The sequence below is a fragment of the Sedimentimonas flavescens genome (assembly GCF_025154035.1).
Classification (GTDB): domain Bacteria; phylum Pseudomonadota; class Alphaproteobacteria; order Rhodobacterales; family Rhodobacteraceae; genus Rhodobacter; species Rhodobacter flavescens.
This window is the reverse complement of record NZ_JAOALJ010000003.1, coordinates 112,850-168,942: the sequence shown is the minus strand read 5'-3', so window position 1 is coordinate 168,942 and position 56,093 is coordinate 112,850. Positions and strand designations below refer to the sequence as shown.

Sequence of the window (56,093 nt, the reverse complement as noted above, 5' to 3'; positions counted from 1 at the left end):
GCGCGGTCAAGACCGACCATATCCTGTTCATCGCTTCGGGGGCCTTCCACATCGCCAAACCCTCGGATCTGCTGCCCGAATTGCAGGGCCGCCTGCCGATCCGGGTTGAGCTGCGCGCCCTGACGGAGGGTGATTTCATCCGCATCCTGACCGAGACCGACAACGCCCTGACCCTTCAATACAAGGCCCTTCTGGCGACCGAGGAAGTCACGGTGAGTTTCACCGAGGATGGCATCGCGGCCCTTGCCCGCATCGCCGCCGAGGTCAACACCTCGGTCGAGAATATCGGCGCAAGAAGGCTCTATACCGTGATGGAACGGGTCTTCGAGGAGATCTCGTTCAGCGCGCCCGACCGCGCGGGCGAGACCCTGACGGTGGATGGTGCCTTCGTCGAGAAGAACCTCGGTGATCTGGCGCGCTCGACCGATCTGAGCCGCTACGTGCTCTGAGGGTACTGGACGCCCCCCGACGCTTTGCTATCGTGCTGCAAACGCCGAGGGGGTCGATGCGCGCGCTTGTCATCATCGCATTAGTCGTCCTGTCCGCCTGCGCCCCGCGCGGGCGGCTGGACTATCACCCCGACCGCGAGGCCCCGGCGCGCGCGATTTTCGTGGGCAGCACCCGCGCCGACCTGCGCCATCCCGAAAGCCCCGAGGCCTTTGGCCGCAGCGAGGCGTTGCAGCTTGGGCGCTTCGACGTCTCGGTGCCGCCGATGCATCAGCCGGGCGAGATTACCTATCCTTCGGCTCAGGAAGCCCCCGACCCGCAGACCGATTTCCTTGTCTCGCGCGCGGCGATATATGCCCGGCCCGCCGATTTCCGCGCCGATCTGCGCCGGGAACTCGCGCGCAATGGCGGTGAGGCGATCGTCTTCGTCCATGGCTACAACACGACCTTTGTCGAAGGCCTCTATCGCCTGGCGCAACTGGGCAATGATTTCGATCTGCCGGGCGTTCTGGTGCATTACTCCTGGCCCTCGCGCGGGCATTTGATGGGCTACGCCTATGACCACGATTCCGCGCTTTTCGCCCGCGACGGCTTCGAGGAGTTCCTGCGAGAGTTACGCGCCGCCGGGGCGCGCAGCATCCTGATCGTGGGGCATTCGATGGGTGCCGCCCTGACCATGGAAAGCTTGCGGCAGATCGCGATTTCCGGCGAGACAGAGACGATTTCGCGCCTTGCCGGGGTCGTCCTGATCTCGCCCGACATCGACGTCGATGTCTTCCGTGCGCAGGCCCGCCGGATCGGCAAACTGCCGCAACCCTTCCTGATTTTCACCTCGCAGCGCGACAAGGCGCTTGGCCTGTCCTCGCATATCAACGGCGACCAGGCCCGGCTGGGCAATCTGCAAGATGTCGAACAAGTGGCGGATCTGAAGCTGACCATCGTTGATGTCGGCGCATTCAGCACCGGCGAGGGGCATTTCAACGTGGCGACATCGCCGGCGCTAATCGCGCTACTGGGCGAAAACGGGCGTGCGGCGGCCGTGCTGGAGGGCGATCAGTCCGAGCACCGCAACCTGTTCTCGGGCGTGGTGCTGTCGGTGCAGAACGTCACGCAGATCATCCTTGCCCCGGTCGAGGCGCTGGCGAACTAGCGGTTGCGGCGCAGATAGACGTAATAGGCGCCCGATCCGCCGTGCTTGAGATGCGCCTCGCTGACCTGCATGACGGCGGCACCAAGCGGCGGCAGGCGCAGCCACTGCGGCACCTGATGGCGCAACACGCCCTGCCGCTGCGGGATGGGGCCCTCATCCAGGCCGCGCCTGCCCTTGCCGGTGATCACCAGCACCAGACGGCAGCCGCGATCCTGCGCGTTCAGCACAAAGCGGATCAGCTCGGGGTGGGCCTCTGCCAGGGTCATGCCATGCAGATCGATCTTTGCCTCCGGCTCCAGCTTGCCGCGCGTCATGGCGCGATGTGCTTTGCGATCCATCACCACGGGCTGGCGCGCCAAATGCTCCGAGATCGAGGGCGCCAGATCGTGCCGGAAGGCGAAATCCGGGGCCGACTGGCCGATGCGGAAATCCTTCACATCGGGGCGCGGCTTCTTGGGTGGCGGGGTAGCCTTGGCATCCAAAACAGGCTCTGTTTCGGCAGAAAACGGCCGTCTAGGGTGAAAGGCCTTGGCCGTCGCGGCGACGCGCGACCATAGTTCACGCTCTTCGGGGGACAGTTTGCGGCGACGGCTCATACGACCCTCCGCAGCACGATCATCGCGCCATGGGCGTTCACGGCGCCAGCGGCCAGACCGGCCTCGGGGCCGGAACCGAGGAAGATATCGCCCCGCCCCGCGCCCCTGATGGCCGAGCCGATATCCTGCGCCACCGTCAGGCGCGGTGGCAGGCCGGGGCAATTGACCCAGACCGGGCTGCCAAGCGTCACGATCTCAGGGTCAACCGCCAGGCTGCGGCCCGAAGTCACCGGTCGCCCCATGGCGCCGATGGGGCCGCTCTCTTCGGGCAGGTCGAGCACGCGGAAGAATACGAAAGAAGGATTGTGGTTCAGCAGGTCCGGCACCTGATCGGGATGCTGCTTGCACCAATGCCGGATCGTCTGCGGTGTCATCTCTTCGGCCGGGGCCACTCCGCGCCGCACCAGTTCCGCACCGATGGAGCGGTAGGGATGCCCGTTCTTGCCGGCGAACCCCAGCCGCATCGTGCCGCCCTCGTCCAGACGCACCCGGATCGAGCCCTGCACCTGCGCCAGAAATGCCTCGATGGCGCTTTCCAGATAGACCAGCTCGCGCCCGCCCATCATGTCGCTGGCAAGTATCTCGGAGCGGCTGTGCCAGGGTTGCAGCGCATCCATGCCCTCGGGCATCGCATAGAGCGGGTGGTGAAACCGGGCCGAGGTATAGCGCGATCCGGGCAGTTCAGGCTCGTAATAGGCGGTGAAATGGGCGCGGCCTGCGGGGACGACCTCATAGGGGCGGAAATACTGCTCGAACAGCGCCTTTTCCTGACCGGGCGCGGGGTCTGGCCCGTCCCAGCCGAAAAGACCGGCAGTCACGGAAAACGCCGCCCAGGCGGCGGCGTGGTCATCGCTTTCCCATCCCTCGATCTCGGCCCAGTCGAGCGGCCGCATGGCTCAGCCGCCCGTGGCGACAAGCTGCCAGTTCGGATCGGCGCTGCCCATCTTGCGCGCGAAGGTCCACACGTCGCGCTGCTTGCGCGGGCTGCGCGGGTCGCCCTCGACCACGTTGCCATTGGCATCGCGTGCCACCGAGATGACCTCACCGAGGAAGCGCACGGTGATCTCGGCCTCGCGGCTCGAGGCGTCATATTCGGCCTCGCTCAGCACCATTTCGCGCAGGCCCATGAATTCGGCCTGAATATCCAGCCCCTGCTCGGCACGCGCCTGAACGACGCCTTCGAAGGCCGCGAAGACCTCGGGCGACAGGAAGGGGCGGATTTTCTCCAGATCGCCGGTCTCGAAGGCCATCAGGATCATCTCATAGGCGCCACGTGCGCCCTGCAGGAAGGAAGTGACGTTGAAGCTCGGCTCGGCCTGCTTCATCTGGGCCAGCGCACGCGCCGCGGGCGAGCCTTCGGCCACGTGATCGGTGATGTCCTGATCGGGGCCGCCCTCGATCACCTCGAAGCCGCGACGCTGCGCGGGTTCGGGGCGCTCAAGCGGCGCATCCGGGTCTTCCCATCCGTCGCGCGTGCCCAGCACGTTCTTGAGGCGCAGGATCAGGAAGATCGCGATCCCGGCAAGGACGATCAGCTGGATGACGGCATTGGACATGTGCGCCTCGGACAACAGTGGGTTGGTATCGGAACTCTCCGAACCTATGTAGGATAGCGGCGCGTTCAAGTCCACCAACGCCCGAACTGATGTCAAGACCCGCGAAAGGATGCAATATGTGGATCTTTCTGGCCTTTCTGATCGTGCCGCTGATCGAGATCGGCCTGTTCATCCAGGTCGGCGGCCTGATTGGCCTATGGCCGACGCTGGCCATCGTGGTTCTGACGGCGATGCTGGGCACGGCGCTGGTGCGCAGCCAGGGCGCGCAGGCGCTCAACGAATTGAAACGCTCGATGAACGAGATGCGCGACCCGACCGCTCCGCTGGCACATGGCGCGATGATCCTGTTTGCCGGCGCGCTTTTGCTGACGCCGGGGTTCTTCACCGACGCCTGCGGCCTGGCGCTGCTGGTTCCGGCGGTGCGCGAGGCGGTGCTGCGCTATGTCTCGAAGCGCGTCACGGTCACCAGCTTTAGCGTCAACCAGGGCTTTGAGGCGCGCCCGCGCCAGCCCGGCCCCGGTGTGATCGACGGCGATTTTTACGAAATCGGGCCGGAAAACCGTCCGCCGCAGGGCCCCTCGGGCTGGACACGGCATTGAGACAGCGGGTCGAGGGTGCTACACCCTTGCCAAGTCGAACACGGAGACAAGAATGACCGAAGAAAATAACGGCGCTGCCCCGGTGCAGCCGCAGATGAAAATGCAGATCCTCGCCCAGTTCGTGCGCGACATGTCGTTCGAGAATGCGGTAGCGCTCAAGGGCCTGCAATCGGCCGATGTGCAGCCCGAAATGCAGGTCCAGGTCAGCCTCGACGCGCGCAAGCGCCCGCAGGACAACCAGTATGAGGTGATCACCAAGTTCAAGATCACCGCGACCAACAAGGCGACCAACACGGCGCTCTACCTGCTTGAGGTCGATTACGGCGGGATCTTCCACATCGAGGGCATCCCGGAAGAGCAGATGCACCCCTTCCTGCTGATCGAATGCCCGCGTCAGCTGTTCCCCTTCGTGCGGCGTATCGTCTCGGACGTGACGCGCGACGGCGGCTTCCCGCCCTTCAACCTCGACATGGTGGATTTCATGGCGCTCTACCGCGCCGAGCTGTCCCGCCGCGCCGAGACGCAAAAGCCGGCCGACGCGCCGGTCTCCTGATCCCCGGGGCGCGGCAAGCTGCCTCAGGGACAAGGTGACCACATGACATTGGGCGCCGCCGTGCTTCATGCTACGGCGGCGCACCGGTTTCAGGCCACAGGTATGACAGAACAGATCCCCGCATGGGTCGGCGACACGCTGACCCCCATCGACAAGCTGGAGGTTCACCGCAAGGGGCTCCGCCACAAGGCGGTGTCGATCTTCGTCATGGATGGGGAAAAGGTGCTGCTGCAACGCCGCGCGCCGGGCAAGTATCACTCGGCGGGGCTGTGGTCGAACACCTGCTGCACCCATCCCCACTGGGGCGAACGCCCCGAGCATTGCGCGATCCGCCGGCTTAAGGAAGAGCTGGGCATCACCGGCCTTTACCCCGCGCATGCCGACCGGCTGGAGTACCGCGCCGATGTCGGTAACGGGCTGATCGAGCATGAGGTGGTCGATATCTACCTGGCCTATGCCAAGCCCGGCATGATCATTGCCCCCGATCCCGATGAGGTCAGCGATATCCGCTGGGTCGGGCTCTATGATCTGGCCGCAGAAGTGCGCCGCCACCCCGAGCGTTTCTCGCAATGGCTGGCGATTTACCTGGCAGCCCATATGGACCGCATCTTCGGAACGCTGGTGCGGGCCTGAGGGCGCGGGATTCTTGCCAATCGACGCCAAAAGCCCCCGCGCAGCCCGGTTTGGCACTGGAATCTTGCCCCCTTTGCTGCAAGTCTGAGCGCATTAGTCGAAGGGGTGTGACCGTGGTACCGATGAAAGCGATCTGCGTGGGATTTGCCGCAGCGGTTCTTGTCGCCCAACCTGGTTTCGCCCTCGATCAGTTCAGTTTTGAAACCCCCGGCGCGCCCGAGGATCTGCGCGAGTTGCTGCGCGGTGCCTCGCTCTCGCGCGATGCCTATTCGGCCAAGAAAACCGAGGCGCAGGAGATTTTCGCCGCCGCGCGGGCCGATTATGCGCGGCTTCTGGGGGCGCTCTATGATCAGGGCTATTACGGCCCGACGATCTCGATCCTGATCGACGGGCGCGAGGCCGCCGCGATCCCGCCGATGGACGCCCCCGAAACGATCCGCTCGGTCGCGATCAATGTGACGCCGGGCCCGCAATTCCACTTCGGCGAGGCGCGGGTCGAGCCGCTGACCCGGAAAACCGCCCTGCCCGGCGAGTTTTCGACCGGCAGCGTCGCACGCTCCGGCCTGATTTCCGACGCCGCGCGCGCCGGGATCGAGGGCTGGCGCGATAGCGGCCACGCAAAGGCGCGCATCGCCGAACAGAAGATCGTCGCCGACCACCGCGCACAGGCGCTGAACGCGCGCGTCACGCTCGATCCCGGCCCGCAACTGACCTTCGGCGAGATGCAGATGGAGGGCTACGACCGCCTGCGCCCCGAGCGGCTGGCCGAGATCGCAGGCTTTCCGAGCGGCGAGCGGTTCAGCCCCGACGAGCTTGACGAGGTCCGCAACCGCCTGCGCCGCACAGGTATTTTCAGCTCGGTTGCTCTGACCGAAGCCGCGCAGATCGGGCCGAACAATACGCTCGACGCGCAGCTCAGCGTGGTCGAGGACAAGCCGCGTCGCCTGGGGTTCGGGGCCGAATACTCCACGGTCGACGGGCTCAACCTGAACGGCTACTGGATGCATCGTAACCTGCTCGGCGGCGGTGAGCGTTTGCGCGTCGACGCAGAGATCGCGCAGATCGGCGCCGCCTCCTCGGGGATGGATTATTCGCTCGGTGCGCGGCTTGACCGCCCCGCGACCTTCACCCCCGACACCTCCGCCTTCGTGACCAGCGAGATCGGGCGGCGCGACACCGAGGACTATATCGAGGATTACTTCACCGCCGGGTTCGGCCTCGATCATATCTTCAACGAGCGCCTTTCGGGTTCGGCCGAGATTGCCTATCAGTGGTCGCAGGTCGAAGACGATCTGGGAGAGTTCCGCTATCGTCTGATTGCTCTGCCGCTTGGCCTGAAATGGGACAATCGCGACAACGCGACCGATGCGACGCGCGGCTATTTCGGCGATGTGACGCTGACACCTTTCAAGGGATTGGGCGCTACCGGCTCGGGCGCGCGGCTGACGGGCGATTTCCGCACCTATCGCGGCTTTGGCGAAGACAGCCGTTTCGTTCTCGCCGGGCGCGCACAGATCGGCGCGGTATTCGGCCCGACGCTGCTGCAGACCCCGCGCAACTACCTGTTCTATTCGGGCGGGGGCGGCACGGTGCGCGGCCAGCCCTTTGAATCGCTTGGCGTCTCGCTGCTGAAGAACGGCACGATCGAAACCGGCGGCACCCGTTTCATGGCGTTCTCGGGCGAGTTTCGCGCAGGTGTCACCGACTCGATCGGGGTCGTCGCCTTCTACGATCGAGGTTTCGTCAGCGCCGATGAGTTCTTCAGCGATTCGGGCGAATGGCACGCCGGCGCGGGTCTTGGGCTGCGCTACAAGACCGCCATCGGCCCGATCCGTCTCGATGTCGCGACCCCGATCGAGGGCGACACCGGAGAGGGCGTTCAGCTCTATATCGGCATTGGGCAGGCTTTCTGATGCGTAGATCCCTCACCCTCCTGCTGCTGACGCTCTGGCCCGTTCTCGCCCCCGCGCAAGAGGCCGCTGCGCCCGAACCCGTCAGCGCCGAGCAGACCGAGCGCGACCGCTCCTACCTGACCGGGCTGATCGAGGATAACCTCTCGGGCGCGGGGCGCTCTGTGCGGCTTGACGGGTTTGCCGGTGCGCTTTCGTCGCGCGCGACGTTTGAGACCCTGAGTATCGCGGATGAGAACGGCGTCTGGCTGACGATCCGCGACGGCGCGATGTCATGGAACCGCAGGGCGATCCTTGCGGGCCGCTTCGAGATCAGGGAGTTGAGCGCGGCGGAGATCGAGTTGCCGCGCCTGCCCGTCACGGGCGAAGCCGAAGGCGCCAGCCCCGAGGCCAAGCCTTTCTCCTTCGCGCTGCCCGAACTGCCGGTCTCGATCGATATCGGCACGCTGAAGGCCGACAAGGTGATCCTGGGTGAGGCGCTGATGGGTCAGGCCGCGACGGTCAAGCTCAGCGGCCAGATGCATCTGGAGGGCGGCGAGGGGAATACCCGCCTGAGCGTCGAGCGCATCGACGGCCAGAAGGGCATCGTCGCGCTGACCGGAGCCTATGCCAATACGACGCGCCAGCTTGATCTCGACCTGCTGGTCGAAGAGGGCAAGGACGGCATCGCGGCAACCCTGCTCGGGCTGCCCGGAACTCCGGCGATCGCGCTGGCGGTCTCGGGCTCGGACCCGACCGACAATTTCACCGCAGACCTCGCGCTCAGCACCGAGGGCAAGCCGCGTCTGACCGGGAAGGTCGCGCTCAGCACCGTCACCACTACCCCCGACGCGCCGCCCGAGAAGCGTTTCAGCGCCGATCTGAGCGGCGATATCGCGCCCCTTCTGGCGCCAGCGTATCGCGAGTTCTTCGGTGCCAATGTCGCCCTTCTGGCCGAGGGGCATCGCGGCGCCGATGGCGTGCTGAGCCTGAGCAAGCTGGAGATCGACAGCGAGGCGCTGGATGTCGCAGGCACGGCGGACATTCTACCCTCGGGCCTGCCCGCCCGGGCCGATCTGACGATCCGCCTCGGCCTCGACAACGGCGAGGAAGTGCTTTTGCCGCTTGGCGGCAAGAAGACCTGGGTGCGGCGCGGCACGCTTGGCTTCAAGTATGACAGCGCGCTCAGCGATGGCTGGTCGCTCGACGCGCGGGTGATGCAGCTGCGCCGGAGCGAGGGCGAGATCCTCAATACGCGTCTCAGCGGGTCGGGCCGGATCGGACATCCCGATGGACAAAACCCCACGGTCGGCGGCACGATCAGCTTCGCCGCAGGCGGCATCGCCCCGGCCGACCCCGCCCTGCAAGAGGCGTTCGGCAGTTTCATCAGCGGCAAGACCATCTTCTTCTGGCAGAAGGGCGGCGCGCTGAACCTGCAAAACCTGCGGGTGATCGGCCGTGACCTCGCCCTTGGCGGGCGGATGAAATTCGACAATCTGGCCTCGGGGCTGGATATCTCGGGCGACCTGACGCTTCGCCACGATTCGCTCGCGCGGTTCTCGGCGCTGGCCGGGCGCGCGCTTGGTGGTGCACTCGATGGTCAGCTGAGTGGTCGCTACACGCTGCTGAGCGGTGCTTTCGACATCAATGCCAGCGTCACGGGCCGCGATCTGCGCAGCGGGCAGGAGCAACTCGACGGGCTGTTGCAGGGCCGCTCCGAAATCATCGTCTCGGCGCTGCGCGACGAGAACGGCATCACCCTGCGCAAGCTCAACGCAACCGCGCGGCAGCTCGTGGCGCAGGCGTCAGGCGCGCTGAATACCGGTGCAAGCGTTCTGCGTGCCGGTGCGCGCATGGGTGATCTGTCGGTGCTCGGTGGCAACTTGCGCGGCACCTTGCAAGCCGAAGCCAGCCTGACCGAGACAAACGGCGCGCGCCAAATCGGCATTCAAGCCAAGGGCGACCGGCTGGCCGTGGGCCTGCCCGAGATCGACCGGATTCTGGCGGGTCAAAGCCTGATCGATCTGAGCGCTGAAGAACGCGACGGTCATCTGCATCTGCAAACATTCCGCCTTGAGAACCCGCAGCTGAGCGCCGAGGCCGAGGGCAGCATTACCGATGCGGTCCGCAAGATCACGCTCTCGGCGCGGCTGGCCAATACCGCGCTGCTGGCGCCCGGCTTCCCCGGTCCGCTCCAACTGGGCGGCACAGTGGTTGACGATAACTCGGCCTATCTCTTGGACCTGAACGCCTCCGGCCCCGGCAACAGCCGCGCGACCGTCAGCGGCTCGCTGGCCACGGACCTCAGCACCTCGGATCTGGCGATCAGCGGTGGCGCGGAAACCGCGCTGATCAACGCCTTCATCGCGCCGCGCACGGTTCAGGGGCCGCTCAGCTTCGATCTTCGAATGCAGGGCAAACCCGCGCTTGCAGCGCTGTCGGGCCTCGTGACGGTGGATGGCGCACGCATGGTGGCGCCCGCCATCGGCGTCACGCTGGAAAACCTCGTGCTGCGGGCCGATCTGGCGGGCGCGCGCACGACCCTGTCGGGCGATGCCGCGGTCAAGGGCGGCGGCGGGCTGTCAGTGTCAGGTGCAATCGGCCTGACCAGCCCATTCCAGACCGATCTGCGGGTCGAGCTGAACGCCGCCCGGCTGCGCGACCCCGAGCTTTACGACACCCGCATTTCCGGTCCGGTGACGGTTTCTGGCCCGCTCAAGGGCGGTGCGCGGGTCGGTGGCACGCTGACGCTCGATGAGACCGAACTGCGCATCCCGTCAAGTGGTCTGGCCGGGATCGCGGATATCCCGGAAATCGATCACGTGGCCGAGCCCGCCTCCGTTCGCAGCACCCGTGCCCGCGCGGGCGTTCTGGCGAGCAAGACGACCGAGGCTGCGCGCTCGGGCGGGGTCGGGCTTGACCTGACCGTGCTGGCGCCGCGGCGCATCTTCGTGCGCGGCCGCGGGCTTGATGCGGAACTCGGCGGCAGCCTGCGACTGACCGGGACCAGCAACAACATGATTCCGATCGGGGAGTTCTCGCTTGTGCGCGGGCGGCTCGATGTGTTGGCCAAGCGCTTCACCCTCGACGAGGGCAAGATCGCGATGCAGGGCGCGCTGGAGCCCTGGCTGATGTTCCGCGCCACCACCAAGCAGGACGAGTACACCATCAGCCTGATGCTGGTGGGCGACGCCTCGGAGCCCGAGTTGATAATCACCTCCTCACCCGAACTGCCCGAAGAGGAAGTCCTTGCGCGGCTGCTGTTCAATCGCGGGCTGACCAACCTCTCGGCGTTGCAGGCGGTGCAACTGGCCTCGGCGGTCGCGACGCTTGCGGGCAAGGGTGGTGCGGGCGTCATGTCCAAGCTGCGCGAGGGCACCGGGCTTGATGATCTCGACCTCAGCACCGATGAGACAGGCGGCGCCTCGTTCCGGGCAGGGAAATACCTGTCGGAGAATCTCTATACCGATTTGTCTATCAACTCGGACGGCCAGACCGAGCTGAACCTGAACCTCGACGTGACACCGAACCTGACGGCGCGTGGCTCGGTGGGCTCTGACAGCACCAGCAGCATCGGTATCTTCTACGAGAAGGACTACTGAGCGGCCGTGCGCGCCAGCCAGTCGCGAAACGCCACCAGCGGCGGCGAGGGCGTCACATCGGCTGGCCAGACAAGGTAATAGGTGCCCACGCCCGAGACGATCTCTCCGGGCGTGCGCACCAGCCGCCCCTCGTCGATCTCGGGCAGGGCCAGAAACTCGGGCAGAAGCGCGATGCCGACACCATGGGCTGCGGCCTGCATCATTGGCGCGAACTGGTCAAACATGATGCCCTGCGTATGCGGCGCCTCAAGCCCGTGATGGGCGAACCACGCCCCCCAGGCATTCGGGCGCGATTCCAGCTGCAACAGAGACTTGTCCAGCAGATCATCGGGCCGCTGCATCGGGTTTGCGGCCAGATAGCCGGGCGAGCAGGTGGCGATGATGCGCTCGTCAAAAAGCGACAGATGCTCGGCATCGGGCCAGGGGCGGTTACCAAAATGGATGGCGGCATCGAAGGTTTCCGAGGCGAAATCGAAGGGCCGCAGGCGCGTGCCGAGGTTCAGCGTCACGCCCGGGTTTTCGGCCAGAAACTGCCCCAGACGCGGCGCAAGCCAGCGCGTGCCGAAGGTGGGCAGGATCGCAAGGCTCAGCACCCCGCCGCCCGGATTGGCCCGCAGCCCAAGGGACGCCCGCGCGATCAGCTCCAGCGCCTTGCGCACGTCGCGTGCATAGGCCAGCGCGGGTTCGGTCGGCTTCAGCCGCCGCCCCTCGCGTCGAAACAGTTGCACTCCTAGCTGTCCTTCGAGATTCTGGACCAGCCGGCTGACCGCGCCCTGCGTCAGACTCAGCTCGCGCGCAGCGGCCGCGGTCGAGCCAAGACGGCAGACCGCCTCGAAAGCGGCCAGCAGCGAGACCGAGGGAATGTAGCGCCGCGGCAGCGTCATGTATGTGTCCTATGCATATATTATGGCGATTATAACGGTGGAATACGGGTTTAAACAGGCCCATAAAGCATCAAACGCCAAGGAGGACCCCGATGGCTCTGAAACCGAAAGATGCCCCCGATCTCGCTCGCTTCGACTGGGAAGACCCCTTCCGTCTCGATCTGCAACTGAACGAGGAAGAGCGGATGCTGCGCGATGCGGCCCGCGCCTATGCCCAGGAAAAGTTGCAACCGCGCGTGATCGCGGCCTATCGCAACGAAGAAACCGACCCGGCGATCTTCCGCGAAATGGGTGAGATGGGCCTTCTGGGCGTGACCGTCCCCGAGGAGTACGGCGGGCTTGGCGCCTCTTACGTGGCTTACGGCCTTGTTGCGCGGGAAATCGAGCGCGTCGATTCGGGCTATCGCTCGATGATGTCGGTGCAAAGCTCGCTCGTGATGTATCCGATCTATGCCTATGGCAGCGAAGAGCAGCGCATGAAGTATCTGCCCAAGCTCGCCTCGGGTGAATACATCGGCTGCTTCGGCCTGACCGAGCCCGATGCCGGTTCGGACCCGGCTGGCATGAAGACCACCGCCAAGAAGACGGCGAATGGTTATGTGCTCAACGGCACCAAGATGTGGATCTCGAACGCGCCCTTCGCCGATGTCTTCGTCGTCTGGGCCAAGTCGGATGCGCATGGCGGCAAGATCCGTGGTTTCGTGCTCGATAAGGGCATGAAGGGTCTCTCGGCACCGAAGATCGCAGGCAAGCTCTCACTGCGGGCTTCGGTGACCGGCGAGATCGTGATGGACAACGTGGAAGTTGGCGAAGACGCGCTGCTGCCGAATGTCGAGGGGCTCAAGGGTCCGTTCGGCTGCCTCAACCGCGCCCGCTACGGCATCGCCTGGGGTGTGATGGGCTCGGCCGAGTTCTGTATGCACGCCGCGCGCCAGTATGGCCTCGACCGCAAGCAGTTCAACAAGCCGCTGGCACAGACCCAGATCTTCCAGCTCAAGCTTGCCAACATGCTGACCGAAATCAGCCTCGGCCTGCAGGCTTGCCTGCGCGTCGGTCGCCTGCTGGACGAAGCCAATGCCGCGCCCGAGATGATCTCGGTTATCAAGCGCAACAACTGCGGCAAGGCGCTGGAGATCGCGCGTCACGCCCGCGACATGCACGGCGGCAACGGCATCTCGGAAGAGTTCCAGGTTATCCGCCACATGGTGAACCTGGAGACGGTGAACACCTATGAAGGCACGCATGACGTCCACGCCCTGATCCTGGGCCGCGCCGTCACCGGACTGCAAGCCTTCTACTGAGGCATATCGCCGGAAACCTTTGACCCGCGCCCTTAACCGGCGCGGGTTTTTCATTGCGCAGGCTTGCGCCGGGCCTGTCGCCGCGCGGCCAGCTCCGCATTCAGAGCGGCGCCTAGAAGCACCGAAAATGCGCTGAGATAGAGCCACATCAACAACGCAATCACCGCCCCGATCGAGCCATAGACCCTGTTGTAGCTGCCGAAGTTGGCCAGGTAATAGGTCAGCCCGAGCGACGCGACACCCCAAACAAACGTCGCCAGCACCGCTCCCACCGTCAGGATCGGATCGCGATGCCCCTCGGTATTCGGCCCGTAGCGGTAAAGAATCCCCAAGGCGGTCAGCATCAGCAGAAGCATCGCGCCCCAAGGCAGACCCGACAGCATCCAGGCGGTCGCGTCATGGAAGGGCAGGAAATTGACCGCGACCGGCACGATGACAATCGTCGCCATGGCCACCAGCATGACGCCCACCAGCGCCAGCGTCATGATATAGCCGATCAGGAAGTTCCACAGCGTGTTGCGCGGCTTGGTCGCGTGGATCACGTTCAGCCCCTGCACCAGCGCCCCCACCCCGGCCCGGGCCGAGAACAGCGCGAAGGCCACCGACAGCACGGTTCCCCAGCCAAGCGCCGCACGCGGGCCGACCATCAGCGCCATGATCTGATCGTTCAGGATGGCAAAAGCCTCGGGCGGGATGAAATCATCGGCCACCTGAAGGTAGGACTGGATGATGCCGGGATCTGCAAAGGCGCTCCAGATCGCGATGGTGGCCGAGATCCCCGGAAACACCGCCAACATGGCGTAAAAGGCGACCCCGGCGGAAATCAGGCCGATGTTCGTGTCGAACATCCGTCCCACGAAGCTTAGCGCGAATTTGGTGACTGCCTGCACTCGGCCCCCCGTTTTGCCCACCATCGCGCAGGTCGCCACCAAGCGCAACTTGCGGCAAGGTTGGCTCTGTGCTCTGTTAGCGCGAACATGGAGGGGATCATGCGAGGGCGGACCTGGGCTTGGCTTGGCGCAGCGTGGCTTGCGGCAACGACGGCGGCGGCGCAAGATTTGCCGCGTGCCGTGACGGATGCCGATTATGCCCCGGTGAACCGCGCCGAGGCCGAGTTGGGGCAGTTGCTGTTTTTCGACCCTATTCTGGCAGGAAACCGCAATATCTCTTGCGCAACGTGTCACCACCCGCGCTTTGCGACCTCCGACGGTCTTAGCCTTGGCTTGGGCGAGGGCGCCATTGGGCTCGGGCCAGATCGCCACGTGACCGACACGAACATCCCCGAGCAGCACATTCCCCGCAATTCGCCCGCGCTCTTCAACCTGGGCGCCGCCGAGTTCACCCGCCTTTTCCATGATGGCCGGATCGAGGCCGACCCGAGCCGACCGACGGGCCTGCGCACCCCGATGGAAGATGAGATGGTGACGGGTTTCGTCTCGATCCTCTCGGCGCAGACGATGTTCCCGGTGCTGTCGCCCGATGAGATGGCCGGGCACTATAGCGAGAATGAGATCGCCAAGGCCGTGCGCTCGGGCCGGATCACCGGAGAAGGCGGAGCGTGGGATCGGATCGCGGCGCGCGTGGCGGCAATTCCGGCGTATCAGGCCAGATTCGAGTCTGTTTATCCCGAAATTGCCGCAGGCCGTGCGCTCGACTTCACCGATATTTCGAACGCCATTGCCGCCTTCGTCGCGTTCGAGTGGCGATCGGACACGAGTCCCTTCGATGCCGCCCTGCGCGGTGAGACCCCGCTGTCACCCGCGGCCGCGGCCGGGGCCGAATTGTTCTACGGAGCCGCGGGCTGCGCCGAGTGCCACAGCGGACCCTTCCTGACAGATCACCAGTTCCACGCCATGGCCGCCCCGCAGCTTGGCCCCGGCAAGGCCGAACGCTTCGAGTCCCATTCGCGCGATGAGGGCCGTGCCCGCGTCACCAACAGGGCCGAAGACCGTTTTGCCTTCCGCACGCCCTCGCTGCGCAACGTGGCCCGCACCGGCCCTTGGGGCCATGCGGGCGGGCATCGCGATCTTGCATCCTTCGTCACCGACCATGCCGCCCGCGCCGAGGGACTGGCGCGCTACCAATCGCAGGCCCTGCTGCCCGAGCTGTCGGTGAGCAAGTACGTTTGGGCGATCTTGGATGACGCCGCCGCTCGGGCCGAAATCGCGGCCGCCGCTGGCCCGGGCATCGCCCTAAGCGCCGATGAGGTCAGCGCGATCGTCGCCTTTCTGGAAAGCCTGACCGACCCGGAGGCAATCGCCGGACGCCTCGGCATTCCTGAAAGCGTGCCAAGCGGGCTGCCGGTGGAGCGTTAAGGCGTCTTGGCGATCCGCGTGCAGCCGTTGATCTCGACCGGCTGCCACTCGCTGACGGAGCCATCGGGCCAGATCACGCGCACCTCCGCCTCATGCGCGCTCCCCAAACCGAAATGCAGCGGCACGGCCGCGCCGCCCGCATGGCCACCGCCGACAGTGACCTCTTGCGCCTGCACCTTCCCGTTCGCGCGCAATTCGACCCACGACCCCACCGCGCGGCGGTTGGATCTGGTTATAATAGGCTCTATTTCAGCCCAATTTGAGTCATTTTCGGTTGCGTTGCGCCATAGCTCCATCGGCGCGCGTCGGTTCATCACCACCAGATCCAGCCGCCCGTCCAGGTTCAGATCCGCCATCGCCGCGCCACGGGATCGCTCGGCCGTGGCGATCCCGGCCTTGTCGGCGTATTCGACAAACGTGCCATCAGGCTGTTGGATCAGCAGGTTGTTCGGATCGTGGATCGCATTCGACGGCATCTGATCTACATTGCCCTTGGCGATGAACAGATCCGCATCGCCATCGTTATCCACATCGCCGAACTCGGCGTGCCACCCGGTCGAGGGGCGCCCGTCATCGCCCAGAAACGGGCGCTGCGCATAGGTGCCAAGCGCATAGGGCGCATTTTCGAAGCTGGCCCCGCGATTGATCTGCAAAAGCTGGTCGCCCATTGAAGTCATCATGACCTCGGGCAAGCCGTCACCAGTGATATCCCGGCTGGCGATTCCCATCCCCCAAAGCGAGATTTGCGGCCAGCCCTCGCGCTCACGCAGGGGATTGAGGCGGAACATCTGCTCATAGCCGCCGCGCACGTAGTAGTGCCGGTCGTTCGAGATGCGCAGCTCGCGTTCCCCGTTCCGCCGCCAATCAGTGAAAAGGGCGGAAAGCGCGCAGTATCCCGGTGAAATCGTCTCTGTTTCAGCAAGATTTGGCGGATTCAGGCGAACAAGCAGGCTGTCGTCGCAGGCCTCGAACGGGCCTTCGGGATCGTGGCGATCGACGTAATTGCCAAAGAACAGCGTCGGCCAGTCGCGCCCTTCCTCCCATGTCGCGGTGAACGAGGTCGTCCAGTCGTCGCTGACGGGCAGGCCCCAGGTCGCGGTCGCGTCCGTGAAGCGACAGTCGCCTTCCCCGCGCAAGAGCACATTCGCCCCCACGCGCAGCACCGCCAGATCCAGATTGCCGTCGCTGTCGATATCAAGCGGATAGGCACCGGTCACGTGGGTCAGTTCGGGGATCGCGCCAAGATCGAAGCGCAGCGCGCCGCCAGTTTCGGAGCGGTTGATAAAGAGATGCGCGGCCCCCTCGCCCCCGGCCGCGAAAAGTTCTGGCCGCGCATCGCCATTGCAATCGAAAACCGCGACACCGCCGCCGACGAAATGCTCCCACCCGCCGGAATAGACATGGGCCAGCGGTAAACCCGCCGCATCATCCACAAACACAGGCTCTGCACTGGCAGGAAATGCGATCAGAACCGCAAGAGCCCATCTCATTGCGCGGCCATTTCCCGGCTGCTGCCCAGCAACCGCTCGGTCACATCATGCAGCGCGAGCGCGGCCGCCCCATGCGCCCAGAGCAGATCGCCCCAGGCATGGATCTCGATATTCGGAATGTCGCGCCCGGTATCGAGACTAAGCTCCTGCATCTCGGCCATCGTCTCCTTGGCGTAGAGGTAATCGTAGCGCATCCGCTCGCCCGACAGGATGATCAGTTGCGGGTCGAACAGGTTGACCACGTTCGACAGCCCAAGCGCGAGATACCTTCCTGCCCGCCGAAAGATCGAACGCGCCGCCGAATTGCCGCCCTTGGCGTGGGCATAAAGGCTTTCGAGCAGCGTGGCGACTGACTGCGTTTCCTTGTGGGTCAGGTTCAACGCCGTGCGCGCCTCGCGCACCAGCGCGTAATCGGCGACGTATGCCTCAAGGCAGCCGCGCTGACCGCAGCGGCACAGCGCCCCGTCAAGCTGCACCTTGGTATGACCGAGCTCCATCCCCATCCCGCGCGCGCCGCGATAGATGCGATGGTTGATCACGTAGCCCATGCCGACGCCATGCTCGATCGTGACCACCGCGAAGTCCGAAAGCGCGCGCCCGGCGCCGAACCACAGCTCGGCAAGGGTCACCAGATTGGCGTCATTATCGACCACCACCGGCACGGCAAGGCGCGCGCGCAGCGCGGCGGCAAGATCGATATGCCGCTCGGTCAGAACGGGGGACCAGTGAACGATGCCTTTCTCGGAATCGACGAACCCCGGAACCCCCAGACCGAGGGCGCTGATCGTATGCGGCTCGACCCCGCCCTTGGCGCAGACCCGCGACAAAAGCTCGGCCGCGGCATTGAGCAGGGCGTCAAGCTCCATCGCGTCGGGTGTGCGCTCGATGGCCTCGCCCGCGATCAGGTTCCCCGCGAAGTCGACCAGAACGGCGGTGTGTTCGCGATCGGAAAGCTTGATCCCCACCACATGACGCGTCCCGCTGCGAACACCCAGAGCCACCGCCGGACGCCCGCGCGAGCTTTCAGCGTCGCGCAGCGTCTGGACCTCTTCGAGAATTCCCGTCTCGATCAGTTCCGAGGTGATGGTCGTGACCGAGGCCGGGCTGATTCCCAGTTCCTTGGACAGTTGCACCCGCGCGATCTGGCCGACGGCGCGGACGCGCTCGAATATCTGCTGGCGCAGCGGGCGCGAGGGATCCGAGAGCGGGTCGATCAACGGCCCACAGCCTTTCTTGGGCTGCGCGGACTGAGGAATCGTTCGTATCTGCGCCATTTTCATTCGATCCACTAACTAAATACTGCGGATGCAGCCGGAATTTGCCTCATAATATGCCGCATCGCAGCGCAAATCAGCAATGTTCTTACTCATTTCCAGTCTCTCCTGTTATTTTTATTTTGACAACTAAATTTATTATCGACATCCTTGAGTCCACGCTGGCGAATCTGCCGGGTGGGCCTTTGGGCCGATAAGGGAGGAAATAATGCACAAGATTCTCGTGGCCGCCGTGGCGCTTTCGGCAGGCCTTTCAACCTCGGCATTCGCCGAGATGACCGTCGGTGTTTCCTGGTCGAACTTCCAGGAAGAGCGCTGGAAGACCGACGAAGCCGCGATCAAGGGCGCCCTCGAGGCGGCCGGCGCCAAGTACATTTCGGCCGATGCGCAATCGTCCTCGGCCAAGCAGCTTTCCGACATCGAGGCGCTGATGGCGCAGGGCGTGAATGCGCTGATCGTTCTGGCGCAGGATACCGCCGCCATCGGCCCGGCCGTGCAGGCCGCCGCCGACGAGGGCATCCCGGTCATCGCCTATGACCGCCTGATCGAAGACCCGCGCGCCTTCTATCTGACCTTCGACAACGTCGAGGTTGGCCGGATGCAGGCCCGCGCCGTTCTGGAGGCCGCGCCCAAGGGCAATTACGTGATGATCAAGGGCTCGCCCACCGACCCGAACGCGGACTTCCTGCGCGGCGGTCAGCAAGAGGTGCTGCAAGCCGCGATCGACGCGGGCGACATCACCATCGTCGGCGAGGCCTATACCGATGGCTGGCTGCCGGCGAACGCGCAGCGCAACATGGAGCAGATCCTGACCGCGAACGACAACAAGGTCGATGCGGTCGTGGCCTCGAACGACGGCACCGCCGGTGGCGCGGTGTCCGCACTGACCGCGCAGGGCATGGTCGTGCCGGTTTCGGGTCAGGATGGCGACCACGCCGCTCTGAACCGGGTGGCCAAGGGCACGCAGACCGTCTCGGTCTGGAAAGATGCACGCGAACTGGGCAAGGCCGCGGGCGAGATCGCCGTCGCGCTGGCCGGTGGTGCCGACATGAAGGCCGTCGACGGCGCGATGGAGTGGACCTCGCCTGCGGGCACCACCATGACCGCCAAGTTCCTCGCGCCCATGCCGATCACCAAGGACAACCTGTCCGCCGTGGTCGATGCCGGCTGGATCGCCAAGGACGCGCTCTGCCAGGGCGTCTCGGGCGGCCCCGCCCCCTGCAACTGATTTGAACCGGGGCGCCACAGGGCGCCCCCCTTCATAACGGCTGCGCCATGACGCGGCCCTCTCCACGGAACAAATCCATGACCGATGCTGCAACGCCCTCTGGCGTTAAGAAAACGTCATTCTTCAAGGCGCTCGAGATCGACACCCGCCTGTTGGGCATGATCGTTGTCTTCGCCCTGATCTGCCTTGCCTTTGACATCAAGACCGACGGTCGCTTTCTGACCGCGCGAAACATCTTCAACCTGTCGATCCAGACCGTCTCGGTCGCGATCATGGCAACCGGGATGGTGTTCGTCATCGTCATGCGCCACATCGACCTGTCGGTGGGCGCGGTGCTGGCCATGTGCTCGGCGGTGATGGGCGTGTCTCAGGTCTGGATCTTGCCGCAGACGCTGGGGCTTGGGATCGGCCATCCGCTGACCGCGCCGATCACCATCGTCGCGGGCCTCGCAACCGGCACGCTGATCGGTGCGCTGAACGGCTGGCTGGTAGGCTATCAGCGCGTTCCGGCCTTCATCGTGACCCTTGGCGGGCTGCTGATCTGGCGCAACTTCGGCTGGTATATGTCGGACGGCCAGACACTGGGGCCGCTCGATCAGCACTTCATGCTGTTCGGCGGGATCGAGGGCACGCTTGGCACGACCGTATCCTGGGCGCTTGGCGTGCTGTTCTCGGCCGGGGCGGTCTGGGCCCTGTGGCGCGCCCGCGCGGCACGCATCCAGCATGAATTCCCGGTCAAGCCGATCTGGGCCGAGGTGACGATGATGGGCATTGCCGTCGCCGCCATCATGGGCCTGATCGCGACCTACAACGCCTATGAAATGCCGATCGGTCGGCTCAAGCGCATGTTCGCCGAGCGTGGCGAGGTGATGCCCGAGGGCTTCAGCGCCGCCTACGGCATGCCGATCTCGGTGCTGATCCTGGTGATCGTCGCCATCGGCATGACCGTCATCGCCCGGCGCACCCGCTTGGGGCGCTACATTTTCGCCGCCGGCGGCAACCCCGACGCGGCCGAGCTGTCGGGTATCAACACCCGCCTGCTGACGGTCAAGGTCTTCGCGTTGATGGGCTTTTTGTGCGGTCTGTCGGCGGTGGTAGCGCAGGCGCGCCTGTCCAACCACGCCAATGACATCGGCACGCTCGACGAGCTGCGCGTGATCGCGGCGGCGGTCATCGGCGGCACGGCACTGGCCGGCGGGATCGGCACGATCTACGGCGCCATCCTTGGGGCAGTCATCATGCAAAGCCTGCAATCGGGCATGGCCATGGTGAACGTGGACGCCCCCTTCCAGAATATCGTGGTCGGCGCGGTTCTCGTTCTCGCCGTCTGGATCGACATCCAATACCGCAAACGCACGGGGGAAAAGGTATGACCAATCGTGGAACCCCTCTGGTCGAGCTGCGCGACATCTCGATCGCATTCGGCGGCATCAAGGCGGTCGATCACGTCACCGTCGATCTTTACCCCGGCGAGGTCGTGGGCCTGCTTGGCCACAATGGCGCGGGCAAATCGACCCTGATCAAGTGCCTTTCGGGCGCCTATCAGATGGATGCGGGCGAGATCCGGATCAATGGCGAGAAGGCCGAGATCCACAACCCGCGCGATGCCCGCAAATACAATATCGAGACGATCTACCAGACGCTTGCGCTGGCCGATAACCTCGATGCGGCCTCGAACCTGTTTCTGGGGCGCGAGTTGGTCACGCCCATGGGCTTTGTCGATGACGCCCAGATGGAGGCCGAGACGCGCAAGATCATGGGCCGCCTGAACCCGAACTTCCGCAAGTTCAAAGAGCCGGTGAAGGCGCTTTCGGGCGGTCAGCGGCAATCGGTGGCCATCGCGCGGGCGGTCTATTTCAATGCCAAGATCCTGATCATGGACGAACCGACCGCCGCGCTTGGCCCCCACGAAACCCAGATGGTGGCCGAGCTGATCCAGGAACTGAAGGCCCAGGGCCTTGGCATCTTCCTGATCGAGCATGACATTCACAACGTCATGAAGCTGTGCGACCGCGCCTCGGTGATGAAGAACGGCCAGCTTGTCGGCACGGTCAACGTCAATGAGGTCACGGACGAGGACATCCTTGGCATGATCATCCTTGGCAAGAAGCCCGAAGAGGCGGCTGGCTGATGTATCTGGGTCTCGATCTGGGCACATCGGGGCTGAAGGGTATCCTGATCGACGATGCGCAAAAGGTGGTGGCCGAAGCCTCGGCCCCCCTGTCCGTCAAGCGCCCGCATGATGGCTGGTCCGAGCAAATGCCAACGGATTGGATCGGCGCGGCCGAGTCGGTTCTGGGCCAGCTTGCCCCCCACGGCCTTGGTGCGCTGCGGGGGATTGGTCTCTCGGGGCAGATGCATGGTGCGACGCTGCTCGATGCCGCCGACGACGTGCTGCGCCCCTGCATCCTGTGGAACGACACCCGCGCCCATGCCGAGGCCCGGGTGCTCGACGAAGACCCAGATTTCCGCGCGATCACCGGCAATATCGTCTTTCCCGGCTTCACCGCGCCGAAACTCGTCTGGGTCGCGCGGCATGAGCCCGCGATTTTCGCGCAAGTGGCGCGGGTGCTGCTGCCCAAGGACTACCTGCGCCTTTGGCTGACGGGCGAACACGTGGCAGAAATGTCAGATGCTGCCGGAACCAGCTGGTTCGATACCGGTCGCCGCGACTGGTCCGACGCGCTTCTGGCCAAGACCGGGATGCGTCGCGCCCAGATGCCCCGACTGGTCGAGGGCTCGGACGTGTCAGGTATCCTGCGCCCTGAATTGGCCGAGCGTTTCGGGATTCCCAGGGGCGTCGTTGTCGCTGGCGGCGGCGGGGATAATGCCGCCTCGGGCATCGGGGTGGGCGTGGTCAAGGCCGGTCAGGCCTTTGTCAGCCTTGGCACTTCGGGCGTGCTGTTCGCGGCCAATGACGGCTATCAGCCCGATCCGGCGACCGCCGTGCATACCTTTTGCCACGCCCTGCCGGGCACCTGGCACCAGATGGGGGTGATCCTCGCGGCCACCGATGCGCTCAACTGGTTCGCGCGGCTGGCGGGCAGCGCGGCCTCGGACCTGACCGCCGATCTGGGCGGGCTGATTGCGCCTGAAAAGACCCTGTTCCTGCCCTATCTGGGGGGTGAGCGCACGCCGCTGAACGACGCCGCCATCCGGGGCGCTTTCATGGGGCTTGAGCATACGACCGACCGCTCCGCCGCCACCCGCGCCGTTCTGGAGGGCGTGACCTACGCGATCCGTGATTGCCGCGATGCGCTTGCCGCAACGGGCACCAAGATCGAAAGCCTGCTGGCCGTCGGGGGCGGATCGCGTTCGCGCTACTGGTGTCAAGCGATTGCGACCGCGCTTGGCACGCCGCTCAGCCTTCCCGTCGCCGGCGACTTCGGTGGCGCCTTCGGGGCCGCGCGCCTTGCCCTGATGGCCGCCACCGGCGCAGGCGCCGAGATCGCCACGCAACCCACAATTTCCGCTGTAATAGAGCCTGTTTTGGCCCTCAGCGACGCATTTGACGAAGGCCACGCCCGCTACCGCCGGGCCGCAGCCGCAATCCGAGGACTGACATGACTGATTTTTTCAAGGGCATCCCCCAGATCCGCTTCGAGGGCGCTGAAAGCGACAACGAATTCGCCTTCCACCACTACAACCCCGACGAGATGCTTGCGGGCAAGCGCATGGAGGATCACCTGCGCTTTGCCGTCGCCTACTGGCACAGCTTTGCCTGGCCGGGCGGCGATCCGTTCGGCGGTCAGACCTTCGAGCGGCCCTGGTTTGGAGATTCGATGGCGCTGGCCAGGATGAAGGCCGATGTGGCGTTCGAGATGTTCGACATCCTGCAAGCGCCCTTCTTTTGCTTCCACGACGCCGACGTGCGCCCCGAAGGCGCGGATTTCGCCGAGAACACCCGCAATCTTGAGGAAATCGTCGATTACATCGGCACCAAGATGGAGGGCTCGAAAGCCCGCCTGCTCTGGGGCACGGCCAATCTCTTCTCGAACCGCCGCTTCATGTCGGGTGCAGCCACGAACCCCGACCCCGAGGTTTTCGCCTGGTCGGCGGCGACCGTGAAAACCTGCATGGATGCGACACAGCGCCTTGGCGGGGAAAACTACGTCCTGTGGGGCGGGCGCGAGGGGTATGAGACGCTGCTCAACACCGATCTGGCGCGCGAAAGCGAACAGATGGGCCGCTTCCTGAGCATGGTCGTCGATTACAAGCACAAGATAGGCTTCAAGGGCGCGATCCTGATCGAGCCGAAGCCGCAAGAGCCCTCCAAACACCAATACGATTATGACGTCGCCACCGTTTACGGCTTCCTCAAGCGCTTTGGCCTTGAGAACGAGGTGAAGGTGAATATCGAGCAGGGCCACGCCATCCTTGCCGGTCACAGCTTCGAGCATGAGATCGCGCTGGCGGCGAGCCTTGGGATCTTCGGCTCCATCGACATGAACCGCAACGATTACCAGTCGGGCTGGGATACCGACCAGTTCCCGGATTCGGTGCCCGAGATGGCCCGCGCCTATTACGAGATCCTCCGCGCGGGCGGCTACACCACCGGCGGCACGAATTTCGACGCCAAGATCCGCCGCCAGTCGCTCGACCCCGAGGATCTGATCCTCGCGCATGTGGGCGCAATGGATGTCTGCGCGCGGGCATTGAAGGCCGCAGCGGCGCTCTTGGAAGACGGCGGGCTCGAGGCCAACCGTCAGGCCCGCTACGCCGGGTGGGACACACCGGAAAACCGTGCGCTGCTCTCCTCGGACCTGGCAAGTATCGAGGCCCGCGTGCGCGCCGAAGGGATCAACCCACAGCCCCGCTCGGGTCGGCAAGAGCGGCTTGAGAACCTCTGGAACCGCTTCGTCTGAGACACCAAAGACCCAAGAGGGCCGGTTCTCCGGCCCTTTTTGCTTGCTGGCTTGGCTTTTGGCGCCTCAAAGGGTAAGCGGGGCGCGAACCTCCGGCCCCGCCTCCCCCGGCCGGTCAACCTGACAGGACAGAGATGCAGACCGTTTCCCCGGGAAACGGCAAGGGACAGAATTTGGGCTTTTCCATCGACACCTACCGCCGCCAATGGACCTCGAACATCCGCGCCGACGTGCTTTCGGGCCTAGTCGTGGCGCTGGCACTGATCCCCGAGGCCATCGCCTTTTCGATCATCGCGGGCGTTGACCCGAAAGTGGGTCTTTACGCCAGCTTCTCGATTGCCGTGATCACCGCGATCACCGGCGGGCGGCCCGGGATGATCTCGGCGGCGACGGCGGCAACGGCGGTGCTGATGGTCACGCTGGTGCGCGATCACGGGCTGGAATACCTGCTGGCCGCGACGATCCTGACCGGCATCCTCCAAGTCGGAGCGGGTCTGCTGCGGCTTGGTTTCGTGATGAAATACGTCTCGAAATCGGTGATGACGGGGTTCGTGAATGCGCTCGCCATCCTGATCTTCATGGCGCAACTGCCCGAATTGGACCCGCGCAACGTCCCCGTCCTGACCTATCCGCTGGTCGTGGCGGCGCTGGCGATCATCTACCTCTTCCCGCGCCTGACGCGCGCCGTGCCCTCGCCGCTGGTGGCCATCGTCGTGCTGACGATCTGCGCGATTGCCTTTGGTTGGGACGTTCGCACCGTGGGCGACATGGGCGCGCTGCCCGACACGCTGCCGATGTTCCTGCTGCCCGATGTGCCGCTGAACTTCGAGACGTTGCGGATCATCTTCCCCTATTCGGTCGCCGTCGCGGTCGTGGGTCTGCTCGAAAGCCTGATGACGCAGAACCTGGTGGACGATCTGACCGACACGCCCTCGGACCGGAACATGGAGTGCATCGGACAGGGCCTTGCCAACTTCGGCACCGGTTTCATCGGCGGCATGGCGGGCTGCGCCATGATCGGCCAGTCGATGATCAACGTGAAATCGGGCGGCCGCGGGCGGCTTTCGACCTTTACCGCAGGCGTCATGCTCTTGGTCTTTTGCGTGGTACTTGGCGAGTGGGTCAGCCAGATCCCGATGCCCGCGCTGGTGGCGATCATGATCATGGTCTCGGTTGGCACCTTCTCCTGGTCGTCGATCGGGCAACTCAAAACCCATCCGCGAAGCTCGTCTGTTGTGATGCTGGCCACGGTGGTGACCGTGGTCTGGACGCATAACCTTGGCATCGGCGTGCTGGTGGGCGTGCTTTTGTCGGGGATTTTCTTCGCCGCCAAGATCGCGCAGCTCTTTCGCGTGACCTCAAGCGTCACACCCGACGGGCGCCATCGCACCTATCACATCGAGGGCCAGATGTTCTACGCCTCGGTCGAGGAGTTCATGCGCGCCTTCGATTTCCGCGAGGCGCTGGAGCGCGTGACCATCGACGTCAGCCGCGCGCATATCTGGGATATCTCGTCGGTGCAGGCGCTTGATATGGCGGTCTTGAAATTCCGCCGCGATGGTGCCGAAGTAGAGGTAACGGGTCTGAACGAGGCCTCTGAAACCATTCTGGACAAGCTGGCGATTCACGATAAACCCGGCGCGGCCGACAAGCTTATGGCGCACTAAGGAGCAGCCCCATGACGGAAAAGATCATCGCTTTCGTGGACGGCTCGATCTACTCGGCCAGCGTCTGCGAACATGCCGCCTGGGCGGCCGAACGTCTGGGCTGCGGGGTTGAAATCCTGCACGTTCTGGGCCGCCGCGATGCGCCGCAAAACACCGACCTGTCGGGCCAGATCAAGCTCGGCGCGCGCTCGGCGCTGATGTCAGAACTTGCCTCGCTCGATGAACAGCGCGCCAAACTGGTTGCGCATCGCGGACGCGCGATCCTTGAGGACGCGCAAGAGATGGTGCGCAGCGCGGGTGTCGAGGATGTCTCGGTCCAGTTGCGCAATGGCGATCTGGTCGAATCGCTGAGTGAGCGCGAGGGCGACGCCCGCCTGATCCTGATCGGCAAGCGCGGCGAGGCGGCGGATTTCGCCATCGACCATCTGGGCTCGAACATGGAGCGGCTCGTGCGCACGGCGTCGCGGCCGGTGCTCGTGGCCTCGCGCGCGTTCAAGCCGATCCAGAAGGTGCTGGTGGCCTATGATGGCGGCACCTCGGCGATGAAGGCGGTGGATCATCTGGCGCGCTCGCCGCTTTGCGCGGGGCTGGATGTGACCGTGGTTACCGTGGGCAGCGCCACGCCCGCCATCGAGAAGGGTCTAGCCAATGCGGCGGCACTGCTGCGCGCGGCGGGGATCGAGGCGCAGACCCGCGTCGTATCCGGCCAGCCCGATACCGCGCTTGGCAAGCTGGTCGATGACGAGGGCTTCGACATGCTGGTGATGGGCGCGTATGGCCATTCGCGGATCCGCAACCTGATCATTGGCTCGACCTCGACGGCGATGGTGCGCTCGTGCAAGGTGCCGGTGCTGATGATCCGCTAAGGCGGGTCAGTCCAGCGTCTGGCGGAACCGGCTCAGCGCCAGCAGGGTAAAGCCGATGGCAAAGCCGGTCAGCGCCAGGAGCGGCGAGGCAATGGCCGCCAGATCAGCGCCTTTGAGCATAACGCCCCGGATCAGCCGCAGGAAATGCGTCAGCGGCAGGGTCTCACCGATCCAGCGCGCCCAGGTGGGCATCCCGCTGAAGGGAAACATGAAGCCCGACAGCAGGATCGACGGCAGGAAGTAGAAGAACGTCAGCTGCATCGCCTGCATCTGCGTGCGCGCAAGCGTCGAGAACACATAGCCCAGCACAACCAGCGCCATCACGAAGACGAAGACGCCAAGCAGAAGCAACCAAATGCTGCCCGCGAAGGGCACGCCGAAGATAAGGCGCGCGGCGACGAGAACCACCACCACCTGCACCGCCCCCACCACGAAGAAGGGCAGTACCTTGCCCAGCATGATCTCGATCGGAGTCACCGGCATCGAAAGCAGGTTCTCCATCGTGCCGCGCTCGGTCTCGCGCGTCAGGGCCATGGCGGTCATCATCACCATGGTCATCTGCAAAATCACGCCCAGAAGGCCGGGTACGATATTGTATTGCGTCAACCCCTCGGGGTTGTAGCGGCGGTGGATGACCACATCGACCTTGGTCGCCTGGTTCTCGGCCATGGCGGCCTCGGTGCGGGCCTCGCGCAAGAGCGCCTCGTTGGCGACGGTGCCGATGGTGTTGATCGCGCCCGAGGCCACGGCGGGGTCGGTCGCATCGGCCTCGATCAGGATCTGCGGATGCTCGCCGCGCTCGAACCGGCGGCCGAAATCCGACGGCATGGTGACGACAAAGCTGACATCGCCCGCCGCGATCAGCGCCTCGGCCTCGGCGGCCGTGGCGGCAGGGTGGGTGAAGCGATAATAGCCCGTCAGCTCAAGCGCCGTGACCATGGCGCGGCTGTAGCGGTCCTGCACCGGAACGACGAGCGCGGCTGGCAGATCCTTGGGATCGTTGTTGATGGCAAAGCCGAACAGCATCAGCTGCATCAGCGGCACACCCAGCATCATCGCGAAAGTGATCCGATCACGCCGCATCTGGATCGATTCCTTGCGGATGATCGTGCGCAGCCGCTGCCAGGAGAAGAACGTGCTCATTGCATATTATCCTGCGATGCACCCATCAGCTGGATGAAGACATCCTCAAGGCTCGTCTCGGCCTCGAGCAGTTTCGACTGCGTGGCCTCGGCGGCAGTCTGGGCGGCCTTGCGCACGGCAGGGCCGTCGCGGCCGATGACATGCAGGCTGTTGCCATAGGGCGCGACCTGCTCGACCCCGCGCATGCTGCGCAACATGCGCTGCGCCTCGGCGATGCGGGGGCCTTCGAGCACCATCGTAGTCAGGCCCGCGTCGCGCACCACCTCGGCCACGGTGCCCTGGGTGATCAGCTTGCCATAGGAGATGTAATTGATGCGGTGGCAACGCTCGGCCTCGTCCATGTAATGGGTCGAGACAAGGACGGTCAGCCCTTCGGCGGCGCGCTGGTGAATCTCGTCCCAGAACTCGCGCCGGGCTTTCGGATCGACCCCGGCGGTGGGTTCGTCCAGCATGAGGAGCTTGGGGCGGTGCATGATGCAGGCTGCCAGCGCCAGCCGCTGCTTCCACCCGCCCGAGAGCGAACCGGCCAACTGCCCCTTGCGGCTGGTCAGGCCCAGATCGGCAAGGGTCGAGGCCACCGCCTCGCGCGGCAGGTCGAACACGCCCGCGACGAATTGCAGGTTCTCTTCAATGGTCAGGTCTTCGTAGAAGCTGAACCTCTGCGTCATATAGCCGACCTCGCGCTTGATGGCGCGCTGATCGTGCAAGATGTCATGGCCCAACACGCGGCCCTCGCCCTCATCGGGCGTCAGCAGGCCGCACATCATCCGGATCGTCGTGGTCTTGCCCGAGCCGTTCGGCCCCAGAAAGCCCACGATCTCGCCCCGCGCGACCTCGATCGAGACGTGATCCACCACGGTGCGCTCGCCAAAGCGCTTGACCAGACCGGTCACGGCAATGGCGGGTTCGCCGGTCATTTCGCGTCCCCGACCAGCGAGACATCGACGATCTGCCCGGGCTTGAGGCTTGCCTCGCCCTCGGGCAGGGCCTCCACCAGATAGACGAGCTTCTGGCGGCTTTGCAGAGAGTAGATCACCGGCGGGGTGAACTCGGGGCCATCGGCGATATAGCTGATCCGGGCGCTCAGCCCCTCGGCGCAACCATCGCACTGCACGGCAAGGCGCATGCCGGTGGACAGCGCGGCGATCTCGCCTTCGGGAACATAGAGGCGCAGCTTGACCGCGCCATCGGGCAAGAGCGACAGGACCGGCGCCGAAGGGCCAGCCATCTCGCCCGGCATTCGCAGAATATCCGAGACGACGCCATCCGCCGGGGCGGTCAGATCGCGTTTGGCCAACGTCCAGACCGCCTTGTCGAGATCGGCGCGCGCGGCTTGCACCGCCGCCTCGGCCGCGGCGATCTCCTCGGGGCGGGCGGGCAGGCGCGCCACGGCCAGATTGGCCTCGATCTGCGCAACACTGGCGCGGGCGACCGAAACCGCGGTTTCCGCATCCTCGCGCTGTGCCTCGCTCGCGGCGCCACGGGCTGCAAGCGTGCTCAACCGCGCAAGCTGGCGCTCGAACTCGGCCAGTTGCGCCGTGGCCGAGGCCAGCGAGGCCTCGATCACCAGGATCTCTTCCGGGCGGCGGCCCAAGCGCAGGTTGCTCAACTGGCTTTCCGCCTGAGCCAGCGTGGCCGCGGCCCGCGCGACCGACAATTCGGCATCGCGCCGCTCTTGCCGGACCAGAACTTCACCCGCCGCGAAACGCTCGCCCCGCGTCACCTCCAGGCTTTCGACCTGCGCCGTAGCAATTGGCGCCAGCAGAACGTAGTCGCCCTCGACATAACCTGTGCCAAGCGGGCTGGCTGCCGCACAGGCGCCGATCAGCGCCGAGAGGATCGGGACCGAGCAGATGTCCATCGTCAATTCCCTTCGGTTTCGCGCAGCATGGCGTTGAAATTCCCGACGATCATATCGGCGACCTGGTCGACAGCCTCGGGGCCATAGCCCTGCCAGCCCATGCGGCGTGTGACAACGGGGCCGGCAAGGCGGAAATAGAGCACCTGCCCGATGAAGCTGAAAACGCGCAGGCGCACGGCCTCGGATTCGGCGGGCTGACCGCTGGCGAGACCCCAGAGCGCGCAGATCCGCGCATGGGTCGGCATGATCAGATCGCGGTAGATAATATCGGCAGCCTCGGTCTCCTCGGTGATCTCACGCAGGGCGAAGGCCACCAGATCACGCGCAGCGTCACTGCCCAGAACAAAGCCCACCATCTTGCGGATCGTGCGACGCAGAACTTCGGCGGCCTGCTGCGGGCTCAGGTCGGGCAGTTGCGGCGGATCGGCCATTACACCACCGACACGGTGAATGAATTCGCGCGCGCAGGCCTCTCGCAGCCCATTCTTGCTGCCGAAGTAATAGGCAATCGAGGCGACATTGGCGCCCGCCTTGGCGGCGATCTCGCGCGTGGAGGTGGCGGCAAAGCCCTGACGGCCGAACAGCGCGACGCCCGCCTCGATCAGGGCGAGCGCGGTGCCATCGGGGCGTGGGGCTGATTGGGCATGATCGGTCATGCCCTAATCATAATCAAACGATTGATTAAATCAAGCGACGCCCTGCGTTTCGGACACTCTGCCACAGGCTCCGGTGTGATCGCGCTGGAAGAAATCGGCAATCGCCTGAGCGTATTTCTCCGTGGCCAGCGCCCCGCCCAGACCGCTTAGCGCCCGATCCGCCACGTCGTCGGGCAGGATCGCACGGCGTGCCTCGATCAGGGCGCGGGTGAACTCGGGGGTGAACTCGGGATGTGGCTGGAAGGTCAGCGCCTGATCGCCATAGGCCAGCGCCGCATTCTCGCAAAAGGCATTCGATGCGATGACCCGCGCGGCGCGGGGCTTCACCGTGACCTGATCCTGATGCCAGGCCAGCAGGCTGTCGCTTGCGCCGTCTTCGGTGGCGTAATCGGCCGCACCCACCGCCCAGCCACCGTCGAACTTCTCGACCCGGCCGCCCATCGCCTGCGCGATGATCTGGTGGCCGAAACAGATGCCGACCATCGGCACCGCCTTGACGAAGCAATAGCGGATGAAGGCCTCAAGCGGCGCGATCCAGTCGTGGTCTTCATAAACGCCAAAGCGCGAGCCGGTGATCAGCCAGCCATCGGCCTCATTGGGGTCGCTTGGCAACACCCCGTCAAGCACGGGCCAGGTTTCGAACTCGAACCCCCGCCCCGCCAGAAGGCGGTGAAAGAAGCTGTCATAATCGCCGAACGCGTCGCGCAACTCTTCGGGCGAGCGGCCGGTCTGCAGGATACCGATCTTCATGATGTCTCCGAAAGGACCGGAGCGGGGCGGCCCGCTCCGGATAGATCAATGCGATTGGGCTTCGCTTTTCTGCATCTGCCAGGCGGCGATCAGGATCACCGCCGAGATCGACACGATGATCAGCGTCGCCAGCGCGTTCACCTCGGGGCTGACCCCAAGACGCACTTTCGAGAAGATCACCATCGGCAGGGTCGAGGCGCCCGGCCCGGTCACGAAGCTGGCCACGACAAGGTCATCAAGGCTGATCGTGAACACCAGAAGCCAGGCCGAGATCAGCGCGGGCGCCAGTGCCGGCAGCGTCACGTCGAAGAAGACCCGGATCGGGCGCGCGCCCAGATCCTGCGCGGCTTCCTCGAGCGAACGGTCGAGCGAACCCATCCGCGAGCCAAGCACCACCGTCGCATAGGCCGCGCCAAAGGTGGCATGGGCAATCACGATGGTGTCCACCCCGCGCCCGGCGGGCCAGCCAACCAGCGATTCAAGCGCCACGAACAGCAGCAGCAACGACAGGCCGATGATTACCTCGGGCATCACCAGCGGCGCGGTCACCGCCCCGCTCAGCATCATGCGCGCCGGGAAGCGGCCGAACCGGGCGAGCGCATAGGAGGCCAGCGTGCCGATTACGGTCGCGATGGTGGCCGACATCAGCGCGACCTTGAGGCTGACCCAGGCGGCGTCGAGGATCTGCTGATCTTGCAGCAGCGCGGCGTACCACTTGGTCGAGAACCCACCCCAGACCGTCACCAGCTTGGATGCGTTGAAGCTGAAGATGATCAGCGACAAGATCGGCGCGTAAAGGAAGACGAACCCCAGGAAGGCCGAGAGGCGAAGACTGAAAGAGCGGCGCATCAGTTGGCCTCCTCTTTGCCCGACTGGGTGCGTTGCAGGATCGCGATGGGCATTACCAGCACCACCAGCATTACAATCGCCACCGCCGAAGCCACCGGCCAGTCACGGTTCGAGAAGAACTCATTCCACAGCACCGAGCCGATCATCAGCGTATCGGGGCCGCCGAGCAGCGCAGGGATGACGAACTCGCCCACCGCCGGGATGAAGACCAGAAGCGAGCCCGCGATGATCCCCGGAACGGAAAGCGGCAGGGTCACCGTCAGGAAAGTCACGAAGGGCCGCGCGCCCAGATCGGCCGAGGCTTCCAGCAGCGCCTCGTCGAGTTTCACCAGCGTCGCGTAAAGCGGCAGGATCATGAAGGGCAGGTAGCTGTAAACGATGCCCAGATAGACGGCGAAATCGGTCTGCAGCAGCACCAGAGGCTCATTGATCACGCCCATCGACATCAGCACGTTGTTGATCACGCCATTGCCCTTGAGAATACCGATCCACGCATAGACGCGCAGCAGGAACGAGGTCCAGAACGGCAGCACGACCAGCATCAGCAGGATGTTCCGGCGATGCTGCGGCGCGCGTGCGATGACATAGGCCATCGGGTAGCCGATCAGGAGGGTGATCACCGTCGCCGCCGCCGCGATCTTGAGCGAGCCGAGATAGGCCATCAGGTAAAGCGGGTCTTCGGTCAGGAAGAGGTAGTTGCCGAAGTTGAGCGAGACGTTCAGCACGCCCTCGGCCCATTCCCAGATCGGCAGATAAGGCGGGCGCGCGATGGCCGATTCCGAGAGCGAGATCTTGGCCAGCACCACGAAGGGCAGCAGGAAGAACAGCGTGAGCCACGCAAGGGGCGCCGCGACCACGAAGGCCCGTCCCTTCGCGCCGACCCATTCAAACAGGCCGCGCGCTGTCATGCCGTCACCACGACGCTTGCCGCGCCGTCCCATCCGATCTGCACCGCCTCGCCCGCGCGGATCGCATCGTCCTCCGAGCGGCGGCGGTTGGTCTGGCTGACCTTGACCTGCTTGCCGGTCGGCAGGGTGACGTGGAAGACCGACAGGTTCCCCATGTAAGAGACGTCATCCACCGTGGCCGCCAGCCGGTTGGGCAGGCTTTCAGGCAGGGTGCGTTCAATCGCGATCTTCTCGGGGCGCAGCGCCACGGCGACCGACTGGCCCTTCACGCCGCTGATCCCGTGCGACACGAGGATATCGCTGGCAGTATCGCCCGAGCGGATCACCACGTGATCGTCGGCATCCTCGGCGATCTTGCCCTCGAAGATATTCACCGAGCCGATGAAATCCGCGACAAACCGCGTGTTGGGATATTCATAGACGTCATGCGGCGTGCCGATCTGAACGATCTGCCCGGCGGTCATCACTCCCAGGCGCGAGGAGAGGGTCATCGCCTCTTCCTGGTCGTGGGTCACGACAACGAAGGTCACGCCAAGCGTTTCCTGGATCTTGATCAGTTCGCGCTGCGTTTCTTCGCGCAGCTTCTTGTCGAGCGCGCCGAGCGGCTCGTCGAGCATCAGCAGTTTCGGGCGCTTGATCAGCGAGCGCGCCAGCGCCACGCGCTGACGCTGACCGCCCGAAAGCTGGTGCGGCTTGCGCGCGGCCAGCCCGTCAAGCTGTACGAGCGAGAGCATCTCGGTCACGCGGGTCGCGATCTCGGCGCGCGGCACGCCGTCGCGCTTGAGGCCATAGGCGATGTTCTTCTCCACGCTCATATGCGGAAAGAGCGCGTAGGACTGGAACATCATGTTGGTGTCGCGCTTGTGCGGCGGCACGCCCGACATATCCTCGCCGTCGATCAGGATCTGGCCCGAGGTCGGCATCTCGAACCCCGCCAGCATCCGCAGCAGCGTGGACTTGCCGCAGCCCGACCCGCCCAGAAGGCAGAACAACTCGCCCTGGTAGATATCGAGCGAGACATCGTTCACCGCCGTGAAAGCGCCGAACTTCTTGGTGACGTTGCGGATCTGCAAGAACGGCTTGGCATTCGGATCCTCCCACGGCTTGAGCGCGCGGGCCGAGGTTGCTTCGGTCATTTTCTTTCCCTGTCAGAAATGCAAAGGCCACCCCACGGCGGGGGTGGCCGATCCGATCATTGTCCGGTCTTGAGCGAGGTCCAGGCGCGGGTCAGCGAACGGTCGTAGCGCTGGCTGTGCGGCTTGGCCGAGTACATCTTGGCCATGACCTCGGGCGCCGGGTAGATGCCGGGGTCGTTGCGGACCGCCTCGTCCACCAGCTCGGTCGCCTTCTGGTTGGCGTTGGCGTAGTAGACGTAGTTGGTGATGGCGGCCGAAACCTCGGGGCGCAGGAAATAATCGACGAACTTGTGCGCGTTCTCCGGATGCGGCGCATCCGAGGGGATCACCAGCATGTCGAAGCCCACCAGAGCGCCCTCTTTCGGGATCTCGTAGGCCACGCGCACGCCCTGCCCGGCCTCGTCGGCGCGGTCACGTGCTTGCAGGATGTCGCCCGAGTAACCGACGGCAAGGCAGATGTCGCCATTCGCCAGATCGTTGATGTACTGCGACGAGTGGAAATAGCGGATGAACGGGCGCACGCCCTTCATCAGCTCGGTCGCGGCCTCAAGGTCATCGGCCTTTTCCGAGGTCGGGTCGAGGCCAAGGTAGTTCAGCGCCGCCGCCGTCATCTCGGAGGGCGAGTCGAGCAGGGCGATCCCACAATCTTGCAGCTTTTCCGCCTGTGCAGGGTCGAAAAGCGCCGACCAGCTGTCGATCTCTTCCGAGCCAAGACGCTCGGCCACCTTGTCGCGGTTGTAGCCCAGACCGACGGTGTACATCATGTAGGGCACGCCATAGGCATTGCCCGGATCGTTGGCGGCGATGATCTCCATCACCTTGGGATCGAGATTGCCGTAGTTGGCGATCTGCGCGCGGTCGATCTCCTGGAACACGCCGGCCTGCGCCTGACGCGCCATGAACTCAAGCGAGGGCACGACGATGTCGTAATTGGTCGAGCCGGTCAGCATCTTGGCCTCGACAACCTCGTTGCTGTCGAAGACGTCATAGTTGACCTTGATCCCGGTCTCGGCCTCGAAATTCGCGATCGTGTCTTCCGCGATATAGTCCGACCAGTTGTAGATGTTCAGAACGGCTTCTTCTGCTGCCGCCACGCCTGCCGAAGCAAGCACGGCCACGCCAGCGGCCATGAGGTTTTTCATTTCGTGATCTCCCTGTGAAAACGCTGGGGCTCAGATGCCCAGACGATCGCGCGCGGCATACCACCACGAGCCGATGACCGAGTAAGGCACGCGGAACATCCGCCCGCCGGGGAACGGGATCCACGGCAGCTTGGCGAAGGTGTCGAACCGCGTCAGATCGCCATTGATCGCCTCGGACAGGATGCGCCCGAAGGTGTGCGAGCCGGTGACGCCATGGCCCGAGTAGCCATGCGCGAAATAGGTGTTCTGGCCAATCCGCCCCATCTGCGGCACGCGCGAGAACGACAGCGCGAAGTTGCCCGACCAGGCATAGTCGATCTCGGTCCCGGCCAGTTGCGGGAAGACCTTGTTGAGGTTCTTCCACAGTTTCGCCTTGATGTCCTTGGGGTCAGCCCCGCCATAAACCGTGCCGCCGCCGAACAGCAGGCGGTTGTCGGCCGAGAAGCGGTAGTAGTCGAGGATATAGCGCACGTCCTCGATACAGACGTCCGAGGGCATCAGCTCGCGCGCCAGTTTCTCACCAAGCGGCTTCGTCGCCATCACCTGCGTCGAGACCGGCATGACGCGCCATTCCAGCGTCGGCACGACATGGCCGAGATAGGCATTGCCACACAGCACCAGCGTCTTGGCAACGATCTTGCCGTTTGCCGTCTTGACCGAGGGGCGCGGGCCTTCCGTCTCGACCGAGGTCACCGGCGACATTTCGAAGATCGTGCCACCCAGTTTTTCGATCGCCGCGGCCTCGCCCAGGGCGAGGTTCAGCGGATGGATATGGCCGCCCTTGTGGTCGATCATCCCGCCCACGTAGACGTCCGAATTCACATGCTCGCGCATCTGCTCGGCGCTCAGCATCTCCTGGCTTTCGATGCCGTAGGAGCGCCAGAGCTTCCAGCGATCCTCGATCTCGCGCATGTGCTTGGCGGTCAGGCCCGCGAATACGTTGCCATGCTTGAGGTCGCATTTGATGTCATAGGTAGCGATGCGCTCGCGGATGATATCGCCGCCCTCGGTCACGAGCCCCGCGACGAAGGTCGAGGTGTCCTTGCCGTAGCGACGCTCGATCGTGTCGAGGCTGGCGTTCAGCCCGTTGACGATCTGCCCGCCATTGCGCCCCGAGGCGCCCCAGCCGATCCGCGCGCCCTCGATCACGGTGACCTTGTAGCCCTTTTCAAGCAGGTGCAGCGCGGTCGAAAGCCCCGAATAGCCAGCGCCGACGACGCAGATATCGGTTTCATGGATGCCCTGCAGCGCGGGGCGCAGCGGGGCGGGGTTGGCCGAGGCCGCATAGTAGCTGCCGGTATGCGCGCCGGTGCCCGCATAGGGGTGCTTGGACATGGTGGTCATCGCGTTCATCACACGGCCTCCAGATAGGAGTGATATTCGAAATCGGTTACATGGCGGGTGAAGCGGCGCAGTTCCTGCAGCTTGCACTGGATGAACATGCGCTTGAGGCGCTTCGAGTAGATCTGCTCGATATGCGGGCCCTTGTCGAAAGCCTCGATGGCCGAGGCCCAGTCGGGCGGCAGGGTTTCGAGCGTCTGTGAGTAAGCGTCACCGAGGATCGGCGCCGGCGGCTCCCACTGGCCTTCGATCCCCAGCAGCGCGCCGCCCAGGATCGAGGCAAGCACGAGATAGGGGTTGGCATCGGCGCCAGCGACGCGATGCTCGATCCGGCGGGCCTTCGGGCTGCCGCCCGGAATGCGGATCGCGACGGTGCGGTTCTCGTAGCCCCATGCGACCGAGGACGGCGCATGCGAGCCCGGCAGCAGGCGCCGGAACGAGTTTTCATGCGGCGCGAACACCAGCGTGTTTTCCTGCATGGTGCGGATCAGACCGGCCACGGCGTGACGCAGCAGCTCGGTGCCCTCGTCACCGCCGTTGTCGAAGACATTGCGGCCCTCGTCATCGATCAGCGAGAAATGGACATGCATCCCCGAACCGGCGCGGTCGCCATAGGGCTTTGCCATGAAGGTCGCGGCGAAACCGTGCTTGCGGGCGATGCCGCGCACAAGGCGCTTGAACAGCACCGCATCATCGGCGGCCTTCAGCGGATCATCCACGTGCAGCAGGTTGATCTCGAACTGACCCGCGCCGTTTTCCGAGATCGCGGCATCTGCCGGGATGCCCTGCGCGGCACAGGCGTCATAGACCTCGTTCAGGAAAGCGTCGAAATGCTGAAGCTCATCAAGCGAAAGCGCGCCATCCGAGTCCAGGCGCTTACCGGTCACCGGCGAGCACGGCGGCTGCGGCGTGCGACCCGAGGGATCGACGACGTAGAACTCCAGCTCGGTCGCGACGACTGGGGTCAGGCCGTGCTTGCGGAACCGCTCGACGACATTGGCCAGCGCGCGGCGCGGGTCGCCCGGGAAGGGCTCGCCGTTCTCGGTGCGCATCCAGAGCTGCGCGAAGGCAGCAGGGCGCGAGGTCCAGTCAACCGGACTCAGCGGGCGGCCGGTGAAATCGCACAGCCCGTCGGCATCACCCGTATCCCAGACCAGTTCGTTGCCCTCGATGTCCTCGCCCCAGATATCCATCCCCAGAAGCGACAGCGGCATCCGCAGCCCGCCACTGGTGATCTTCTCCGCCTGATCGGCGGGGACGCGCTTGCCCCGCATGACCCCGTTGAGGTCACAGATACAGGCAAAGATCGTCTCGATTTCCGGGCGTTCGGCCAGCCAGGCTGTCGCGTCCACGGTCTGCATGATAAGGCTCCCTGAGCATTTTGTGATAGCGTTTGGATTGTTGTGATAGATTTCAGCCCTTGAGTCAACTGCGAAACAAAGTCATGCTAGGGACAGCCACACAAAGCGTCCGAGCCACCGCCCCATGAACCACTGCCCGCTGCCTGAAATTCCCCGCGCCGACGGTATGACGACCCAGGACTATGCCTATTACCGGCTGCGCAATGCGGTGATGGTGGGCGCTCTGCGGCCCGGAACGGCGCTGACCTTCCGCGGTCTCGCTGAACAGTTCCAGCTAAGCCCTACCCCCATTCGCGAAGCCGTCCGGCGGCTAAGCACCGAGAATGCGATCGAGGTTCTGGGCAACCGGCGGCTGCGCGTCCCCGAGATGACGCTTGGCCGGTTCGAGGAACTGGTGCAGTTGCGTATCGCGCTCGAGATCCACGCCGCCGAGCGGGCAATGCCGTATATCTCTGATATTGTTATTGAAAATCTGAAAGAACTGGACGATCAGATGGATAGCGCCATCGCGAAACGCGATCTTGATGCGCTGACCCGGATGAACCAGGATTTTCACAAGCGGCTCTACTGCCTCAACCCCGATCAGGCGGTGATGCCCCTGATCGAGAGCATCTGGCTGCAGCTTGGCCCCTTCCAGCGGCAGGTGATCGAGAACATCGACTCGATCAATGTGGTGGACCGGCACAAGGAGATGCTGGCCGCCATGCGCGCGCGTGACGTGATCGCGCTTTGTGCCGCCATAGAGAGCGATATCCGCGACGGCTCGATCCGTTCCGGCCGCCAGATGCTGCGCAACCTACAGATGGATATCGCCAGCTAAGCCCTCTCACCCCTCCCTCGGGCGCGAATCCGCAGGCAGCGTCCGGCTTCCAGCGGGAAGATTTCGGATTCCGTTTGACAAAATGTGATAGCATTTGCTTATAAGGTATATCTCTTTCAGGAAAACGGACGCCCCTCATGACCCGCGAAGACTGGCACAACCGCGCCGCATCCCTTCAGATCGACGGCCGCGGCCTGATCGACGGCAAGCGCGTCGCATCGCTTTCGGAAGAAACCTTTGCCTCGATCAGCCCGATCGATGGTCGCCTGCTGACCGATGTGGCGCTGATGGGCGCGCAGGATGTCGATCTTGCCGTGGCCTCGGCGCGCCGCACCTTCGAGGCGGGTGTCTGGTCGGGCCGCGCCCCGGCCGAGCGCAAGGCTGTTCTGCGCCGCCTGGCCGATCTGATTCGCGCCCATCGCGACGAGTTGGCGCTGCTTGAGACGCTCGACATGGGCAAGCCGATCTCGGACAGCACCTCGATCGACGTGCGCGCCACATCGAATTGCTTCGACTGGTATGGCGAGGCGATCGACAAGATCTATGACGAGGTCGCCCCCACCGCCGCCAACACGCTGGCGCTGGTGACCAAGGAACCGCTCGGCGTCGTCGCCGCCGTGGTGCCGTGGAACTTCCCGATGCTGATGGCCGCCTGGAAGGTCGCGCCCGCGCTTGCCATGGGCAACTCGGTGGTGCTGAAACCAGCCGAGCAAAGCTCGCTCACCGCGCTGCGGTTGGGGGAGCTGGCGCTTGAGGCAGGCGTGCCTCCGGGCGTGTTCAACGTGGTCACCGGCCTTGGCCCCGAGGTCGGCCGCGCGCTTGGCCTGCACATGGATGTCGACGGGCTGTTCTTCACCGGTTCGACCCAGGTCGGCAAGTATTTCATGGAATATGCCGCGCAGTCGAACCTCAAGAAGATCGGGCTGGAACTGGGCGGCAAGAGCCCCAACATCATTCTCAAGAGCTACCGCGACACGGCGCATGCGGCGCAGACCTCGGCGCGCTCGGCCTTTTTCAACCAGGGTGAGATGTGCACCTGCCCAAGCCGCCTGATCGTCGAACGTGCCGTGCATGACGAGGTGGTCGAGGTGCTGGCCAAGACCGCCGCCGAGTTCGTGCCGGGCGATCCGCTTGATCCGGCCACCACGATGGGCGCGCTGGTCGATCATCGCCATACCGAACGGGTTCTGGGCTTTGTGGATACCGCCCGCGAGGACGGCGCCGACCTACGCCTTGGCGGCACGCGCGAGCGCGCCGAGACCGGCGGCTGCTATGTCGCGCCGACGATCTTTGACAATGTCCGTAATGAGATGCGCGTGGCGCAGCAAGAGATCTTCGGGCCGATGCTTTCGGTCATCCCGGTGGATTCGGTCGATGAGGCGATCAATGTTGCCAATGACAGCTGCTACGGCCTCGCCTCGGCGGTCTGGACCGATGATCTGAGCACCGCGCATCACGTCTCGCGCGGGATCCGGGCGGGTCTGGTCTATGTGAACTGCTACGATTGCGACGACATGACGGTGCCCTTCGGCGGCTTCAAGCAATCCGGCATCGGGCGCGACAAGTCGCTTCATGCGCTGGACAAATATGCCGAGCTGAAGACCACCTGGATCGCGCTTGGTCGCTGATAAAGCCCCTCCGGCAGCCCTGCGCGGCCGGAGAGCACCCCCGGCGGGAAAATCCGGGCGCTTAGGGCTACACTATTGCCAATTTTTCACCAATCATCGTGTATTCGCCTTATTTTCGCCGCGGTGAGAACGTCCAATGACTCGGGAAAGCAATAGTCACACTGAGGGCATCGTTCCGCCCATGAGCATTAAGTCCAAGATACTTCCCCAGACTGCGGACCCGGTTACCGCTGCCGTTCCGACCATGACGCGCCGCGTGACGCTGGTCGTTCCGGTCTATAACGAAGAGGAAAGCATCGCTGCTTTTCTTGCGCACACCTCCCCGATCCTGCAATCTCTGGGGCCGCGTTTTGCCTTCGACATCCTCTTCGTGAACGATGGCAGCCGCGACAAGACCGAGCGCATCATTCTTGCCGCTGCGGCGGAGCGTGACGACATCGGCCTGATCAACCTGTCGCGCAATTTCGGCAAGGAGGCTGCGCTGGTCGCAGGCCTGAACCATGCAAGCGGCGATGCGGTGATCCCGCTCGACGTCGATCTGCAAGACCCGCCCGAGGTGATCGGCGCGATGCTTGAGAAATGGGAGGAGGGCGCGCGGATCGTGAATGCGCGCCGCGCCCGGCGTGATGGCGACAATATCGTCAAATCCGTCACCGCGCGCGCCTTCTATCGCATCTTCAACGCTCTAGCCGAGCGCCCGATTCCGCGCGGTGTGGGCGATTTCCGCCTGCTCGACCGCGAAGTCGTCCAAGCGATCTGCCAGTTGGGCGAGCGGTCGCGCTGCAACAAGGCGGTGTTCTCCTGGGTCGGCTTCGAGACTGACGAGGTAACCTATGATCGCCCGGCCCGCGCGGCCGGGTCGTCGCAATGGTCTTACTGGAAATTGTGGAGACTTGCGCTCGACGGGATCTTCGCCTCCTCGACCATGCCGCTGCGAATCTGGACCTATATCGGCATGGCGATGGCGCTGGTGTCGCTGCTCTACTCGACCTTCCTCATTGTCCGGACGCTTTTCTTCGGGATCGACGTTCCGGGCTACGCCTCGACCGCGGTGCTGATCCTGATCTTCGGCGGGCTGAACATGTTCGCCCTGGGGATCATCGGCGAGTATGTCGGACGGATATATACCGAGGTGCGCCAGCGGCCGCTTTACATCGTGCGCTCGCAACACCCCGCCGCAGGAACGGACGACTGATATGGATCGCAGCGTTTACGACCGTATGAACGAGCTTGAGGCGCGCCACTGGTGGTTCACCGCGCGCCGCGCAATCATCGCCACGCTGATCCGGCGCGAACTGGGCGGCGGAACCGACAAGTCCATCCTTGAGGCCGGCTGCGGCAGCGGCGGCAATCTTTCGATGCTCAGGCAGTTCGGCCATGTCGACGCCTTCGAGTATGACGAGATGGCACGCCAGCACGCGACCGAGAAATCCGGCCTCGACATCCGCTTCGGTGCGCTGCCGCAGGAGCTGCCCTTCGAGGATCGGCGCTACGACCTGATCGGATTGTTCGACGTGCTCGAGCATGTGGAGGCCGACACCGCCTCGCTCAGCGCACTGGCGGGATTGCTGAACACGCAAGGCAAGATCCTTGTGACGGTTCCGGCCTTCCCCTTCCTGTGGTCCAAGCATGACGAGCGGCACCACCATTTCCGGCGCTACACGCGGGCAAGCCTTGAACAGGCGGCGCGGGAGGCCGGGCTCAAGGTCTCCTACAGCAGTTATTTCAACATGTTCCTCTTCCCGCTGGCCGTCGCCGCACGAGCGCTCAAGCGATTGACGGGCAGCGATACGCCCGATGACCGGCTGCCGGCCCCGATGCTCAACAGCCTGCTTGCCCGCGTTTTCGGGTTCGAGCGCCGCTTGCTCGGGCGTATTCGCCTGCCGGTGGGCCTGTCGCTGGCGGCCGTTCTGGAAAAGGCCTGAGGCGGATGGTGGGCCAGCTCATCCGGTTCGGCGGCGTCGGCGGGATCGCCACGCTTGTACATGTGCTGATGGCGATGGCCCTGCAAGGCCCGCTGGCGCTACCGCCGTTGCAAGCGAATTTCGGCGGCTTCTGCGCTGCACTGCTCATATCCTACATCGGTCATGCGCGGATCACCTTTGATGCCGACCTGCGCCACGCGCCGCAATTCGTCCGCTTCGTCACCATCGCGCTGATCGGTCTTGCCACCAGCAGCACGACGGTCTGGCTGATCGACACAAGGCTGGGGGCGGGCTTTGGTATCGCCATGGCGGCGGTCGCGGTGCTCGTGCCGCTAATGACCTTTGTCACCCTGCGCCTATGGGTCTTCACCGGTCGCGCAAACCGCGAGCAGATCGACGTGCAGGATCTCGCACTCTCTGCGGCCCTCGCACTGGGAATGCTGGCGCTGTTCTGGGGCCGGATGATCAACCACGACACCGCCTGGTATCTGCTGGCGACTCGCAAATGGCTCGCGGGCGCTCAGCTTTACGTCGATCTGATCGAGGTAAACCCGCCGCTCAACTTCTACCTCACGGTCCCGCCGCTTGCGCTGGCCGATCTGCTGGGGCTGAGCGACAGCAACGGCCAGTATCTGTGGCTGGCACTGCTGATCTTCGTTAGCCTGTCGTGGAGCGGCTCGATTCTCAAGGCCGAGCTTGGGATGACAGCACGCCCGCGCGCCTTCCTGATGATCGGCATGGCCGCCGCGATGATACTGCCCGCCTTGAACAACATGGGGCAGCGCGACCAGATGCTGGTCATCCTGATGATGCCCTGGGTGCTTGGCCAGATCGCGCCGCAGCCGCAGGCCCGTGGGCCACAGATCGCCCGCGCGGCCTTCGCCGCTTTCGGCATCTGCCTCAAGCCACATTTCATCCTGTTTCCGTTCACCGCGACCCTGTTTGAGATCGTGCGGCAGCGCTCGTTACGGCCCATCCTTTCCGCCGGCAACATAACCTTTCTTGTGCTGGGTTCGGCCTATGTCGCGATCGTTGCACTTCTTCATCCCGCATATCTGCAAGAAATCGTCCCGATCGCGCGTGAAGTCTATGGGGCCTATGGCGCCCCCCTCGTCTATGTCGCCTTCAACTTCCGAAACGAGGCACTTGCCCTTCTTGTCGTCGTGCTTGTCGCGCGCTTGACCGTGCGGACCAATCCCGCAGTCGGGCTCTTGATCGCACTGTGCTTCGCCGGCGCGGCGAGCTACCTGCTTCAGGGCACCGGCTTTGGCTACCATAAGATCCCGTTTCTGGCATTTCTGTTGATTGCCTATGCGTGGATACTGGCGTCCGTCAGCTACAAGACGCTTGTGACCATCGCGGTGTGCGCCCTGCCGCTTATTCCGATGGCCGGACTTTATAAGAGGGGCTTTTACAACAACCGCGCCCTGACCGAGATCACCAAGGTCGATCTTTCCTGGAGCGAGTTCGACAGCATCATGGCGCTAACAACGCATCTAGATGTCGGACCAGCCGCCGCGTTTGAGATTGGTGCCGACTGGGTCAGTCGCTACCCGGTCAGTTGGCTGGTTCCCGGGGCGGTCAATCGTCTGCGCGACCTTGATTGCAAGACTGAGGCCGCGGTCTGCGCCAAGCTGACCGAAATCGTAGCGCGCAACCGTTCCGATAACATTGAGGATGTCACCCTCAACCATCCCGAATTGCTAATCATCGACAAGCAATCACGCTTCTTCGACCGACCAGGTTTCGACTGGCTTGCCTTCATGGCCGAAGACCCGGCCTGGGAGGCCATCTTTGCGACCTATCGCCTGGCGGCGTCCGGTGATCGCTTCGACTTCTATCTTTACGCGCCGCAACCGGCGATGAACTGATCGGGCCACCCTATGGAGCCCGCTGGACACTCAGCGCGGTTTTCACGATCTGCGGATCGCGCAGGGCCAGAAACCACGGGTCGGCGGCAAGCGCACGATCGACGATCTGCTGCACGACCCCCGGGCTGGCGGGGGACTGCACGGCGATCTGGAGGCGGGTCTCGACCGGCGCGGCCGAGCCGGTGCCGAGTTCCATCAGCGCAGCATCGTCGAAATCTGTCTCGATCACCACATCAACGGCTTCAAGCCGCACACCCTCGCGCGCGGCGAGCATCTTGATTGCGATGGCGACGCATCCCACGATGGCCGCACGTGCGTGAAAACCGGGCGAGGGGCCTGCCGCATCGCCGCCCATGCCCGGCCCCAGATCGAGGGTCGCGCGGAACTTGCCCTGCGCGACACTGCAGGTCAGCCCCTCCTCGACCCGGCCCGAGGTGACGATGGTGCTGCGCGCGGCGCCCAGATCGGCGGACATGCGCGCGATCACGGCGGTTTGCGCGGCGCGGATACGTTCGTCACGGGTATCGATTGCCAGATCGCTCATGGTTTTCCCTCTCATTTCAGGCGGCCTTGCGGCCATTGGCTTGCAGGATGTGGTCGGCCAGTGCCATCGCATCGGCCCCCACCCCGTCGATCAGCGCGGACTTACGCGTCCGCAGGAAGGGTAGCCCCAGCACGTAAAGACCGGGCGCTACGATCCCATTGTCATGGGTCAGACGTCCCTTACGGTCAAAAACGGGCAGGTGAAGCCAGCTGAAATCGGGCCGGAATCCGGTTGCCCATACAATGGTCGAAACAGCGCCGGGCAGATCCAGCGACAGCCGGGGCCGCACGGGCACCTGCGTGGGCGCGAACCGCTCGGGCGGCGGAAGGCCGGGCAGACCCGAGCGCGCGGCCCATGCATCGAACTCATCCAGCGCGCGGTTCATCTTGAGGTCAGAAAGCGCCGCCGCATTGGCGAGCCCGCCCGAGAACAGAACCTGCCCTCCGCGATGCGCGGCAAGACGGCCGACGATCTCGACGCCCTGCGCCTGCAATGCGTTGAGGTCCAGAAACTGTGCCCCGCTGTCGCCAACCAGTTGCAGCGAGGGCACGGCGCGGGCGCGGGCGATATCATCCACCTCCTGCGCGGTCACGCCCAGCAGGCCGCTGTGCTCAAGCCACCACTGGATGTCGCGCCCTCGGTAATGGCGCGGCATCCGTACATGGTGCCCGGCGCACAGCGTGACGGGCCGTCCGGCGGCGCGCAGCTCGGCCGCGATCTGGACGCCGCTGGCCGAGGCGCCCACCACCAGCACTCCGCCCGGGGGAAGTTGCGCGGGAGCGCGATACTGAAGCGGGCTGATCTGGGTGATCTCACCCGGCAATTCGTTTGCCCATGCGGGCAGGTTCGGGCGGTTGCAGGCGCCATTGGCCAGAACCAGGTTGCGACAGACCCACTCTCCGCGATCGGTGGCCACACGATAGCGCGCGCCCTCTTGCGTGACCGAGGTCACCGTGGTGCGGGCCTCGATCGGGGCGGCGCAATGAGCCGCGTAGCTTTCGAGAAAATTGACGACCTCGGGCATGGTCATGAACCCGTCCGGGTCGGCGCCGGGATAGGCAAAGCCGGGCAGGCGGCTTTGCCAGTTCGGGGTCAGCAGGCGCAGGCTGTCCCAACGCTCGTTCCGCCAGGAATTCGCAACCTCGCCGCGTTCGATCAGCACATGGGGGACCGAGCGCTCCGAAAGGCAGTGGCTCATGGCCAGACCCGCCTGACCGGCGCCGATGACAATTGTGTCGATCTGTTTCATGGCACTATCCTTTCGGAGCTGTCGGTTCACGCGACGCTGACTTCGACCAGCGTTGGGTTGGTGAGGATGTCGAACACGGCCGAGCGCTTTTGCGATTGCGCCACCAGCGCCGCGATCTCGGCCTCGGTTGCATCGGCGTCGATCTCGAACTTGACGCGGATGGCCGAAAAGCCGTTGCGGATCTCGGGGTCCATCCCGAGGATACCCTGCACGTCGATATCGCCCTCGACGATGGCGCGGGCCGAGCGCAGCTGGATGCCGCGATGCTGAGCCACGGCGGCCAGACCGCCGGTCAGGCAGCTTGCAAGCGCGGCAAGCACGATCTCGGGCGGGGTCGGCGCGCGGTCGGCGGCAGCGAAGACCGCCGGGTGATCGGATTCGATCGAGAAGGTGCGGCGGCGCGTCTGTTCCTCGCCAAGTCCGAAGAAGCCGCCGATCACGTTGCGGTTGTAGGTGCCTTCGACCCAGTCGCAGGCGCTGCGGAAGGTGAAGCTTGCGGCGGCCGGCATCTGCTCGAACGCGCCGCGCGCGCCGATCAGGGCCTCGGTGTTGACGCCGTTGTTGACGAGTTTGGGATCTGCGTAGGTCATGGTCTTTCCTTTCAAGGGTTGGTTCAGGGTTGGGTGATGCGGTGCGTGCATCGGTTCGGGCCCGGGATGGGCCGGAATGTCATCGCGCGGTGATCAGCCACGAGGAGCTGTCCATCCACAGACCGCCGTTGCGTTCCGCGATGGTGCGGAAATGCGCGGCCAGCGCGGCCTCGATCTGGGGGCGGCGTTCCTCGGCCAAGGCACCCGCGGCGCGGAAGGTTTCGCCCGCCGGGCCGATGGCCAGCTGGAAGGCGACGGCATCGGCGATATCGCGCCCCACCAGAACCTTCGCGTCGATCCGCTGAAATTCGATGTCGCGAAACCCGGCGGCCTGCATCTGTGCCCGGGTGGTCTCTTCATCGGCCATCGAGAAGGGGCCGGGGCCACAGCTGCGCGCAGTAGCGTCGGGGGCGGGCAGGAACTCGCGGACAATCTCAAGCGCATCGAACACCCAGGGGTTATCGGACCGAGCGCGCCAGACGATATGCGCCAGCGTCCCACCGGGGGCGAGGCAGGCGCGCATCGCCCGCAGACCGGCCACCGGATTGGCGAAGAACATCGTGCCAAAGCGCGAGAAGACAAAGTCGAACTGCCCTTCGTTCAGGCCGCGCTCCACATCCCCCGCAATGAAGCGGACATTGTCGGCGCGGGCGCTGCGCACCTCGTCGCGGGCGCAGTCGAGGAAAGCCTCGCAGCAATCCACGCCGACGACCTCGCGGGCGGTCCGGGCAAGCTGGATCGCGGTGTCGCCAAAGCCGCAGCCCACATCGAGCACACGACCGCCGGCGGGCACACGCAGCGCCGGAAGAACGGCCTCGGAGTGGCGCGAGAGGCCGCCGACGAGGACATGGCGGAAGCGTACGAATTTCGGGGCGAGGATTTCGTTCCAGAAGTCCACCAGTTCGGAATTCTGGGCGACGGGCGGGATGGGCGATTGCAGGCTCATGGTAACTCTCCTTGACCGGGTTCAGCGGCGCCAATGGGCGGGGGCGTCCCAACGGGGCATCTCGTCGTGCGGACGCGCCTCGGAGCGGGGTTGTGCGACGGTGACGGGGATCTTCGCGGCGATCGGGCGCGGCAGGACGGCGCGGATCAGCATGTTCAGGTTCTTGGTCATTTCGGTCTCTCCCTTGTGGCGGCGGGTGTTCCGTTCGCCGTTGAACAAGGGATGCCACAGGGCCTCGCGCCGAAATACTTCAGCGCCGGAAGCAACCCGCTACAAAAACCGCAGTATTGTGCTACAGTTTATGAAGTTCGCTCCGAAACGCGCATCGAACAGGGGGGAGAGAATGAACTACAACCAGTTTTGCCCGATCGCGAAAGCTGCCGAGATTCTGGGGGAGCGTTGGAACATCCTGATCCTGCGCGAAGTGCTGATGGGCGGGCGCCGGTTCAATACCTTGCAGCGGGGTCTGGGCGACATCTCGCCCGCGCTGCTGACCAAGCGCCTCAAGCAGCTTGAAGAGCAGAACATGCTGATCCGGCGCCGCATACCAGCACAGAAGGGGTTCGAATATTTCCCCTCCGAGGCCTGCGAGGCGCTGATGCCGGTGCTGTTCACGCTTGGCGAATGGGGGATCATCTGGGCCAAGAACACGATCCTCGATCAGGATTTCGACGCCGAGTTCCTGATGCTGTATCTTGAGCGCAGCATCGACCGCGAGAAGATCAAGGGCCAGGAAACGGTTATCAAGTTCCGCTTCACCGACCTGATCGAGCAGCGCGACTGGTGGCTGGTGGTCAAGCCCGAGAAATCCGAGGTCTGCCTGAAAGACCCCGGCCGCGATGTCGATGTCTATTTCAACTGCTCGGTGCGGACCCTGTCGGATATCTGGATGGGCGATCGCAGCTATCGCGACGCGCTGCGCGAGGGCGACCTGATGATGGATGGCGATCCGGTGCTGATCCGCACTGTCAGCACCTGGCTGCGGTCGGGGATCTTCGCGAATTCTCCGCGCGAAGTTGTGCCCGCCGCCTAGCCCCGGATCGGGGTCGCGGTGAACAGGATCTGGCCGCGCGGCAGCATGGTGTCATGGCGCATCACTGCCCAGCCCGTCATCGCGGCCATATGCGCCACATCGCTTTCCAGCACATGATAGGGCGCGCGCAGATCATGCGTGACCACACCATCAGGTTGGCGATAGGGGCGCGCGGCGGTCTCGGCATCGGGCGCAAGGAACACGGTGAACAGGAAGCACTCCAACGCCGGAAAGCGGTGCAGGTTGGTCAGCGCGCGGCGCATATAGGCCATCGGCAGATGCGGGAAGACCGCGAAGGCGATGGCATGGGTGATCGTGTCGGGGATCTTGGGGAACTGGAACGCTTCATCGCGCACAAGATGCGACTTGCTCAGCCGCGAGGGGTCGGCCAGCTCGGCGGCGTGGCCCGCCAGCATCATCTCGCGCGAGGGGTCGGTGGCCCAGTAATGGCCCGGTTCCAGATAGGGAACCGCCTTGCAGCCAAGCCGCAGCGATCCCGCACCGATATCCAGCAGGTGGTGATGCGGCAGCAGCCCCGCCTCTTGCAGGATCGCCATCTGCGCTCGGCCGGTTTCGTCCCATCGCCCGCCGACGATATCGCGGTGCCGGCCCTCGGCCAGCGCCTTGTCGTAAAATCCCTGCGCCTGATAGGGCGAAACACTCATGGCCGATCCCCCGCGGCAAGGATCGCCGCGCTGGCGCCATTGGAGGCGCGCAGGGGTGCGAGTCAAGCGCCCCGACCGCTGTAGTTCAGAAATGCGCCTTGGGTTCGTCGGGCTTTCCCGCGGCCAGTGCAAGAATACCGCCGACGATGCAGAAACCGATCGGGAACATGGTGAAGACACCAAAGCCGAAGGCGTTATACATCAGCGCGCCCGCGACCAGCATCAGGATGCCGCCCCAGAGCGCGCGGATCCTGGCCATCGCGCCTCCGGCAATCGCGGCAAGGGGTGCAAGGAAGCTCGTCACCCGGATTAGCTGCGCATTGTCGACCTGGCCGAACATCTCGCCCACCTCGGCATGTTTCTCGACCACCTCGGTATAGCCGTAGCCGAAGAAGCCGACGACCATCGCGATCAGCCCGCCAATCACCCCAAGCACCAGTGCCGCGTTGCGCATCCGCCCTATCCTTCCATCCTGGGGCAAGCCACTGCCCATCCCCCGAGATAGGCCCTCACCCCCGGCAGGATCAAGGGCATCGTGGCGCGGATAGCCCTTTTTGCCGCCCGCGCTTGCGTTCAGCCGCTGTGCTTCTCAAGGAAAGCCTCCGCCGAAAGCGCGCGGAAATCGGCAAGGGCTGCATGCAATGCGTCATGCGGCCAGTCCCACCAGGCCAGCGCCAGAAGCCGCTCGGCCACGGCATCGGAGAAGCGCATCCGCAGCGGCTGCGCAGGCACACCCGCCACAATCATGAAGGGCGAGACATCCTTGGTGACGACCGCGCCCGAGGCCACCACCGCACCGATCCCCACCGTGACCTCAGGCTTGATGATCGCGCCATGGCCAATCCAGCAATCGGCACCAAGGGTTGAACGGCGCGCGGCCCGCGTTTCGAAGAAGGCCGGATCATCCTCGGCATCGTCAAAGTAATAGGAGGAGCGATAGAGGAAGTGATGCTGCGCAGCGTTGCGCCAAGGGTGATCGGTCGGCCCGATCCGCGTCATCGCGGCAATATTGGCGAACTTGCCAACCGAGGTATTGGCGATATCGGCATACTGATCGCAATAGGCGTAGTCGCCAAAGCTCGAATTCAGGATACGTGCCCCGCGCCCGACCTCGGTGAAAGCACCGAAGGTTGAATTCAGGATGGTGCAGTCGGGATGCACGAAGGGTTCTGATGCGGACAGTTTCGGCATGATCGGACCTTGGGATACGGGCCGGGGCGTGCGCCCCTTCAGCCCTTGATGAAGCGGCGGCGGATCCAGCCGGAAAGGCTGTCCATCGCCATCACGGTCAACACGACGAGGACCATGTAGTAGCAGACCTCTTCCCAGTCTTTCTGGGTGATGATCGCCTGCGTCAGCAACAGACCGATACCGCCACCCACCAGCGCCCCGATCACCGTGGCCGAGCGGGTGTTCGACTCGAGATAGTAGAGCAGTTGCGACAGGATCACCGGCGCCACCTGCGGGATCACGCCAAAGCGCATCTGCTGCACGGCATGGGCGCCCGTCGATTGCACGCCCTCGACCTGCTTGGCGTCGATATTCTCCAGCGCCTCGGAGAAGGTCTTGCCGAAGGTGCCGGTATCCGTCAGCAGGATGGCCAGCGCACCGGTCATCGGGCCGGGGCCGAACGCACGCGACAAGATCACCGTCCAGATCAGCCCATCCACCCCGCGCAGGAAATCGAACAGACGGCGCAGGGCAAAGCGCAGGGCGCGCGCCGGGGCAAAGTTCGATGCGGCGAAGAAGGCCAGCGGCAACGCAATCAGGCCCGCGCCCATCGTGCCCAGGAAAGCCATCAGCACGGTCTCGAACATTGCCCAGGCAACCTCGCCGTGACGCCACATTGCGTTGGTCCAGAAATCGCGCGCCATCGCGGCCGCATTCGGCAACGCCGGGTCGAGCCGCGGTTGCCAAAGGGCCAGCGCGGCCAGTTCAGGCAGGCTGCGGCCATGGAACGGGCTGTCGAGGGTGAAGAAGAACAACTCCCACCCGATCTGGTAGCGGAACACCTCGGTCTTGGAGGGGGTCATCGCAAAGCGCCACCCGCCGCGATTGATGCTGACACGGTTTTTCGACTGGCTGAGCCACTCGGGCTTGTCCGTGCCGGGCGGAAGGTTCAACTCAATCGTGCGGCCCGCCAGTGCCATCGCCATCACGCCATAGCCCGCGATATCGAGCCGGGCCGAGCCGTCCTCCAGAAAGAGCACCTCGCTTCCATCGGGCAGCGCAATCCGCGTCACCTCACCCAGGCTCACCCAATCAGGTGCCTGTCCGGGCGGGTATTCGCCTTTCCGCTCACCTTCGATGGCAGAAACTACCTCCCCGCTCCTGTTGTCGCGGGTGACATGGGTCTTGTAGGACCAGAAGTCACCGAGCAGAATCGCCGCATTCTCGGGCCGGGCACGAGACATCAGCCCGGGCAGATCGAAGGCGAAGAAAACATAAGCCAGATAGGCCGCGATCAGAGCAGGCACCGCCATTGCGCGCCATTTGCGATGGCGGAACTTGCGCGACACCATCTGATGCAGATCGGGCACGGCGGAAATGGCGGCGGCGGTCATGCGGCGCGCTCCCCTTTGACCAGACGCGCGCGGGCGCGGTCCGAAATGTGATCGACGATCATGATCGTCAGGAACAGCAGCGCGAAGATCGCGACGACGGCGTCATATTTCCCCTGCCCCCATTGCAGCGCAGTCTTGAGATCATAGCCAATCCCGCCCGACCCCACGAAACCCAGGATGGCCGAAGCGCGGATGTTGATCTCGAAGCGCAGCAACGCATAACTTGACCAGTTCGGCGCGACCTGCGGCAGAATTCCGAACCACATGCGCTGCGCCCAGCCCGCGCCGACAGAGGCCAAGCCCTCGACCGGCTTGGTGTCGGCATTCTCGGCGGCCTCCGAGAACAGCTTGCCCAGCGCGCCCGTCGTGTGGAAAGCGATCGCGATCATCGCAGGCACCGGTCCCCCGCCCAGCAGGAAGATCAGAACCAGCGCGATGACAATCTCGGGGATCGCACGCATCACATCCATCATGCGCCGAAACAGCGGCGTCATGCGCGGCCAGAGCGACAACCCGCGCGTGGACAGAAGCGCCAGAGCCGCCGCCGCAAGCGCCCCGAACAAGGTCGAGACCGCCGCGATGTTCAGCGTCTCGATCAACGAGGGAACGAATTTCACGAACAGGCCCGGCAGATTGCGCCAGTTCACAAACGCTTCCGAGAAGATCTCGGCCGGAAAATCGAAGATCCGGTGCAGCCCGTCCCAGAACCCGCCCGCATTGCGGTCATTGGCCAGCTTGAATCCGCTGAGCATGAGCAGCGCGAACAACGCCAGCAGCGCGCCGCCATAGAGGCGTTTGCGCCGGACATGGGCGAGGTAGCTGGCGGTCTCATTGGCCAGCGCGGCGTTGGCAAGGGTCATGGGATATTCCGGAATAGGAAAGGCCGGGGGCAACAATGACTGCCCCCGGCACAAAAGGCGTTACGAGCCGCTCGCGATCTTCTGACGACGCACTTCGATGATCGTCTCGTAGTAGTCATGGGTGATCGGAACGAAACCGGCAGTTTCGCCCGCCGCCACGCCATAGGCGCAATCGGCGTCTTTCTCTTTCAGACCGCCGACAAGCGCGGTCATCTTGGCGCGCACATCCTCGGGGAGAACCTTGCGCAGCACGATCGGGCCTTCCGGGATCGGCTTCGAGCGCCAGATCTCGACAAGATCGTTCATGTCCACCAGACCGGCGTCGACGGCCTTGCGCAGAGCGCCCGAGTTGTAGCCGTCTTCCCAGTTGCCCTGGCCGTCGGCCCAGGTCACGCCGGCGTCGATGTCGCCGTTGTTGACCGCGACGATGGTCTGTTCATGTCCGCCGGTGAACTTCACCTCGCCGAAATACTCGCCCGACTCCATCGAATGGCCGGTCGCCTGCGGAATTTCCACCGAGGGGATCAGGTAGCCCGAGGTCGAGTTCGGATCGCCGAAGCCGAAGCTCTTGCCCTTGATATCCGCGAGCTTGGTGATCCCCGAGTCCCGGCGCGCGAAACCGATCGAGTGATAGGTGTAGGAACCATCGAGGTTGGCCTTGACCAGAACCGGTTCGACGGCGTCCGCATCGGTCAGATAGACCTTGGCATAGCCCGAGGCACCGAGCCAGGCCATGTCGATCGTGCCGCCCAGCAGGCCCTGGATCACGCCGTCATAATCGGCCGGGGCGAAGAGCTTGACGGGCACGCCCAGCGTTTCCTCGGTGTATTTGCGCAGGCACTCGTTCGAGTTCAGCCGGTCCTGGGCGTTTTCGCCGCCCAGAATGCCGATGTTGAATTGCGTGATTCCTTCGGCCGAGGCAGCTCCGGCAAGAGCGGTGGTGGCGGCCAGAATAGCGAGCAGGTGTTTCATCGTCGTCTCCGATTGAAAAAGACAGTCGTAGGCGCGGCCCGGCGGGCGGCGCCGGCTACTCAGTCACCCAACAGGGCAGCTGCGTATTGGTCGTCGGGCTGAAGGGCGCCCAGATCGGTCGAGGTCGCGCTTTCGGAAAAGCTGGCGTCGGCTCCATAGATGTCGCGCGCCGCGCCACGGGTCAGTTGCTCGGGGGTGCCGTCGAACACGACGCGCCCGTCGCGCATTCCGATCACCCGGTCGCAATAGCGCCGCGCGGTGTCGAGCGTGTGCAGGTTGGCGATGACCATGCGCCCATCCTCGACATTGATGCGCTTGAGCGTGTCCATCACGATCTGCGCGTTCATCGGGTCGAGCGAGGCGATCGGCTCATCCGCCAGAATGATCTCGGGGTCCTGCATTAATGCGCGGGCGATGGCGACACGCTGCTGCTGGCCACCCGAAAGCGCCTCGGCGCGCTTGGGCGCCTGCTCCGCAATCCCCAGGCGATCGAGGATTGCCAGCGCGCGGGCGATATCGTCCTCGGACCACAGGTTGAACAGCGTGGCCATCATCGGGCGGCGCCCGAGCAGACCGTGCAGCACGTTCGAGGCCACATCCATACGCGGCACCAGGTTGAACTGCTGAAAGACCATCGCGCATTGGCTTTGCCAGGCACGCTTCTCGGCGCCGCGCAGCTTCAGAACATCCTTGCCATCCGCCAGGATCTCGCCCTCGGTCGCGTCGGTCAGACGGTTGAGCATCCGCAAAAAGGTGGATTTTCCCGCCCCCGAACGCCCGATGATTCCAACGAACCCCGACCCGTCGAGGGTGAAGGACATGCGCTCGACGGCGGCCTTGGAGCCGAAGCGCTTGCTGACATTACGAACGTCGAGATGCATCTAGTCCCCCTGCTTTCCGCAGCGGGGATACGGGCCTTGTGTGACATTCTCCCTGAGAACCAATGAAGCTTTCGCTGCAGTCTTGCGACAGTTCCGTGTAACGCAGCGCATCGCGATTGCGAGGCGAGCTGAGCGCAATCGTGGATTAGAGAACGACATGTTTTTGGCTGGAATAGGGTCGATTCATATGAGTGGATCGCACCGCCAGAGCGTTTCGAAAAAGCAAAGGCTGGCCACCCTTTCCGGATGGCCAGCCCAAGTGGCTTGAATCGCCAGCGACGTCTCAGCCGACCCGTGCGCCCTTGACCCAGACGCCATGCAGCATCCCCGCTCCATTGACCCGTTTCACCCGGATCAGGTCGGCGCGCTTGCCGACCTCAAGCCGACCACGATCATGCAGGCCCACGGCGCGCGCCGGGGCATCCGTTACGGTGCGAATGCCGCGCGCCATATCGCCCCACAGATCACCCAGCAGCAGCGCGGAAGACAGCAGCGCCGAGGGCACATAATCGGACGAAACGATGTCGAGCAGGTCGCGCTCGGCCAGTTCATGCGCCGCGACATTGCCCGAGTGCGAACCACCCCGGATCAGGTTCGGAGCCCCCATCATCACAGCGATACCAAGCATACGACAGGCGGCCGCGGCCTCGATTGTCGTTGGAAACTCGGCGAACTGCACACCTTTCGCGGCGGAATGCGCGACCTGCGCGGCGGTCGTGTCGTCATGGCTGGCCAGCACCGCGCCATAGCGCCGCGCGGCCTCGACCGAGGCTACCTCATGCGCCGTGCCGAGGCGCTCTTTCAGCGCGATCTGGCTGGCGACATGCTCGTCGAACTGCGCCTCGCTCAGCCCATGCTTGCCGCAGACATAGTCGCGCAACTTGGACAGATCGCGGAACTGGCGCTCGCCAGGCGTATGATCCATCAGGCTGACGATCCCGACCCGATCCTCCGGGCCGAATTTCTCAAGCTCCTCCAGCAGCGTCTCTGAGCAAGTCTCGGCGCGCAGGTGGATATAGTGGCTGATCCGCAGCGCCTCCTCGGCGCGCATGTCGAGTATCTCGGTTGCAAGGTCGCGCGCATATTCGCGATAGTCCCCCCGCGCCCCCGAGGCGCCGATGGACCCGACCCGAAGGGCGTCAAACACCGTCGTGATCCCGACCGAGCACAGCTCGGCATCATGCGCGATAATCGCCGCCGCATGAGGCCAGTTGACCCGCGGGCGGGGTTCGATATGGCGCTCCAGATTGTCGGTATGCAGCTCGATCAGGCCCGGCATCACCAGGTCGCCTTCGCAGTTCACGGCACCCTGCGGCACCGTGCGCCCCTCGCCAATATCGACAATCTCTCCGTCACGCAGCACGATGGCCCCGGCAATTGTCTCGTCGGGCAGGATCAGAACGGCATTGGCAAGGATGGTCTCGGCCATGGGGCTCTCCGCAGTTTTCGAGTGAGGGTCAGCCCTTCGCAGCCGACTGTCACA

At 64.5% G+C, this 56,093-nt stretch carries 53 protein-coding genes (2 of these 53 running past the window's edge); 22 read left to right on the top strand and 31 right to left on the bottom strand.

The window, feature by feature from the left end; all coding sequences use genetic code 11:
* Together hslU and N3C64_RS07390 are read left to right on the top strand one after the other, a co-directional pair.
* Positions 1–449, top strand: the 3' portion of a protein-coding gene (gene hslU / locus N3C64_RS07395; RefSeq protein ID WP_260013558.1) for an ATP-dependent protease ATPase subunit HslU. 859 nt of this gene lie to the left of the window's left edge; the window shows 449 of its 1,308 coding nt (coding positions 860–1,308); its start codon lies beyond the left edge, outside the window; its stop codon occupies positions 447–449.
* 56 nt (positions 450–505) lie between these two features.
* A complete protein-coding gene (locus N3C64_RS07390) occupies positions 506–1,597 on the top strand; it encodes an alpha/beta hydrolase (protein ID WP_218630044.1) in 1,092 nt (363 codons plus the stop codon).
* On the opposite strand, the gene N3C64_RS07385 is transcribed toward N3C64_RS07390, so the two are convergent.
* From N3C64_RS07385 to N3C64_RS07375, 3 genes are read right to left on the bottom strand one after another with little or no spacing between them, the layout of a single operon-like run.
* Positions 1,594–2,193 (bottom strand): Smr/MutS family protein, encoded by a 600-nt coding sequence (locus tag N3C64_RS07385; protein WP_260013556.1) that lies wholly within the window; start codon positions 2,191–2,193, stop codon positions 1,594–1,596. The genes N3C64_RS07390 and N3C64_RS07385 overlap by 4 nt on opposite strands.
* Positions 2,190–3,086, bottom strand: a complete 897-nt coding sequence (gene mltA, locus N3C64_RS07380) for a murein transglycosylase A (RefSeq protein WP_260013550.1) — start codon at positions 3,084–3,086, stop codon at positions 2,190–2,192. The genes N3C64_RS07385 and mltA overlap by 4 nt, the downstream gene beginning before the upstream one ends.
* A gap of 3 nt (positions 3,087–3,089) precedes the next feature.
* A complete protein-coding gene (locus N3C64_RS07375; RefSeq protein WP_260013549.1) occupies positions 3,090–3,749 on the bottom strand; it encodes a Tim44/TimA family putative adaptor protein in 660 nt (219 codons plus the stop codon).
* A gap of 116 nt (positions 3,750–3,865) precedes the next feature.
* On the opposite strand from N3C64_RS07375, the gene N3C64_RS07370 reads away from it, so the two are divergent.
* From N3C64_RS07370 to N3C64_RS07350, 5 genes are all read left to right on the top strand, one after another.
* Positions 3,866–4,348 (top strand): FxsA family protein, encoded by a 483-nt coding sequence (locus tag N3C64_RS07370; protein ID WP_260013544.1) that lies wholly within the window; start codon positions 3,866–3,868, stop codon positions 4,346–4,348.
* Positions 4,349–4,400: 52 nt separating this feature from the next.
* Entirely contained in the window at positions 4,401–4,901 is a 501-nt protein-coding gene (gene secB, locus N3C64_RS07365; RefSeq protein WP_218630049.1) for a protein-export chaperone SecB, read from the top strand.
* A 102-nt stretch (positions 4,902–5,003) separates the two neighbouring features.
* Positions 5,004–5,534 carry an isopentenyl-diphosphate Delta-isomerase gene (gene idi / locus N3C64_RS07360; protein ID WP_218630050.1) on the top strand — a complete coding sequence of 177 codons (531 nt, stop codon included), beginning with the start codon at positions 5,004–5,006 and terminating at the stop codon, positions 5,532–5,534.
* A 122-nt stretch (positions 5,535–5,656) separates the two neighbouring features.
* Positions 5,657–7,447 (top strand): autotransporter assembly complex protein TamA, encoded by a 1,791-nt coding sequence (locus tag N3C64_RS07355; RefSeq protein WP_260013891.1) that lies wholly within the window; start codon positions 5,657–5,659, stop codon positions 7,445–7,447.
* Positions 7,447–11,025: a translocation/assembly module TamB domain-containing protein gene (locus N3C64_RS07350; RefSeq protein WP_260013532.1), complete on the top strand. Its 3,579-nt coding sequence runs from the start codon at positions 7,447–7,449 to the stop codon at positions 11,023–11,025. Before N3C64_RS07355 ends, N3C64_RS07350 begins: the two co-directional genes overlap by 1 nt.
* On the opposite strand, the gene N3C64_RS07345 is transcribed toward N3C64_RS07350, so the two are convergent.
* Complete coding sequence (locus N3C64_RS07345) at positions 11,019–11,909, bottom strand: LysR family transcriptional regulator (RefSeq protein WP_260013530.1); 891 nt, start codon at positions 11,907–11,909, stop codon at positions 11,019–11,021. The genes N3C64_RS07350 and N3C64_RS07345 overlap by 7 nt on opposite strands.
* A gap of 92 nt (positions 11,910–12,001) precedes the next feature.
* On the opposite strand from N3C64_RS07345, the gene N3C64_RS07340 reads away from it, so the two are divergent.
* On the top strand, positions 12,002–13,210 hold the full coding sequence (locus N3C64_RS07340; RefSeq protein WP_218630053.1) for an acyl-CoA dehydrogenase: 1,209 nt from the start codon (positions 12,002–12,004) through the stop codon (positions 13,208–13,210).
* Positions 13,211–13,260: 50 nt separating this feature from the next.
* Here N3C64_RS07340 and N3C64_RS07335 read toward each other — a convergent pair whose 3' ends face one another.
* Positions 13,261–14,100: a YihY/virulence factor BrkB family protein gene (locus N3C64_RS07335; RefSeq protein WP_218630054.1), complete on the bottom strand. Its 840-nt coding sequence runs from the start codon at positions 14,098–14,100 to the stop codon at positions 13,261–13,263.
* A 99-nt stretch (positions 14,101–14,199) separates the two neighbouring features.
* Here N3C64_RS07335 and N3C64_RS07330 point away from each other — a divergent pair, with 99 nt between their 5' ends.
* Entirely contained in the window at positions 14,200–15,525 is a 1,326-nt protein-coding gene (locus N3C64_RS07330; protein ID WP_260013528.1) for a cytochrome-c peroxidase, read from the top strand.
* On the opposite strand, the gene N3C64_RS07325 is transcribed toward N3C64_RS07330, so the two are convergent.
* Together N3C64_RS07325 and N3C64_RS07320 are read right to left on the bottom strand one after the other, a co-directional pair.
* Positions 15,522–17,015 carry a CRTAC1 family protein gene (locus tag N3C64_RS07325; protein ID WP_260013526.1) on the bottom strand — a complete coding sequence of 498 codons (1,494 nt, stop codon included), beginning with the start codon at positions 17,013–17,015 and terminating at the stop codon, positions 15,522–15,524. The genes N3C64_RS07330 and N3C64_RS07325 overlap by 4 nt on opposite strands.
* Entirely contained in the window at positions 17,012–18,289 is a 1,278-nt protein-coding gene (locus tag N3C64_RS07320; RefSeq protein ID WP_260013525.1) for an ROK family protein, read from the bottom strand. The genes N3C64_RS07325 and N3C64_RS07320 overlap by 4 nt, the downstream gene beginning before the upstream one ends.
* Positions 18,290–18,497: 208 nt before the next feature.
* On the opposite strand from N3C64_RS07320, the gene xylF reads away from it, so the two are divergent.
* From xylF to N3C64_RS07285, 7 genes are all read left to right on the top strand, one after another.
* Positions 18,498–19,517 (top strand): D-xylose ABC transporter substrate-binding protein, encoded by a 1,020-nt coding sequence (gene xylF, locus N3C64_RS07315; protein WP_218630058.1) that lies wholly within the window; start codon positions 18,498–18,500, stop codon positions 19,515–19,517.
* A gap of 77 nt (positions 19,518–19,594) precedes the next feature.
* Entirely contained in the window at positions 19,595–20,890 is a 1,296-nt protein-coding gene (locus N3C64_RS07310) for a sugar ABC transporter permease (protein WP_218630059.1), read from the top strand.
* Entirely contained in the window at positions 20,887–21,648 is a 762-nt protein-coding gene (locus tag N3C64_RS07305) for an ATP-binding cassette domain-containing protein (protein ID WP_260013522.1), read from the top strand. The genes N3C64_RS07310 and N3C64_RS07305 overlap by 4 nt, the downstream gene beginning before the upstream one ends.
* Entirely contained in the window at positions 21,648–23,084 is a 1,437-nt protein-coding gene (xylB, locus tag N3C64_RS07300; protein WP_260013521.1) for a xylulokinase, read from the top strand. The genes N3C64_RS07305 and xylB overlap by 1 nt, the downstream gene beginning before the upstream one ends.
* Complete coding sequence (gene xylA, locus N3C64_RS07295; RefSeq protein WP_260013517.1) at positions 23,081–24,382, top strand: xylose isomerase; 1,302 nt, start codon at positions 23,081–23,083, stop codon at positions 24,380–24,382. Before xylB ends, xylA begins: the two co-directional genes overlap by 4 nt.
* A 134-nt stretch (positions 24,383–24,516) precedes the next feature.
* Complete coding sequence (locus tag N3C64_RS07290) at positions 24,517–26,049, top strand: SulP family inorganic anion transporter (RefSeq protein ID WP_260013515.1); 1,533 nt, start codon at positions 24,517–24,519, stop codon at positions 26,047–26,049.
* 11 nt (positions 26,050–26,060) lie between these two features.
* A complete protein-coding gene (locus N3C64_RS07285; protein WP_260013512.1) occupies positions 26,061–26,915 on the top strand; it encodes a universal stress protein in 855 nt (284 codons plus the stop codon).
* 6 nt (positions 26,916–26,921) lie between these two features.
* Here the strand turns inward: N3C64_RS07285 and N3C64_RS07280 are convergent, their stop codons facing one another.
* The 11 genes from N3C64_RS07280 to N3C64_RS07230 are packed head-to-tail and all read right to left on the bottom strand — an operon-like array spanning position 26,922 to position 38,062.
* Positions 26,922–28,058, bottom strand: coding sequence for an ABC transporter permease (locus tag N3C64_RS07280; protein ID WP_218630065.1), 1,137 nt, complete (start codon positions 28,056–28,058; stop codon positions 26,922–26,924).
* Positions 28,055–28,975, bottom strand: coding sequence for an ABC transporter ATP-binding protein (locus N3C64_RS07275; RefSeq protein ID WP_260013510.1), 921 nt, complete (start codon positions 28,973–28,975; stop codon positions 28,055–28,057). Before N3C64_RS07275 ends, N3C64_RS07280 begins: the two co-directional genes overlap by 4 nt.
* Complete coding sequence (locus N3C64_RS07270) at positions 28,972–29,919, bottom strand: HlyD family secretion protein (RefSeq protein ID WP_311201871.1); 948 nt, start codon at positions 29,917–29,919, stop codon at positions 28,972–28,974. Before N3C64_RS07270 ends, N3C64_RS07275 begins: the two co-directional genes overlap by 4 nt.
* 2 nt (positions 29,920–29,921) lie before the next feature.
* Positions 29,922–30,575 carry a CerR family C-terminal domain-containing protein gene (locus tag N3C64_RS07265; protein WP_260013506.1) on the bottom strand — a complete coding sequence of 218 codons (654 nt, stop codon included), beginning with the start codon at positions 30,573–30,575 and terminating at the stop codon, positions 29,922–29,924.
* 30 nt (positions 30,576–30,605) lie between these two features.
* Positions 30,606–31,325, bottom strand: a complete 720-nt coding sequence (locus N3C64_RS07260) for a type 1 glutamine amidotransferase (protein WP_260013504.1) — start codon at positions 31,323–31,325, stop codon at positions 30,606–30,608.
* A gap of 45 nt (positions 31,326–31,370) precedes the next feature.
* Positions 31,371–32,174 (bottom strand): ABC transporter permease subunit, encoded by an 804-nt coding sequence (locus N3C64_RS07255; protein ID WP_260013503.1) that lies wholly within the window; start codon positions 32,172–32,174, stop codon positions 31,371–31,373.
* Positions 32,174–33,082, bottom strand: coding sequence for an ABC transporter permease subunit (locus N3C64_RS07250; protein ID WP_260013500.1), 909 nt, complete (start codon positions 33,080–33,082; stop codon positions 32,174–32,176). Before N3C64_RS07250 ends, N3C64_RS07255 begins: the two co-directional genes overlap by 1 nt.
* Positions 33,079–34,218: an ABC transporter ATP-binding protein gene (locus N3C64_RS07245; RefSeq protein WP_260013497.1), complete on the bottom strand. Its 1,140-nt coding sequence runs from the start codon at positions 34,216–34,218 to the stop codon at positions 33,079–33,081. The genes N3C64_RS07250 and N3C64_RS07245 overlap by 4 nt, the downstream gene beginning before the upstream one ends.
* Before the next feature lie 56 nt (positions 34,219–34,274).
* Entirely contained in the window at positions 34,275–35,360 is a 1,086-nt protein-coding gene (locus N3C64_RS07240; protein WP_260013496.1) for a polyamine ABC transporter substrate-binding protein, read from the bottom strand.
* Between the two features lie 30 nt (positions 35,361–35,390).
* Complete coding sequence (locus N3C64_RS07235) at positions 35,391–36,713, bottom strand: NAD(P)/FAD-dependent oxidoreductase (RefSeq protein WP_311201870.1); 1,323 nt, start codon at positions 36,711–36,713, stop codon at positions 35,391–35,393.
* The gene (locus N3C64_RS07230; protein WP_260013495.1) at positions 36,713–38,062 is read right to left on the bottom strand and encodes a glutamine synthetase family protein; all 1,350 of its coding nucleotides are present in this window, start codon (positions 38,060–38,062) and stop codon (positions 36,713–36,715) included. Before N3C64_RS07230 ends, N3C64_RS07235 begins: the two co-directional genes overlap by 1 nt.
* A gap of 166 nt (positions 38,063–38,228) precedes the next feature.
* On the opposite strand from N3C64_RS07230, the gene N3C64_RS07225 reads away from it, so the two are divergent.
* The 5 genes from N3C64_RS07225 to N3C64_RS07205 all read left to right on the top strand — a co-directional run bounded on the left by N3C64_RS07225 (position 38,229) and on the right by N3C64_RS07205 (position 44,306).
* Positions 38,229–38,882: a GntR family transcriptional regulator gene (locus tag N3C64_RS07225; RefSeq protein WP_236021138.1), complete on the top strand. Its 654-nt coding sequence runs from the start codon at positions 38,229–38,231 to the stop codon at positions 38,880–38,882.
* A gap of 137 nt (positions 38,883–39,019) precedes the next feature.
* The gene (locus N3C64_RS07220; RefSeq protein WP_260013494.1) at positions 39,020–40,510 is read left to right on the top strand and encodes an aldehyde dehydrogenase; all 1,491 of its coding nucleotides are present in this window, start codon (positions 39,020–39,022) and stop codon (positions 40,508–40,510) included.
* A gap of 181 nt (positions 40,511–40,691) precedes the next feature.
* Positions 40,692–41,705, top strand: a complete 1,014-nt coding sequence (locus N3C64_RS07215; protein WP_260013493.1) for a glycosyltransferase family 2 protein — start codon at positions 40,692–40,694, stop codon at positions 41,703–41,705.
* 1 nt (position 41,706) lies between these two features.
* Positions 41,707–42,435, top strand: a complete 729-nt coding sequence (locus N3C64_RS07210; RefSeq protein ID WP_260013492.1) for a class I SAM-dependent methyltransferase — start codon at positions 41,707–41,709, stop codon at positions 42,433–42,435.
* A 5-nt stretch (positions 42,436–42,440) separates the two neighbouring features.
* Positions 42,441–44,306 (top strand): GtrA family protein, encoded by a 1,866-nt coding sequence (locus N3C64_RS07205; RefSeq protein WP_260013491.1) that lies wholly within the window; start codon positions 42,441–42,443, stop codon positions 44,304–44,306.
* Between the two features lie 10 nt (positions 44,307–44,316).
* Here the strand turns inward: N3C64_RS07205 and N3C64_RS07200 are convergent, their stop codons facing one another.
* The 5 genes from N3C64_RS07200 to N3C64_RS07180 all read right to left on the bottom strand — a co-directional run bounded on the left by N3C64_RS07200 (position 44,317) and on the right by N3C64_RS07180 (position 47,806).
* Positions 44,317–44,850 (bottom strand): OsmC family protein, encoded by a 534-nt coding sequence (locus tag N3C64_RS07200; protein WP_260013489.1) that lies wholly within the window; start codon positions 44,848–44,850, stop codon positions 44,317–44,319.
* A gap of 16 nt (positions 44,851–44,866) precedes the next feature.
* Complete coding sequence (locus tag N3C64_RS07195) at positions 44,867–46,099, bottom strand: NAD(P)-binding domain-containing protein (RefSeq protein ID WP_260013488.1); 1,233 nt, start codon at positions 46,097–46,099, stop codon at positions 44,867–44,869.
* Positions 46,100–46,125: 26 nt separating this feature from the next.
* Entirely contained in the window at positions 46,126–46,689 is a 564-nt protein-coding gene (locus N3C64_RS07190) for an OsmC family protein (protein ID WP_218630081.1), read from the bottom strand.
* A gap of 79 nt (positions 46,690–46,768) precedes the next feature.
* The gene (locus N3C64_RS07185; RefSeq protein WP_260013487.1) at positions 46,769–47,635 is read right to left on the bottom strand and encodes a class I SAM-dependent methyltransferase; all 867 of its coding nucleotides are present in this window, start codon (positions 47,633–47,635) and stop codon (positions 46,769–46,771) included.
* Positions 47,636–47,656: 21 nt separating this feature from the next.
* Entirely contained in the window at positions 47,657–47,806 is a 150-nt protein-coding gene (locus N3C64_RS07180) for a hypothetical protein (protein ID WP_218630083.1), read from the bottom strand.
* A gap of 172 nt (positions 47,807–47,978) precedes the next feature.
* Here N3C64_RS07180 and N3C64_RS07175 point away from each other — a divergent pair, with 172 nt between their 5' ends.
* A complete protein-coding gene (locus N3C64_RS07175) occupies positions 47,979–48,668 on the top strand; it encodes a winged helix-turn-helix transcriptional regulator (protein WP_260013484.1) in 690 nt (229 codons plus the stop codon).
* Here N3C64_RS07175 and N3C64_RS07170 read toward each other — a convergent pair.
* The 8 genes from N3C64_RS07170 to N3C64_RS07135 form a co-directional block, all read right to left on the bottom strand.
* Positions 48,665–49,333 carry a class I SAM-dependent methyltransferase gene (locus tag N3C64_RS07170; RefSeq protein WP_260013483.1) on the bottom strand — a complete coding sequence of 223 codons (669 nt, stop codon included), beginning with the start codon at positions 49,331–49,333 and terminating at the stop codon, positions 48,665–48,667. The genes N3C64_RS07175 and N3C64_RS07170 overlap by 4 nt on opposite strands.
* A gap of 85 nt (positions 49,334–49,418) precedes the next feature.
* A complete protein-coding gene (locus tag N3C64_RS07165) occupies positions 49,419–49,787 on the bottom strand; it encodes a hypothetical protein (RefSeq protein ID WP_218630086.1) in 369 nt (122 codons plus the stop codon).
* 119 nt (positions 49,788–49,906) lie between these two features.
* Entirely contained in the window at positions 49,907–50,524 is a 618-nt protein-coding gene (locus tag N3C64_RS07160; protein ID WP_260013481.1) for an LbetaH domain-containing protein, read from the bottom strand.
* Between the two features lie 38 nt (positions 50,525–50,562).
* Entirely contained in the window at positions 50,563–51,897 is a 1,335-nt protein-coding gene (gene phnE, locus N3C64_RS07155) for a phosphonate ABC transporter, permease protein PhnE (RefSeq protein WP_260013478.1), read from the bottom strand.
* Entirely contained in the window at positions 51,894–52,757 is an 864-nt protein-coding gene (phnE, locus tag N3C64_RS07150; protein WP_218630089.1) for a phosphonate ABC transporter, permease protein PhnE, read from the bottom strand. The genes phnE (N3C64_RS07155) and phnE (N3C64_RS07150) overlap by 4 nt, the downstream gene beginning before the upstream one ends.
* A gap of 60 nt (positions 52,758–52,817) precedes the next feature.
* Complete coding sequence (gene phnD, locus N3C64_RS07145) at positions 52,818–53,729, bottom strand: phosphonate ABC transporter substrate-binding protein (protein ID WP_260013475.1); 912 nt, start codon at positions 53,727–53,729, stop codon at positions 52,818–52,820.
* 59 nt (positions 53,730–53,788) lie between these two features.
* Positions 53,789–54,610, bottom strand: coding sequence for a phosphonate ABC transporter ATP-binding protein (gene phnC, locus N3C64_RS07140; RefSeq protein ID WP_218630091.1), 822 nt, complete (start codon positions 54,608–54,610; stop codon positions 53,789–53,791).
* Between the two features lie 283 nt (positions 54,611–54,893).
* Positions 54,894–56,093, bottom strand: the 3' portion of a protein-coding gene (locus tag N3C64_RS07135; RefSeq protein ID WP_375546102.1) for an alpha-D-ribose 1-methylphosphonate 5-triphosphate diphosphatase. 144 nt of this gene lie beyond the right edge of the window; 1,200 of the gene's 1,344 nt are visible here — the last part of the coding sequence; its start codon lies off the right edge, out of view; its stop codon occupies positions 54,894–54,896.

Excerpts from the sequence above, each read along its gene's own strand:
- N3C64_RS07390 (WP_218630044.1), top strand. The coding sequence starts at position 506 with ATGCGCGCGCTTGTCATCATCGCATTAGTCGTCCTGTCCGCCTGCGCC.
- N3C64_RS07385 (WP_260013556.1), bottom strand. The coding sequence starts at position 2,193 with ATGAGCCGTCGCCGCAAACTGTCCCCCGAAGAGCGTGAACTATGGTCG.
- mltA (WP_260013550.1), bottom strand. The coding sequence starts at position 3,086 with ATGCGGCCGCTCGACTGGGCCGAGATCGAGGGATGGGAAAGCGATGAC.
- N3C64_RS07375 (WP_260013549.1), bottom strand. The coding sequence starts at position 3,749 with ATGTCCAATGCCGTCATCCAGCTGATCGTCCTTGCCGGGATCGCGATC.
- N3C64_RS07370 (WP_260013544.1), top strand. The coding sequence starts at position 3,866 with ATGTGGATCTTTCTGGCCTTTCTGATCGTGCCGCTGATCGAGATCGGC.
- secB (WP_218630049.1), top strand. The coding sequence starts at position 4,401 with ATGACCGAAGAAAATAACGGCGCTGCCCCGGTGCAGCCGCAGATGAAA.
- idi (WP_218630050.1), top strand. The coding sequence starts at position 5,004 with ATGACAGAACAGATCCCCGCATGGGTCGGCGACACGCTGACCCCCATC.
- N3C64_RS07355 (WP_260013891.1), top strand. The coding sequence starts at position 5,657 with ATGAAAGCGATCTGCGTGGGATTTGCCGCAGCGGTTCTTGTCGCCCAA.
- N3C64_RS07350 (WP_260013532.1), top strand. The coding sequence starts at position 7,447 with ATGCGTAGATCCCTCACCCTCCTGCTGCTGACGCTCTGGCCCGTTCTC.
- N3C64_RS07345 (WP_260013530.1), bottom strand. The coding sequence starts at position 11,909 with ATGACGCTGCCGCGGCGCTACATTCCCTCGGTCTCGCTGCTGGCCGCT.
- N3C64_RS07340 (WP_218630053.1), top strand. The coding sequence starts at position 12,002 with ATGGCTCTGAAACCGAAAGATGCCCCCGATCTCGCTCGCTTCGACTGG.
- N3C64_RS07330 (WP_260013528.1), top strand. The coding sequence starts at position 14,200 with ATGCGAGGGCGGACCTGGGCTTGGCTTGGCGCAGCGTGGCTTGCGGCA.
- N3C64_RS07325 (WP_260013526.1), bottom strand. The coding sequence starts at position 17,015 with ATGAGATGGGCTCTTGCGGTTCTGATCGCATTTCCTGCCAGTGCAGAG.
- N3C64_RS07320 (WP_260013525.1), bottom strand. The coding sequence starts at position 18,289 with ATGGCGCAGATACGAACGATTCCTCAGTCCGCGCAGCCCAAGAAAGGC.
- xylF (WP_218630058.1), top strand. The coding sequence starts at position 18,498 with ATGCACAAGATTCTCGTGGCCGCCGTGGCGCTTTCGGCAGGCCTTTCA.
- N3C64_RS07310 (WP_218630059.1), top strand. The coding sequence starts at position 19,595 with ATGACCGATGCTGCAACGCCCTCTGGCGTTAAGAAAACGTCATTCTTC.
- N3C64_RS07305 (WP_260013522.1), top strand. The coding sequence starts at position 20,887 with ATGACCAATCGTGGAACCCCTCTGGTCGAGCTGCGCGACATCTCGATC.
- xylB (WP_260013521.1), top strand. The coding sequence starts at position 21,648 with ATGTATCTGGGTCTCGATCTGGGCACATCGGGGCTGAAGGGTATCCTG.
- xylA (WP_260013517.1), top strand. The coding sequence starts at position 23,081 with ATGACTGATTTTTTCAAGGGCATCCCCCAGATCCGCTTCGAGGGCGCT.
- N3C64_RS07290 (WP_260013515.1), top strand. The coding sequence starts at position 24,517 with ATGCAGACCGTTTCCCCGGGAAACGGCAAGGGACAGAATTTGGGCTTT.
- N3C64_RS07285 (WP_260013512.1), top strand. The coding sequence starts at position 26,061 with ATGACGGAAAAGATCATCGCTTTCGTGGACGGCTCGATCTACTCGGCC.
- N3C64_RS07280 (WP_218630065.1), bottom strand. The coding sequence starts at position 28,058 with ATGAGCACGTTCTTCTCCTGGCAGCGGCTGCGCACGATCATCCGCAAG.
- N3C64_RS07275 (WP_260013510.1), bottom strand. The coding sequence starts at position 28,975 with ATGACCGGCGAACCCGCCATTGCCGTGACCGGTCTGGTCAAGCGCTTT.
- N3C64_RS07270 (WP_311201871.1), bottom strand. The coding sequence starts at position 29,919 with ATGGACATCTGCTCGGTCCCGATCCTCTCGGCGCTGATCGGCGCCTGT.
- N3C64_RS07265 (WP_260013506.1), bottom strand. The coding sequence starts at position 30,575 with ATGACCGATCATGCCCAATCAGCCCCACGCCCCGATGGCACCGCGCTC.
- N3C64_RS07260 (WP_260013504.1), bottom strand. The coding sequence starts at position 31,325 with ATGAAGATCGGTATCCTGCAGACCGGCCGCTCGCCCGAAGAGTTGCGC.
- N3C64_RS07255 (WP_260013503.1), bottom strand. The coding sequence starts at position 32,174 with ATGCGCCGCTCTTTCAGTCTTCGCCTCTCGGCCTTCCTGGGGTTCGTC.
- N3C64_RS07250 (WP_260013500.1), bottom strand. The coding sequence starts at position 33,082 with ATGACAGCGCGCGGCCTGTTTGAATGGGTCGGCGCGAAGGGACGGGCC.
- N3C64_RS07245 (WP_260013497.1), bottom strand. The coding sequence starts at position 34,218 with ATGACCGAAGCAACCTCGGCCCGCGCGCTCAAGCCGTGGGAGGATCCG.
- N3C64_RS07240 (WP_260013496.1), bottom strand. The coding sequence starts at position 35,360 with ATGAAAAACCTCATGGCCGCTGGCGTGGCCGTGCTTGCTTCGGCAGGC.
- N3C64_RS07235 (WP_311201870.1), bottom strand. The coding sequence starts at position 36,713 with ATGAACGCGATGACCACCATGTCCAAGCACCCCTATGCGGGCACCGGC.
- N3C64_RS07230 (WP_260013495.1), bottom strand. The coding sequence starts at position 38,062 with ATGCAGACCGTGGACGCGACAGCCTGGCTGGCCGAACGCCCGGAAATC.
- N3C64_RS07225 (WP_236021138.1), top strand. The coding sequence starts at position 38,229 with ATGACGACCCAGGACTATGCCTATTACCGGCTGCGCAATGCGGTGATG.
- N3C64_RS07220 (WP_260013494.1), top strand. The coding sequence starts at position 39,020 with ATGACCCGCGAAGACTGGCACAACCGCGCCGCATCCCTTCAGATCGAC.
- N3C64_RS07215 (WP_260013493.1), top strand. The coding sequence starts at position 40,692 with ATGAGCATTAAGTCCAAGATACTTCCCCAGACTGCGGACCCGGTTACC.
- N3C64_RS07210 (WP_260013492.1), top strand. The coding sequence starts at position 41,707 with ATGGATCGCAGCGTTTACGACCGTATGAACGAGCTTGAGGCGCGCCAC.
- N3C64_RS07205 (WP_260013491.1), top strand. The coding sequence starts at position 42,441 with ATGGTGGGCCAGCTCATCCGGTTCGGCGGCGTCGGCGGGATCGCCACG.
- N3C64_RS07200 (WP_260013489.1), bottom strand. The coding sequence starts at position 44,850 with ATGAGCGATCTGGCAATCGATACCCGTGACGAACGTATCCGCGCCGCG.
- N3C64_RS07195 (WP_260013488.1), bottom strand. The coding sequence starts at position 46,099 with ATGAAACAGATCGACACAATTGTCATCGGCGCCGGTCAGGCGGGTCTG.
- N3C64_RS07190 (WP_218630081.1), bottom strand. The coding sequence starts at position 46,689 with ATGACCTACGCAGATCCCAAACTCGTCAACAACGGCGTCAACACCGAG.
- N3C64_RS07185 (WP_260013487.1), bottom strand. The coding sequence starts at position 47,635 with ATGAGCCTGCAATCGCCCATCCCGCCCGTCGCCCAGAATTCCGAACTG.
- N3C64_RS07180 (WP_218630083.1), bottom strand. The coding sequence starts at position 47,806 with ATGACCAAGAACCTGAACATGCTGATCCGCGCCGTCCTGCCGCGCCCG.
- N3C64_RS07175 (WP_260013484.1), top strand. The coding sequence starts at position 47,979 with ATGAACTACAACCAGTTTTGCCCGATCGCGAAAGCTGCCGAGATTCTG.
- N3C64_RS07170 (WP_260013483.1), bottom strand. The coding sequence starts at position 49,333 with ATGAGTGTTTCGCCCTATCAGGCGCAGGGATTTTACGACAAGGCGCTG.
- N3C64_RS07165 (WP_218630086.1), bottom strand. The coding sequence starts at position 49,787 with ATGCGCAACGCGGCACTGGTGCTTGGGGTGATTGGCGGGCTGATCGCG.
- N3C64_RS07160 (WP_260013481.1), bottom strand. The coding sequence starts at position 50,524 with ATGCCGAAACTGTCCGCATCAGAACCCTTCGTGCATCCCGACTGCACC.
- phnE (WP_260013478.1), bottom strand. The coding sequence starts at position 51,897 with ATGACCGCCGCCGCCATTTCCGCCGTGCCCGATCTGCATCAGATGGTG.
- phnE (WP_218630089.1), bottom strand. The coding sequence starts at position 52,757 with ATGACCCTTGCCAACGCCGCGCTGGCCAATGAGACCGCCAGCTACCTC.
- phnD (WP_260013475.1), bottom strand. The coding sequence starts at position 53,729 with ATGAAACACCTGCTCGCTATTCTGGCCGCCACCACCGCTCTTGCCGGA.
- phnC (WP_218630091.1), bottom strand. The coding sequence starts at position 54,610 with ATGCATCTCGACGTTCGTAATGTCAGCAAGCGCTTCGGCTCCAAGGCC.